The organism is Pseudomonas sp. MWU12-2020 (assembly GCF_023100605.1).
Lineage (GTDB): Bacteria > Pseudomonadota > Gammaproteobacteria > Pseudomonadales > Pseudomonadaceae > Aquipseudomonas > Aquipseudomonas fluorescens_H.
In genome coordinates, this window is record NZ_JALMEX010000002.1 from 288358 (window position 1) to 344393 (window position 56036).

General features: G+C 59.5%; 53 protein-coding genes and 4 tRNA genes (2 of these 57 only partly in view). 30 read left to right on the forward strand and 27 right to left on the reverse strand.

Going from position 1 to position 56036, the window contains the following annotated elements; all coding sequences use genetic code 11:
• The 8 genes from M0814_RS05405 to M0814_RS05440 all read right to left on the reverse strand — a co-directional run.
• A protein-coding gene (locus M0814_RS05405; RefSeq protein WP_103486119.1) for an ABC transporter ATP-binding protein crosses the window boundary here: on the reverse strand, window positions 1–811 show its start. Its footprint begins 875 nt before the window's first position; 811 of the gene's 1686 nt are visible here — the first part of the coding sequence; it begins with the start codon at window positions 809–811; its stop codon lies off the left edge, out of view.
• Window positions 812–825: 14 nt separating this feature from the next.
• Window positions 826–1848, reverse strand: coding sequence for an ABC transporter permease (locus tag M0814_RS05410; protein ID WP_103486118.1), 1023 nt, complete (start codon window positions 1846–1848; stop codon window positions 826–828).
• Window positions 1848–2912, reverse strand: a complete 1065-nt coding sequence (gene yejB, locus M0814_RS05415; RefSeq protein ID WP_103486117.1) for a microcin C ABC transporter permease YejB — start codon at window positions 2910–2912, stop codon at window positions 1848–1850. The genes M0814_RS05410 and yejB overlap by 1 nt, the downstream gene beginning before the upstream one ends.
• 1 nt (window position 2913) lies before the next feature.
• Complete coding sequence (locus M0814_RS05420) at window positions 2914–4779, reverse strand: extracellular solute-binding protein (RefSeq protein WP_103486116.1); 1866 nt, start codon at window positions 4777–4779, stop codon at window positions 2914–2916.
• A 199-nt stretch (window positions 4780–4978) separates the two neighbouring features.
• Window positions 4979–7690 (reverse strand): TonB-dependent receptor, encoded by a 2712-nt coding sequence (locus M0814_RS05425; protein WP_177434678.1) that lies wholly within the window; start codon window positions 7688–7690, stop codon window positions 4979–4981.
• A gap of 207 nt (window positions 7691–7897) precedes the next feature.
• Window positions 7898–8299, reverse strand: coding sequence for a biopolymer transporter ExbD (locus tag M0814_RS05430; RefSeq protein ID WP_003223575.1), 402 nt, complete (start codon window positions 8297–8299; stop codon window positions 7898–7900).
• Window positions 8299–9006 carry a MotA/TolQ/ExbB proton channel family protein gene (locus M0814_RS05435; protein ID WP_103484135.1) on the reverse strand — a complete coding sequence of 236 codons (708 nt, stop codon included), beginning with the start codon at window positions 9004–9006 and terminating at the stop codon, window positions 8299–8301. The genes M0814_RS05430 and M0814_RS05435 overlap by 1 nt, the downstream gene beginning before the upstream one ends.
• A gap of 46 nt (window positions 9007–9052) precedes the next feature.
• Window positions 9053–9871 (reverse strand): energy transducer TonB, encoded by an 819-nt coding sequence (locus M0814_RS05440; protein ID WP_103484134.1) that lies wholly within the window; start codon window positions 9869–9871, stop codon window positions 9053–9055.
• Between the two features lie 1113 nt (window positions 9872–10984).
• Between M0814_RS05440 and M0814_RS05445 the strand changes: the two genes are divergently transcribed.
• The gene (locus tag M0814_RS05445) at window positions 10985–11608 is read left to right on the forward strand and encodes a glutathione S-transferase N-terminal domain-containing protein (RefSeq protein ID WP_103484133.1); all 624 of its coding nucleotides are present in this window, start codon (window positions 10985–10987) and stop codon (window positions 11606–11608) included.
• A 155-nt stretch (window positions 11609–11763) separates the two neighbouring features.
• Here M0814_RS05445 and M0814_RS05450 read toward each other — a convergent pair whose 3' ends face one another.
• Entirely contained in the window at window positions 11764–12204 is a 441-nt protein-coding gene (locus tag M0814_RS05450) for a CBS domain-containing protein (protein ID WP_045122370.1), read from the reverse strand.
• 329 nt (window positions 12205–12533) lie between these two features.
• Between M0814_RS05450 and M0814_RS05455 the strand changes: the two genes are divergently transcribed.
• Window positions 12534–14894, forward strand: a complete 2361-nt coding sequence (locus tag M0814_RS05455; protein ID WP_177434679.1) for a DNA polymerase II — start codon at window positions 12534–12536, stop codon at window positions 14892–14894.
• Here M0814_RS05455 and M0814_RS05460 read toward each other — a convergent pair.
• The 3 genes from M0814_RS05460 to M0814_RS05470 all read right to left on the reverse strand — a co-directional run bounded on the left by M0814_RS05460 (window position 14859) and on the right by M0814_RS05470 (window position 17535).
• A complete protein-coding gene (locus M0814_RS05460) occupies window positions 14859–15329 on the reverse strand; it encodes a DUF1810 domain-containing protein (RefSeq protein ID WP_103484131.1) in 471 nt (156 codons plus the stop codon). The genes M0814_RS05455 and M0814_RS05460 overlap by 36 nt on opposite strands.
• Before the next feature lie 28 nt (window positions 15330–15357).
• Window positions 15358–16179, reverse strand: coding sequence for an aldo/keto reductase (locus M0814_RS05465; protein WP_103484130.1), 822 nt, complete (start codon window positions 16177–16179; stop codon window positions 15358–15360).
• A gap of 207 nt (window positions 16180–16386) precedes the next feature.
• Window positions 16387–17535 carry an aldose epimerase family protein gene (locus tag M0814_RS05470; protein ID WP_103484129.1) on the reverse strand — a complete coding sequence of 383 codons (1149 nt, stop codon included), beginning with the start codon at window positions 17533–17535 and terminating at the stop codon, window positions 16387–16389.
• 234 nt (window positions 17536–17769) lie between these two features.
• Here M0814_RS05470 and M0814_RS05475 point away from each other — a divergent pair, with 234 nt between their 5' ends.
• The 3 genes from M0814_RS05475 (at window position 17770) to M0814_RS05485 (ending at window position 20926) form a co-directional block, all read left to right on the forward strand.
• The gene (locus M0814_RS05475; protein ID WP_003223587.1) at window positions 17770–18519 is read left to right on the forward strand and encodes a hypothetical protein; all 750 of its coding nucleotides are present in this window, start codon (window positions 17770–17772) and stop codon (window positions 18517–18519) included.
• 176 nt (window positions 18520–18695) lie between these two features.
• Window positions 18696–19910 (forward strand): MFS transporter, encoded by a 1215-nt coding sequence (locus M0814_RS05480; RefSeq protein WP_103484128.1) that lies wholly within the window; start codon window positions 18696–18698, stop codon window positions 19908–19910.
• Between the two features lie 230 nt (window positions 19911–20140).
• Window positions 20141–20926, forward strand: coding sequence for a sulfite exporter TauE/SafE family protein (locus tag M0814_RS05485; protein WP_103484127.1), 786 nt, complete (start codon window positions 20141–20143; stop codon window positions 20924–20926).
• 68 nt (window positions 20927–20994) lie between these two features.
• Here M0814_RS05485 and M0814_RS05490 read toward each other — a convergent pair whose 3' ends face one another.
• Window positions 20995–21468, reverse strand: coding sequence for a GNAT family N-acetyltransferase (locus tag M0814_RS05490; protein WP_103484126.1), 474 nt, complete (start codon window positions 21466–21468; stop codon window positions 20995–20997).
• Window positions 21469–21677: 209 nt separating this feature from the next.
• Here M0814_RS05490 and M0814_RS05495 point away from each other — a divergent pair, with 209 nt between their 5' ends.
• Window positions 21678–22250 carry a DUF4174 domain-containing protein gene (locus tag M0814_RS05495; protein WP_103484125.1) on the forward strand — a complete coding sequence of 191 codons (573 nt, stop codon included), beginning with the start codon at window positions 21678–21680 and terminating at the stop codon, window positions 22248–22250.
• Between the two features lie 102 nt (window positions 22251–22352).
• On the opposite strand, the gene ampC is transcribed toward M0814_RS05495, so the two are convergent.
• The gene (ampC, locus tag M0814_RS05500) at window positions 22353–23519 is read right to left on the reverse strand and encodes a class C beta-lactamase (protein ID WP_103484124.1); all 1167 of its coding nucleotides are present in this window, start codon (window positions 23517–23519) and stop codon (window positions 22353–22355) included.
• A gap of 160 nt (window positions 23520–23679) precedes the next feature.
• On the opposite strand from ampC, the gene M0814_RS05505 reads away from it, so the two are divergent.
• Window positions 23680–24552, forward strand: a complete 873-nt coding sequence (locus M0814_RS05505) for a LysR family transcriptional regulator (protein WP_045122372.1) — start codon at window positions 23680–23682, stop codon at window positions 24550–24552.
• A gap of 131 nt (window positions 24553–24683) precedes the next feature.
• Here M0814_RS05505 and gudD read toward each other — a convergent pair whose 3' ends face one another.
• A complete protein-coding gene (gudD, locus tag M0814_RS05510; protein ID WP_177434680.1) occupies window positions 24684–26027 on the reverse strand; it encodes a glucarate dehydratase in 1344 nt (447 codons plus the stop codon).
• Between the two features lie 25 nt (window positions 26028–26052).
• On the reverse strand, window positions 26053–27399 hold the full coding sequence (locus M0814_RS05515; RefSeq protein WP_103484123.1) for an MFS transporter: 1347 nt from the start codon (window positions 27397–27399) through the stop codon (window positions 26053–26055).
• A 368-nt stretch (window positions 27400–27767) separates the two neighbouring features.
• Here M0814_RS05515 and M0814_RS05520 point away from each other — a divergent pair, with 368 nt between their 5' ends.
• On the forward strand, window positions 27768–28481 hold the full coding sequence (locus M0814_RS05520; RefSeq protein WP_103484122.1) for a FadR/GntR family transcriptional regulator: 714 nt from the start codon (window positions 27768–27770) through the stop codon (window positions 28479–28481).
• Window positions 28482–28573: 92 nt separating this feature from the next.
• Window positions 28574–28804: a hypothetical protein gene (locus M0814_RS05525; RefSeq protein ID WP_003223599.1), complete on the forward strand. Its 231-nt coding sequence runs from the start codon at window positions 28574–28576 to the stop codon at window positions 28802–28804.
• A 177-nt stretch (window positions 28805–28981) separates the two neighbouring features.
• Here M0814_RS05525 and yegQ read toward each other — a convergent pair whose 3' ends face one another.
• Window positions 28982–30316 (reverse strand): tRNA 5-hydroxyuridine modification protein YegQ, encoded by a 1335-nt coding sequence (yegQ, locus tag M0814_RS05530; protein ID WP_103484121.1) that lies wholly within the window; start codon window positions 30314–30316, stop codon window positions 28982–28984.
• 274 nt (window positions 30317–30590) lie between these two features.
• Here yegQ and M0814_RS05535 point away from each other — a divergent pair, with 274 nt between their 5' ends.
• Together M0814_RS05535 and M0814_RS05540 are read left to right on the forward strand one after the other, a co-directional pair.
• On the forward strand, window positions 30591–31208 hold the full coding sequence (locus M0814_RS05535; RefSeq protein ID WP_247868469.1) for a cysteine hydrolase: 618 nt from the start codon (window positions 30591–30593) through the stop codon (window positions 31206–31208).
• A 110-nt stretch (window positions 31209–31318) separates the two neighbouring features.
• Window positions 31319–32380 (forward strand): AI-2E family transporter, encoded by a 1062-nt coding sequence (locus M0814_RS05540; protein ID WP_103484119.1) that lies wholly within the window; start codon window positions 31319–31321, stop codon window positions 32378–32380.
• Here M0814_RS05540 and M0814_RS05545 read toward each other — a convergent pair.
• From M0814_RS05545 to M0814_RS05555, 3 genes are all read right to left on the reverse strand, one after another.
• Window positions 32377–32559, reverse strand: a complete 183-nt coding sequence (locus M0814_RS05545; protein ID WP_003223603.1) for a hypothetical protein — start codon at window positions 32557–32559, stop codon at window positions 32377–32379. The two genes, M0814_RS05540 and M0814_RS05545, sit on opposite strands and share 4 nt — an antisense overlap.
• Window positions 32560–32661: 102 nt before the next feature.
• The gene (locus tag M0814_RS05550; RefSeq protein ID WP_103484118.1) at window positions 32662–32856 is read right to left on the reverse strand and encodes a hypothetical protein; all 195 of its coding nucleotides are present in this window, start codon (window positions 32854–32856) and stop codon (window positions 32662–32664) included.
• A 250-nt stretch (window positions 32857–33106) separates the two neighbouring features.
• A complete protein-coding gene (locus M0814_RS05555) occupies window positions 33107–33436 on the reverse strand; it encodes a hypothetical protein (RefSeq protein WP_003223605.1) in 330 nt (109 codons plus the stop codon).
• A gap of 256 nt (window positions 33437–33692) precedes the next feature.
• On the opposite strand from M0814_RS05555, the gene M0814_RS05560 reads away from it, so the two are divergent.
• Both M0814_RS05560 and M0814_RS05565 read left to right on the forward strand, forming a co-directional pair.
• Window positions 33693–34511: a shikimate 5-dehydrogenase gene (locus M0814_RS05560; protein ID WP_103484117.1), complete on the forward strand. Its 819-nt coding sequence runs from the start codon at window positions 33693–33695 to the stop codon at window positions 34509–34511.
• A gap of 187 nt (window positions 34512–34698) precedes the next feature.
• Window positions 34699–35217 (forward strand): cupin domain-containing protein, encoded by a 519-nt coding sequence (locus tag M0814_RS05565; RefSeq protein ID WP_103484116.1) that lies wholly within the window; start codon window positions 34699–34701, stop codon window positions 35215–35217.
• 111 nt (window positions 35218–35328) lie between these two features.
• Here M0814_RS05565 and M0814_RS05570 read toward each other — a convergent pair whose 3' ends face one another.
• Window positions 35329–35973: a DUF480 domain-containing protein gene (locus M0814_RS05570; protein WP_103484115.1), complete on the reverse strand. Its 645-nt coding sequence runs from the start codon at window positions 35971–35973 to the stop codon at window positions 35329–35331.
• A gap of 125 nt (window positions 35974–36098) precedes the next feature.
• Here M0814_RS05570 and M0814_RS05575 point away from each other — a divergent pair, with 125 nt between their 5' ends.
• Window positions 36099–36608, forward strand: coding sequence for a DUF1993 domain-containing protein (locus M0814_RS05575; RefSeq protein ID WP_103484114.1), 510 nt, complete (start codon window positions 36099–36101; stop codon window positions 36606–36608).
• 151 nt (window positions 36609–36759) lie between these two features.
• Here the strand turns inward: M0814_RS05575 and sstT are convergent, their stop codons facing one another.
• Entirely contained in the window at window positions 36760–37992 is a 1233-nt protein-coding gene (gene sstT, locus M0814_RS05580; RefSeq protein WP_003223611.1) for a serine/threonine transporter SstT, read from the reverse strand.
• A 334-nt stretch (window positions 37993–38326) separates the two neighbouring features.
• On the opposite strand from sstT, the gene M0814_RS05585 reads away from it, so the two are divergent.
• Window positions 38327–39490, forward strand: coding sequence for an MFS transporter (locus tag M0814_RS05585; protein ID WP_103484113.1), 1164 nt, complete (start codon window positions 38327–38329; stop codon window positions 39488–39490).
• On the opposite strand, the gene nhaR is transcribed toward M0814_RS05585, so the two are convergent.
• Entirely contained in the window at window positions 39485–40384 is a 900-nt protein-coding gene (nhaR, locus tag M0814_RS05590; protein WP_045122374.1) for a transcriptional activator NhaR, read from the reverse strand. The two genes, M0814_RS05585 and nhaR, sit on opposite strands and share 6 nt — an antisense overlap.
• A 229-nt stretch (window positions 40385–40613) precedes the next feature.
• On the opposite strand from nhaR, the gene M0814_RS05595 reads away from it, so the two are divergent.
• Together M0814_RS05595 and M0814_RS05600 are read left to right on the forward strand one after the other, a co-directional pair.
• Window positions 40614–40856 carry a hypothetical protein gene (locus tag M0814_RS05595; RefSeq protein ID WP_003223614.1) on the forward strand — a complete coding sequence of 81 codons (243 nt, stop codon included), beginning with the start codon at window positions 40614–40616 and terminating at the stop codon, window positions 40854–40856.
• Between the two features lie 29 nt (window positions 40857–40885).
• Entirely contained in the window at window positions 40886–41635 is a 750-nt protein-coding gene (locus M0814_RS05600; RefSeq protein ID WP_103484112.1) for a TerC family protein, read from the forward strand.
• A 72-nt stretch (window positions 41636–41707) separates the two neighbouring features.
• On the opposite strand, the gene M0814_RS05605 is transcribed toward M0814_RS05600, so the two are convergent.
• A complete protein-coding gene (locus tag M0814_RS05605) occupies window positions 41708–41899 on the reverse strand; it encodes a hypothetical protein (RefSeq protein ID WP_103484111.1) in 192 nt (63 codons plus the stop codon).
• Window positions 41900–42109: 210 nt separating this feature from the next.
• Here M0814_RS05605 and M0814_RS05610 point away from each other — a divergent pair, with 210 nt between their 5' ends.
• From M0814_RS05610 to M0814_RS05620, 3 genes are all read left to right on the forward strand, one after another.
• Complete coding sequence (locus M0814_RS05610) at window positions 42110–42781, forward strand: peptidase C39 family protein (RefSeq protein WP_003223620.1); 672 nt, start codon at window positions 42110–42112, stop codon at window positions 42779–42781.
• Window positions 42782–42870: 89 nt separating this feature from the next.
• Window positions 42871–43077: a DUF6021 family protein gene (locus tag M0814_RS05615; protein WP_003223621.1), complete on the forward strand. Its 207-nt coding sequence runs from the start codon at window positions 42871–42873 to the stop codon at window positions 43075–43077.
• A gap of 12 nt (window positions 43078–43089) precedes the next feature.
• Complete coding sequence (locus tag M0814_RS05620) at window positions 43090–43284, forward strand: hypothetical protein (RefSeq protein ID WP_003223623.1); 195 nt, start codon at window positions 43090–43092, stop codon at window positions 43282–43284.
• A gap of 151 nt (window positions 43285–43435) precedes the next feature.
• On the opposite strand, the gene pbpG is transcribed toward M0814_RS05620, so the two are convergent.
• On the reverse strand, window positions 43436–44374 hold the full coding sequence (gene pbpG / locus M0814_RS05625) for a D-alanyl-D-alanine endopeptidase (RefSeq protein ID WP_003223625.1): 939 nt from the start codon (window positions 44372–44374) through the stop codon (window positions 43436–43438).
• A gap of 229 nt (window positions 44375–44603) precedes the next feature.
• Window positions 44604–45458, reverse strand: a complete 855-nt coding sequence (gene folD / locus M0814_RS05630; RefSeq protein ID WP_003223627.1) for a bifunctional methylenetetrahydrofolate dehydrogenase/methenyltetrahydrofolate cyclohydrolase FolD — start codon at window positions 45456–45458, stop codon at window positions 44604–44606.
• 275 nt (window positions 45459–45733) lie between these two features.
• On the opposite strand from folD, the gene M0814_RS05635 reads away from it, so the two are divergent.
• The 10 genes from M0814_RS05635 (at window position 45734) to M0814_RS05680 (ending at window position 55132) form a co-directional block, all read left to right on the forward strand.
• Window positions 45734–45810, forward strand: a tRNA-Arg gene (locus tag M0814_RS05635).
• A gap of 32 nt (window positions 45811–45842) precedes the next feature.
• Window positions 45843–45918, forward strand: a tRNA-His gene (locus tag M0814_RS05640).
• A 58-nt stretch (window positions 45919–45976) separates the two neighbouring features.
• Window positions 45977–46061 (forward strand) — tRNA-Leu (locus M0814_RS05645).
• A 76-nt stretch (window positions 46062–46137) separates the two neighbouring features.
• Window positions 46138–46213 (forward strand) — tRNA-His (locus tag M0814_RS05650).
• A gap of 398 nt (window positions 46214–46611) precedes the next feature.
• Window positions 46612–47922 (forward strand): trigger factor, encoded by a 1311-nt coding sequence (tig, locus tag M0814_RS05655; protein WP_003223629.1) that lies wholly within the window; start codon window positions 46612–46614, stop codon window positions 47920–47922.
• 92 nt (window positions 47923–48014) lie between these two features.
• Entirely contained in the window at window positions 48015–48650 is a 636-nt protein-coding gene (clpP, locus tag M0814_RS05660) for an ATP-dependent Clp endopeptidase proteolytic subunit ClpP (RefSeq protein ID WP_103486005.1), read from the forward strand.
• A 112-nt stretch (window positions 48651–48762) separates the two neighbouring features.
• The gene (clpX, locus tag M0814_RS05665; RefSeq protein ID WP_003223632.1) at window positions 48763–50046 is read left to right on the forward strand and encodes an ATP-dependent Clp protease ATP-binding subunit ClpX; all 1284 of its coding nucleotides are present in this window, start codon (window positions 48763–48765) and stop codon (window positions 50044–50046) included.
• A gap of 161 nt (window positions 50047–50207) precedes the next feature.
• On the forward strand, window positions 50208–52604 hold the full coding sequence (gene lon, locus M0814_RS05670; RefSeq protein WP_003223634.1) for an endopeptidase La: 2397 nt from the start codon (window positions 50208–50210) through the stop codon (window positions 52602–52604).
• Between the two features lie 147 nt (window positions 52605–52751).
• Entirely contained in the window at window positions 52752–53024 is a 273-nt protein-coding gene (locus M0814_RS05675) for an HU family DNA-binding protein (protein ID WP_008077714.1), read from the forward strand.
• A gap of 236 nt (window positions 53025–53260) precedes the next feature.
• The gene (locus tag M0814_RS05680; RefSeq protein ID WP_003223636.1) at window positions 53261–55132 is read left to right on the forward strand and encodes a SurA N-terminal domain-containing protein; all 1872 of its coding nucleotides are present in this window, start codon (window positions 53261–53263) and stop codon (window positions 55130–55132) included.
• A 618-nt stretch (window positions 55133–55750) separates the two neighbouring features.
• On the opposite strand, the gene M0814_RS05685 is transcribed toward M0814_RS05680, so the two are convergent.
• A protein-coding gene (locus M0814_RS05685) for an MFS transporter (RefSeq protein ID WP_103486569.1) crosses the window boundary here: on the reverse strand, window positions 55751–56036 show its final stretch. The gene runs 911 nt beyond the window's last position; the window shows 286 of its 1197 coding nt (coding positions 912–1197); its start codon lies off the right edge, out of view; it ends in the stop codon at window positions 55751–55753.

The window sequence follows — 56036 nt, forward strand, 5'->3', positions numbered from 1 at the left end:
CCAGCAGGTTGTGCTGGTACGGACTCGGCACCGGCGCACCGCTCGGTTCAGCCTCGATCAGCAAGCGGCTGTAAGGGTGCTGCGGCGCGCGAAACAGCGTCTCGCAGTCGGCCTGTTCGACGATTTCGCCGTGGCGCATCACGCACACCCGTTGCGCGATGCGCCGCACCAGATTGAGATCATGACTGATCAGCAGCATCGACATGCCGAGCCGCTGTTGCAGCTCGATCAGCAGCTCGAGAATCTTCTGCTGCACGGTGACGTCCAGCGCTGTGGTCGGCTCATCGGCGATCAGCAGTTCCGGCTCATTGGCCAGCGCCATCGCAATCATCACCCGTTGCCGCTGACCGCCGGAGAGCTGATGCGGGTAGGCTTTCAAGCGCTGCAGCGGTTGGCGAATGCCCACCAGTTCGAGCAATTCCAAAGTGCGCTCACGGGCGGCGCGGTCCTTGAGGCCCTTGTGAATCTCCAGCACTTCGCTGACCTGTCGTTCCACGGTGTGCAGTGGATTGAGCGAGGTCATCGGCTCCTGGAAAATCATCGCCATCCGGTTGCCGCGCAAACCGCGCATCTGCTGCTCGCTGGCGTCCAGCAAGTTCACCCCGTTGTAAGCAATCGAACCGCTGTTGCTGACGGTTTTCCCCGGCAACAGGCGCAAAATCGAATGTGCCGTGACCGACTTGCCCGAGCCGGACTCACCGACCAGCGCCAGACATTCGCCGCGGCGGATATCGAGGTTCAAACCGTGCACCACCGTCTGTTCGCCAAAGGCAACACGCAGGTCGCGGATCTCGATCAAATTGTTTTGCATATCAGCTCCTTGGATCAAGATCGTGGATCAAACGCATCTCGGCAAGCCTCACCGATGAATACCAATAAAGACAAAATCAGCGCCAAGGCAAAAAACGCCGTCAGCCCCAGCCACGGCGCCTGCAGATTGCACTTGGCCTGGCCAATCAGTTCGCCCAGCGAGGCGGTCCCGGCGGGCATGCCGAAACCGAGGAAGTCCAGCGCGGTGAGGGTGGCGATGGCGCCGGTCAGAATGAACGGCAAGTAGGTCAGGGTGGAGGTCATCGCGTTGGGCAGGATGTGCCGCAGCATCAGTTCGCTATCGTTGAGGCCCAGCGCCCGCGCGGCTTTGACGTATTCCAGATTGCGTCCACGCAGAAACTCGGCGCGCACCACATCCACCAATGCCAGCCAGGAAAACAGCGCCATGATCCCCAGCAGCCACCAGAAACTTGGCGAGACAAACCCGGACAAGATGATCAGCAGATACAGCACCGGCAGCCCCGACCAGATCTCCAGCACGCGCTGCCCGAGCAAATCGACCCAGCCGCCGTAATAACCCTGCAACGCCCCGGCAACGATGCCGACCAACGCACTGATGCCGGTGAGGATCAGCGCAAACAGAATCGAAATTCGTGTGCCGAAAATCACCCGCGCCAACACGTCCCGGGCCTGATCGTCGGTGCCCAGCCAATTGCTCGAAGAGGGTGGGCTGGGTGCCGGTTCAGTCAGGTCGTAATTGACCGTGTCGTAGCTGAACGGGATCGGCGGAAACAGCATCCAGCCGCCCTGATCCTCGATCAGCGAGTGCACGTAAGCGCTGGCGTAATCCGGCTGGAACGGCAGCTCGCCGCCGAAATCGGTTTCCAAATAATCGCTGAGAATCGGGAAGTACCAGGCGCCGTGGTAGCGGATCAGCAACGGCTTGTCGTTGGCGATCAGTTCGCCACCGAGGCAGATCAGGCACAGCCCGAGGAACAGCCACAACGACCAGCGCCCACGGCGATTGGCCTTGAACTGCGCGACCCGGCGCTGACCCAGAGGAGAAAGTGTGAACATCAGGCAGTCCTCGCCGAGAAGTCGATGCGCGGGTCGAGCAGGGTGTAGCTGAGGTCGCCGATCAGCTTGATCAACAGGCCGAACAGGGTGAACAGGAACAACGCGCCGAACACCACCGGGTAGTCGCGCGACACCGCCGCCTCGTAACTCATGCGCCCGAGGCCGTCGAGGTTGAAGATGGTTTCGATCAGCAAGGAACCGGCGAAAAACACCTCGATCAGCGCCGAGGGCACCCCGGCCACCACCAGCAGCATCGCGTTGCGAAACACGTGGCCGTAGAGCACGCGGCGCTCGGTCAAACCCTTGGCCCGCGCGGTGATCACGTATTGGCGGCTGATCTCGTTGAGGAAGCTGTTTTTGGTGAGGATGGTCAGGGTGGCGAAACCGCCGATCACCAGTGCCGTGACCGGCAACACCAGATGCCAGAGGTAGTCGCCGACCTTGCCCAAGGTGCTGAGGCTGTCGAAGTTATCCGACACCAGCCCCTGCACCGGGAACCAGTTGACGTAGCTGCCGCCGGCGAACACCACGATCAGCAGCATCGCAAACAGAAACGCCGGCATCGCGTAGCCGATGATGATCGCCGTGCTGCTCCAGACATCGAACGCGCTGCCGTTGCTGATCGCTTTGCGGATGCCCAGCGGGATTGAAATCAGGTAGGTGATCAGCGTTGCCCACAGGCCGAGCGACAACGACACCGGCAGCTTCTGCACGATCAGATCGGTGACCTTGGCGCCGCGAAAGAAACTGCTGCCCAGATCCAGCTGTGCGTAGTTTTTCAGCATCAGCCACAGGCGTTCGTGCATCGGTTTGTCGAAACCGTAGTGGTGTTTGATTTCCTCGATCAGCGCCGGATCGAGGCCGCGGCTGCTGCGCCCGGCACCGCCAACCGCGGCGACTTCGCCACCGCCGCCCATGCTGTGTCCGCCGAAACCTTGCAAACGCGCAATTGCTTGCTCCACCGGGCCGCCCGGCGCGGCCTGCACGATCAGGAAATTGACCACCAGAATGCACAGCAGCGTGGGGATGATCAGCAGCAGGCGTCGACTCAGATAGCGCAGCATGTCACTGGCCCCCCGCGAGCTGGGTGTGCATCTGTTGCGTGGTCAACGGCTTGGCCGAGACCTCCCACCAGGTGTTGAGGCCTTCGTCGTACGCCGGTTGCACCGGCGGCATGCCGAAGCGGTTCTGATACACCGTCGGCGTGCCTTTGGAGTAGTAGTTGGGAATCATGTAGTAACCCCATTGCAGCACCCGGTCGAGGGCGCGGGCGTAATGCACCATGGCGTCGCGGGTGTCGGCCTTGACCAGCCCGTCGATCAGTTGATCGACCGCCGGGTTGGCCAACACCATCGAGTTCGAACTGCCGACTTGCGTGGCACTTTGCGAGGCGTACAGGCTGTACAGCTCGCGGCCGGGGGAGACGATCGGATCGCCACTGCGCGGAAAACTGGTGACGATCATGTCGTAGTCGCGGGCATTGAGCCGATTGACGTATTGCGCCGAGTCGATCCGGCGCAGATTGAGGGTGATGCCGATCTGCGCGAGGGTGCGTTTGAACGGCAACAGCATGCGATCAAAACCGCCCTGACCGTCGAGGAAGGTGAACTCCAGCGGTTCACCGGCGGCGTTGAGCAGCCGATTGTTGTGCGGCGTCCAGCCGGCCTCGGCGAGCAGCTTCAGGGCTTGCAACTGCTTGTCGCGAATGTAGCCGCTGCCGTCGGTTTTCGGCGCCTGATACACCGTGGTGAACACCTCGTCGGGAATCTGCCCGCGCAACGGTTCGAGGATCTTCAGTTCCTCGGCGTCAGGCAGGGCGGTCGCGGCCATTTCACTCTTCGGCCAGAAGCTGTTCTGGCGTACATAGAAGCCGCGCATCATCTGCTTGTTGGTCCACTCGAAATCCCACAGCAGGCTGATCGCCTGACGCACGCGGCGATCCTGAAAAATCGGGTTTTGCAGGTTGAACACGAAGCCTTGGGCCGCCGTCGGTTTTTCCGGGGCGAGGATCGCCTGTTGCAAGCGCCCGTCACGCAGCGCCGGGCTGTCGTAACCCACCACATAACCGGACGAGGAAAACTCGCGGTTGTAGTCGAACGCCCCGGCTTGCAACAGCTGGCGGGCGACGTCGGTGTCGCCGTAGAAATTCACCGTGAGCGTGTCGAAGTTGTACATCCCGCGACTGACCGGCAGGTCCTTGCCCCACCAGTCCGGGTCGCGCTGGAAACTGATGCTGCGCCCCGCGTCGACCTTGCTCACCCGATACGGGCCGCTGCCCAGCGGTGGCTCGAAGCCGCCGCCGTTGGCGAAATCGCGAGTCTGCCACCAATGCTCGGGTACCACGCGCAGGGTCGCCAGGTCCAGCGCGAGGGTGCGGTTGAGGTTGTTCTTGAAGGTGAAACGAATCTGCTGCGGATTCTCGATCAGCACCTCCTGCACATCGGCGTATTGCTGGCGATAGCTCAGGCTGCCCTTGGTCATCAGCAGGTTGAAGGTGTAGCGCACGTCCTCGGCGGTGATCGGCGTGCCGTCGGCGAAGCGGGCCTTGGGGTTGAGGGTGAAGCGTACCCAAAGGCCTTCGGGATCGCGTTCCATCTGTTGCGCGACCAGACCGTAAACGGTGTAGGGCTCGTCGAGCGAACGGAACGCCAGAGGCGCATACACCCAGTCGTTGACCTGCACCACGGAAATGCCTTGATCGGCATACGGAGTGATGTAGTTGTACTGACCGATTTCCATCGACGCGCGACTGAGCGAACCACCCTTGGGCGCGTGCGGATCGACGAAATCGAAATGCTCGAAACCCGCCGGATACTTCGGCGCCTCGCCATATACGGTCATTGCGTAGCTGCCGGCGGCCATTGCCGGCACGGCGGCGCAGAGTAAAGCTCCGCCGAGCAGCAGGCCTGCCATGTTGCGCATGAATCTCATGAAGTTTTTCCTCTAAGCCCGAAAACTCACTGGCAACGCTGAAAACTGTGGCGAGGGAGCTTGCTCCCGCTGGGCTGCGAAGCAGCCCCAAAAAATCGGATTAACCCTGCAGATTTTTGTGAGTGCTGCGCACTCAAGCGGGAGCAAGCTCCCTCGCCACAAAGGTTTGCATTCACCCGGTGTCGCGGTGTTTTGTGCCTTAGAAGTGATACGTCATGCGCGCAAACAGCGTGCGGCCCAGCGGGTCGGTGTAGCGCGGGTCATAGCCGCTCTGGAAGTTGTAGGCCTGGTTGGTGAAAGGCGGGTTGCGGTCGAACATGTTCTTCATCCCCGCATCCACGTCCAGCACCTTGTTGAAGGTGTAGCCGGCCGACAGGTCCCACACCGAATACGACGCGACGCGCGCATGGGTATCGCGGTCGTAGTCGTTGTAGCCGGTGGTGAAGCGGTTGGTCAGCGACGCGCGAGCCGCGCCGAAGGTCCAGCTGCCGGTGAGGTTGTGTTTCCAGCGCGCGATCACCCCGTCCCCTTCGAAGTCGCCGACCTTATCGGTGAACGGGCCCTTGATGGTGCTCTGAAAGTCGTAACTGTCGACGTAAGTGCCTTGCAGCCCCAGACCGAACTGGCCGTAAGGGGTGTTCGGGAAGCGGTAGTCCAGCGATACATCGACACCGTTGGTCTCGACGATGCCGAGGTTGGCGTTGCCGGTGACGATGTAGTTGAGCGTGCCGTCGGCGTTGCGCACGAAGCGATCCGGGTAGCTGCCGGCCTGATCGAACACAGTGGATTCGGGGAACGGCTGGATCTGGTTGGAAATGTGAATCCACCAGAAATCCAGACCCACCGACAGGTTGCTGACCGGTTGGTAGACGAAGCCCAGCGTCACGTTGCGCGCTTTCTCCGGGGCGAGATCTTCGTTGCCGCCAATCTGGTTGAGGAACTGCTGGCCGCAATCGCGCCCGCCGTTGCCGCCCGGTTGCACCACGCCACCGGTACACAGCACCGGGTCGTTGTAGTAGCCCTGGGTGTAAGTGATGCTGCGCGGCGAATACAGCTCGTAGAGTGACGGCGCACGGAAGCCTTCACTGTACGCGCCGCGCACCACCAGCTCCTTGAGCGGCTGATAACGGAACGAATATTTCGGGTTGGTGGTGCTGCCGAAGTCGCTGTATTTGTCGTGGCGCACGGCGGCGGACAGTTCGAGGCTGTCGAGCACCGGCACGTTGATTTCTGCGTAGGCAGCTTTGACGCTGCGGTCGCCTTTGACACTGCCGTTGGGGTCGATGCCGAGGCTCTGGATGTCACCGGCAAACTGTTCGAAGTCCTGGTGGAATTTCTCTTTGCGGTACTCGCCACCCAGCGCCAGACCGGAAGGGCCGGCACCGAACCAGTCACCGATCTCGCGGCTGATCCGCCCGTCGAAACCGGCCACGCGGCCGACAGCGGTGGAGTAGGCGCCGTGGTACATGGCCTGGTCGATGTACTGCTGACCGGCGGCGGATTGCGGGCCGAACGGGTTGAGCAGACCGCTGGCCAGACCGTTGATCATCGCCTGATCGCTGACATATCCACTGGTGACGCTGGAGACGATTTTGTTCTGGTTGTACGAGGCGCCGACGTTGTAATCCCAGCCGCCGACCAGACCGTCGAAGCTCAGCAGAAAGCGCTGACTGGTGTTCTGGTCTTTCGATTCACGCGGGCCGGCAGCAGTCTCGCGCCAGTTCACATCGACCGGTTGCGTCGGGTCGAGGGCGAAGCCGGTCGGGCCGGGCGTGATGCCGTTGCCGGGGTAGTAGGGCGACGAGGAATCCAGGCTCAGGCCAGTGAGCGGTGCCGGGCCGACCGCTGTGGCGTTGTTGTTGCGCGACCAGAAGTATTCGAGGTTGACGTTGTGGTCATCCGCCAGCTTGCCGGTGGTCTTGCCGAAGAACGACGTCTTTTCGGTTTGCGGAATCAGGTCGATGTATTCGCGGGTGCTGAAGCGGCACAAACCGTCGCGCGCCACCAGATTGGGGCCGTTGCAATTGCTGTTGGCCAACGGGTTGGTGGCATTGCCGTTCTGGCTGTAGTTGCCGGGGAACGCGGTGCCGGAGGTCTGATCCAGACCGCGGCCGGGCACATAGTCGCGGGCGAAGGAGCGGTCGTTGGCGTCGAGGTTCTGCTGCTTGTTGTAGTTGAACACGCCGAGCACGTTGAAGCGGTCTTGCTCCAGATCGCCGTAGCCCCAACTGGCGCTCATGTCTTTGGTGGCGCCACCGCCGCTGTGGGTCGGGGTTTCGCCACCGAGGGTGAGCTGGCCGTCGGTCATGGATTTCTTGGTGATGAAGTTGATCACGCCGCCGATGGCGTCGGTGCCGTAGAGGGCCGACGCGCCGTCGCGCAGGACCTCCACGCGTTCGATGGCGGCAAACGGGATCATGTTCAGATCCACCGCGCCGCCGGCCGAGTTGGTGCCGGACAAGGCATTGTTGGCCAGCCGTCGACCGTTGAGCAGCACCAGGGTCTTGTTCGCGCCGATGCCGCGCATGTCGGCAAACGAAGCGCCACCGGTGGCGGCGCCGACCGAACCGGCGCTGTTGTTGATCGACTGGCTGCCGGTGATCCGCTGCACCAGTTCGGCGGTGGTGGTCACGCCCTGTTTGCGCAGCTCATCGGCCTTGAGAATGGTGATCGGCACAGCCGTTTCCGCATCGACCCGGCGAATCGCCGAACCGGTCACTTCCACCCGTTGCAGTTGCGTGGTCGGCGCCACCACCGCTGCCGCAGCGGGCACGGCCGCGTTGTCATCCTCGGCGGCTTGCACAGTCCCGGCACCCATCCCCATGGCCACCAGATACAACGGAACAAAACGGTGACGAGAGATCGTGGCCACCAAAGGTTTGAGCGTAAAGCGTGGAGTGTTCATCAGCATGGTTGTTTCCGACTTTATTAGACGTTATCGAAATGGCCTTGTGAGCCCTGATTGCGCAGGTCACGGGGGTGCCGCGCCGCGAAAAACCACTTTCTTCAAGCAAGCCGATCCCCTCCGAACACGCGGTGCGTTTTTTCGGTCGGCCGATTGCGACGGGATTCTTCAGCGGTGCCGGGCGCGCTTCTCAACGCGCGCCCGGCACCGCACTCAGTGGGTGGTCATCACCGAAATCTTGCTGATGCCCGAGCGCTCGATGGACGCCATGGCCTTGGCCACCTGGCCGTAATTGACGTTGGCGTCGGCCTGCAGCTGCACGCGCACTTCGGCGTCCTTGGCCTTGACCTCCTTGAGGCTGGCTTCCAGCGATTCCGGCGCCAGTTCGGTTTTTGCCAGATAGAACTTGCCGTCCTGATCGACGCTGACCACCACCGGGTCTTTCTTCTCGGCGGGGGCGACGGCGTCGGTTTTCGGCAGGTTGACCTTGATCGCGTTGGTCATCAGCGGCGCGGTGACGATGAACACCACCAGCAGCACGAGCATCACGTCCACCAGGGGCGTGACGTTCATTTCACTGAGCACTTCATCGCTGTCTTGCGTGGAAAAGGACATCAGCTGGCCTCCCGCACGGCGGCTGTGGTGTTGCTGGCGATGGCCTGACGGCTGATGGAAAACGCGCTGCGTGAAGCGAGGGCGTCGAAGTCGTGGGCGAAGTCATCCATGTCCGCCGAGGCGAGTTTCAGGCGGCGCAGGAAGAAGTTGTAAATCAGCACCGCCGGAACCGCGACGGCGATCCCCACGCCAGTGGCGATCAGTGCATGGCCGATGGGGCCGGCGACCGCCTCAAGGCTGGCCGAACCGGTTTCGCCAATGCTTTGCAGGGCTTCCATGATTCCCCACACGGTGCCGAACAGACCAATGAAAGGCGCGGTGCTGCCGATACTGGCGAGGATCGCCTGACCGTTTTCCAGGGAGCGGCGTTCTTTCTGGATCTGCTGGCGCAGGTTGCGTTCCAGGCGATCGGAACGGTTGATGGTGTGCGCCAGTTGTTGCGTGGTGCGCGGCGATTCTTCCACCAGCAAGGCTTCGAAACCGCTGCTGGCGATGCGCGCCAGCGAGCCCGGATACTGGCTGGCGTGTTCGGCGGCGGTGAGCAGATCCGGCGCGCCCCAGAAGGCTTTGCTGAACTGTTTGTTCTGGGCTTTCTGGCGCAGGTATTGCGCCGACTTGACCAGCAGGATTGCCCAGCTGACCACGGAAAACAGCACCAAGCCCCAGAGCACACCGGGGACAATCATCGAAGACAGTGAAGAGTTCATGGCTACACCTCGCTTGCATTAAGTCGGTTATGAGTTGGGGTTGCCGTTATTGCGGCAATTTGAAATCGATGGTCTGGGTGGCGAAACCGTCAATCGGCGTGTCACCGCGCTTGGCCGGAATGAATTTCCAGTTCTTCACCGCCGCGACGGCGGCGTCATCCAGTTGCGGCTTGCCGCTGGACTTGGTCACCGTGACCGAACCGGCGCGACCGTTGGCCAGCACCTGAATGCGCAGCACCACGCTGCCTTCCCAATTGCGCCGCAGCGCCAGCGCCGGGTACTCCGGCGGCGGGTTGCCGAGGCTGGCGAGACCGGAAATCGCTGCCGATTCCTTGACCGGGCCGGGCGCGGCGGCAGGGGCCGGTGGCGCGCTTGGTGTCGCCGGCGCAGCGGGAGCGGCCGGTTGTGCCGGGGCAGGCGGAGCTTTCGGTGGCTCGACTTTTTTCACCGGTTTGGGCTTTTCGAGCGGCTTCGGCTTTTCGATCGGCTTGGGCTTCTCTACCGGTTTGGGCGGTGGCTTGACCGCGTCTTCGTCTTCCACCGGTTGTTCAGGCTCCGGAGGTGGAGGGGGTGGCGGTGGTGGCTCCGGCGTGGGCGGCGCAGGCGGTGTCGGGCTGCTCAGCTCGACAGTCATTTCCGGAATCTGCGGCGGGGTCGGCAGTGGCTCGGGTCGAGTCTGCTGGAGAAACCACCAGGCGCCGCCGTGTATCAGCGCCGATACCGCTACCAGCAACAGCATCTGCTGTTTATTCAACCCGCCGGGTTGCGACGTGTTGGCTGCGAAGACCGGCCTGTCCGGTGGCGGCGGGATTGGCGTTTGCCGTAACGGCCCCGGCAGGGTTCTGTGCTTTACCGCATCGTTCATTAAAGCTCCCTCGGGTTGATGAAGGGCAATAAGGTGCCGTCCGAACATTTGGGTGATGTTCGAGTGGATGGGTGCAACTTTCTTCAAGGTGTACGCAAGCCGATAGTTGAACTATCTATTGAACAGGGCTTACTTACAGTTACTGGCTTAGCGCCATCGACTTCGAGTGTTCATTAGCCATTCCCTGGTTGTTCTTGTGCTTTATGTAGGAACGGCCCGAGCCTTCGGCAGCTCCTACAGTTGATTACTCAAATTTTGTTTTGCAACCGCTGTGCCAAATGTTGCGGAAATGTACAGCGGTTATTTCATGGCTGTTACCCGTGTCGCATTTATATAAGTTTTATTGGCGGGCCGAGTTTTCTTTAATGCGTGACTGTCCACGGCCCCGAATCCCGGGGCTTTTTTACGGGCGAGTCAGGCCTGGCGCTGTATCAGGCAGATCAGCCAGATAGAGCCGCTGAACTCGAGTCCGCCAGGGCGCTTGATGGTGCGTGGCGGACTGATTTGGTGCGGGTCAATGGATTAGCGGGTCACAGGCTGTATTCCTTGTTCTTGTTCAATTGAAATCACTGTTTTAAATGTTGGTTAGTTATGCTCGGGAGTGCGCTTTTGGTGCAATAACAAAAACCCTTTAGTTATTGTTCGACAATCCTGTTGCCAGTCATTGATTGATCGTTTGTGCAATAACTTCATGCGGTGTATTTAAAAAATAAATAGTGTATTGCCGCTGGCGCAGCCAATGCCGCCAGACGCAGTGCAGGAGTGTCGGGTTCAGGTAATAAGATTAATGTATTGATTACCGGGACTGTGGCGGTGAACTCGGCGTTGCGCCAATTGATACCCACAGGCAGTAGTGATGCGGCATAACGATTGAAAATTCACGCAGTGACCTCCTTGTTGCCAGCTCGGATACGCGAACTTTTGGTTCGGTATCGCACCTTACAAGAACGCGGATAGCGTTCGATGATTGCTCTTGGTGCGGGATGGGCACCGCCAGCGCTGTTTTGCGAGGTTTGAATTCGCAAGTCGCGAGTGCATGGAAAAAATGTGCCAAAGCCGATACACCCGCTATAAATAGGGCTACACCAGACCTGTCGAGATCGAGGAGGGGACATGTATCAACTTTACGGACATCTCAATTCAGGTGCTGCCGCGATCGAAGCGGCGCTGGAGTTGTGCCAGATCGCCTACCGCTTCATCGATAGCCAGGCCTCGAGCGAAGCCGCCGAGGCACTGGCGCTGCTCAATCCACTGAAGCAGGTGCCGACCCTGCAATTGCCCGATGGCAGTGCGATCACCGAGAGTGTGGCGATTCTGATTCACCTGGGCCTGAGCTTTCCCGAATCCGGCCTGTTGCCGGACAAGCCGGCGGACCGCGACCAGGCGATTCGCGGCATGGTCTACATCGTCAGCAATTGCTACGCGGCCATCGGCGTCATCGACTACCCCGAGCGCTGGCTGGTGATGCCGGACGAAGCTTCGCGGCAGAACCTGATGGCCGGCGCCCGCGAGCGTTTGCACTGGAGTTGGGAAGTGTTTGCCGACCAGTTTTCCGCCGAGCTGTATCTGGACGACGAAAAACCGGGAGCACTGGACGTGCTGGCGGCCGTGGTGACGCGTTGGGCGGGGAGTCGCGAGCATCTGCGCCAGACGCGGCCGGGCTTTCATGCGTGGTTGCAGCGCATTGACCGGCATCCGGTGCTGGCGCCGGTATTTGCCCGGCATTGGCCGTCCTGAACACCCCATAAACCAAAATGTAGGAGTGAACTCTGTGGTGAGGGGATTTATCCCCGATGGACTGCGAAGCGGTCCCGGCTTTTCTGGGGGTGCTTCGCGCCCCATCGGGGATAAATCCCCTCGCCACAGGGCTCACTCCTGTAAGTGGGAAGGGTTTATTCCCCGCGAATGTACTGCTCCAGCTGTTTGATCAGCTCTGCCTGTTCGGCAATCGCCTCTTTTACCAGGTCGCCGATCGACAACAGACCGATCAGCTTGCCGTTCTCCACCACCGGCAGGTGGCGCAGGCGTTTGTCGGACATGATGCTCAGGCAGGTGTCGACGGTCTGGTGGGTGTCCACGGTGATCACCGGCGAAACCATGATGTCGCGCACCGGTGTGCCCACCGACGAACGCCCGTGCAGCACCAGTTTGCGCGCGTAGTCACGCTCACTGATGATGCCCAGCACTTCGTCGTTCTCCACCACCAGCAAGGCCCCGACGTTTTTCTCGGCCATCTTCATCAGCGCTTCGAGCACCATGTGACCGGGTTTGATCTGGTGTACTTCCTGATTTTTCTGATCTTTGAGCTTGAGCAGTTGGGCGACGGTCTTCATGGCGGTTACTCAGGTGTTGTCGTTGTTCTCCAAGCATCGTAGACGCTGGCGCGCAGAGCAAGGTGGCAAAGCGGCAGATAGCACGCAAAAAACGTCATTTGCCGGTTTTTCCGGCTTACCTCCAACCCTGTGGCGAGGGAGCTTGCTCGCGCTGGACTGCGTAGCAGTCCCAAACCCTGAGAATTCGGTTTGCCTGATGCACCGCATTGCATGGTTTTACGAATGCTGCGCAGCCGAGCGGGAGCAAGCGCCCTCACCACAGGGAATGGGGTTATCGCTTGAAGGGCAGCGTAGAATGCCCCTCTGATTCAATTCCTGAGGTTGCAGTGGTGGATTTACAGCAGGGCTTCGTCCTGACCCGGCATTGGCGCGATACCCCGGCCGGCACCGAAGTCGAGTTCTGGCTGGCGACCGACGCCGGGCCGCGCCGTGTGCGCCTGGCGCCGCAGACCTCGGTGGCGTTTATCCCCGCCGAACAGCGTGAAGCGGCCGAACGTCTGCTGCTTGACGAAAAGAACGTCGAACTGCGCCCGCTGGCCCTGCAGGACTTCGAACATCGCCCGGTGCTGGGCCTGTATTGCCAGCAACACGGCCAGTTGATGCGCCTGGAAACCGCGCTCAACCGCGCCGGTGTCGACGTTTATGAAGCCGACGTGCGCCCGCCGGAACGCTACCTGATGGAGCGCTTCATCACCGCGCCGGTGCTGTTCAGCGGCACTGCCGATGCCGACGGCGTCTTGCTCAACGCCCAACTGAAGCCCGATCCCAAATACCGGCCCAAATTGCGCCTGGTCTCGCTGGACATCGAAACCACCGAAACCGGCGAGCTGTATTCCATTGCTTTGGAAGGCTGCGGCCAGCGTCAGGTGTACATGCTCGGCGCGCCGAACGGTGACGCGAGCATCGTCGACTTCGATCTCGAATACTGCGACTCGCGCACCGTGATCCTGAAGAAACTCAACGACTGGTTCGCCCGCCACGATCCCGACGCAATCATCGGCTGGAACGTCGTGCAGTTCGACCTGCGCATCCTCCACGAACACGCGCGACGCCTCGGCGTCCCGCTGAAAATCGGTCGCGGCGGCGAAGAGATGCAGTGGCGCGAACACGGTAGCCGCACGCACTACTTTGCCTCGGCGGCGGGGCGGCTGATCATCGACGGCATTGAATCGCTGCGCTCGGCGACCTGGAGTTTTCCCTCGTTCAGCCTGGAAAACGTCGCGCAGACCCTGCTCGGCGAGGGCAAGGCGATCGACAACCCGTACCAGCGCATGGACGAAATCAACCGCATGTTCGCCGAGGACAAACCGGCGCTGGCCAAGTACAACCTCAAGGACTGCGAACTGGTCACGCGGATCTTCGCCAAGACCGAGTTGCTGACATTTCTGCTCGAACGCGCCAGCGTTACCGGGCTGCCGGCGGATCGCAGCGGCGGCTCGGTGGCGGCGTTCACTCACCTGTATATGCCGCTGATGCACCGCCAGGGTTTCGTCGCGCCGAATCTGGGCACCAATCCGCCGCAGGCCAGCCCGGGCGGCTTCGTCATGGATTCGCAACCGGGCCTCTACGAGTCGGTGCTGGTGCTCGATTACAAGAGCCTGTATCCGTCGATCATCCGCACCTTTCTGATCGACCCGGTGGGCCTGATCGAAGGCCTGCAACAACCGGACGATGCCGATTCAGTGCCGGGTTTTCGCGGTGCGCGTTTCTCGCGCACCCGGCATTGCCTGCCGTCGATTGTCGCGCGCGTCGCCGAGGGCCGCGAGACCGCCAAGCGTGAGCACAACGCGCCGCTGTCGCAGGCGTTGAAAATCATCATGAACGCCTTCTACGGCGTGCTCGGTTCCAGCGGTTGCCGATTTTTCGATACGCGGCTGGCGTCGTCGATCACCCTGCGCGGTCACGAGATCATGCTGCGCACCCGTCAGCTCATCGAAGCGCAGGGCCACGCAGTGATCTACGGCGACACCGACTCGACCTTCGTCTGGCTGCGCCGTCCGCACGGGCAGGAGGAAGCGGCGCAGATCGGTCAGGCGCTGGTCAAACACGTCAACCACTGGTGGCGCGAGCATGTGCGCGAGGAGTACGGCCTGCAAAGTGCCCTCGAATTGCAGTACGAAACGCACTACAAGCGCTTTCTGATGCCGACCATTCGCGGCGCCGAGGAAGGCAGCAAAAAGCGCTACGCCGGACTGGTGAGCCGCGCCGACGGCAGCGAAGAAATGGTCTACAAGGGCCTGGAAACCGTGCGCACCGACTGGTCACTGCTGGCCCGGCAGTTCCAGCAGGAGTTGTACGAGCGAATCTTCCAGCGCAAGCCGTATCAGGATTACGTGCGCGATTACGTGCGCAAGACCCTGGCCGGCGAATTCGATGAGCGATTGGTCTACCGCAAGCGCCTGCGCCGCACCCTCGATGACTACGAACGCAACGTGCCGCCGCATGTGCGCGCGGCGCGGCTGGCCGACGATTACAACGCACAGCACGGGCGCCCGCGACAGTATCAGAACGGTGGCTGGATCAGTTACGTGATCACCCTGGCCGGGCCGGAACCGCTGGAAGTGCGCCGCGCCGCCATCGACTACGACCACTACATCACCCGCCAACTGCAGCCGGTGGCCGATGCAATTCTGCCGTTCGTCGACGACGATTTCTCAACCCTGATCGGGGGGCAGCTGGGCCTGTTTTGAGTCCAGCAGTTGCAGGGTCCATTCGTCGAGGATGCCGTGGAAGTAACGCTCCAGTGCCTGATTGAACAGACTGTCCTCGGCGCCAAACTGGGCAAACAGCGTCATCGAGGAGTGAAACTTCAGGTCATCGGGGTGGCCGAAAATCTCGGCAATCGAACGCTGACGGATGTTCAGCACCAGCTGCGTGCAGGTGCGCAGTCGTGCGCCGAGCAGGTCATGGTTCAGGTAAGCCTCGGCTTCCTCGGCAGACTGAATGGCGAAGCGCCGGGACATTTCGCTGCCACCGAGCCCGGCGAACTGCGGGAACACAAACCACATCCAGTGGCTGCGCTTGCGCCCCTCGTCGAGTTCACGCTGGATCCGTTCGAACACCGGGTCCTGGGCCTGGACGAAACGCTGAAGATTGAACGGGTCGCACTGATCAGTGCTTCTCATGACGAAGCCCTCGCCAGCCGGCAGCGACTCAGACCATAGCCAGCCGCTGCTTGCGTTGTGGCGCTTTAAATACTTGGTCCAGCGCCGCCAGATCCCCGGCATCCAGTTGCAACTGCGCCGCTTGTGCATTGAGTTGCACGTGTTCCGGTCGCACAGCCTTGGGAATCGCAATCACACCATCCTGACGCAGAATCCACGCCAGTGAAACCTGTGCCGGGGTCACGTTGTGACGAGTGGCAATCTTGTTCAGTACCGGTTCAGCCAGCATCGCGCCACCCTGGCCAATCGGGCAGTACGCCATCAACGGCATGCGTTGCTGTTGGCACCATGGCAGCAGATCGAATTCGACGCCGCGCTCTTCCAGGTTGTACAGCACCTGATTGGTGGCGCACGCCGGGTTGGCCAGTTCTTCGAGGTCGTCGACATCAAAATTCGACACGCCCCAGCGGCCGATCTTGCCGTCCTCGCGCAGGCGTTCGAACGCTTCGACGGTTTCATCCAGCGGATACTGGCCGCGCCAATGCAGCAGATAGAGGTCGATGTAATCGGTGTCGAGCCGGCGCAGGCTGCGCTCGCAGGCTTGTGGGATGCCTTTGCGGCTGGCGTTGTGCGGGTAGACCTTGCTCACCAGAAACACCTGATCGCGCAGACCGGCAATGGCTTCGCCGACCACGCTTTCGGCACCGCCCTCGGCGTACATTTCCGCCGTGTCGATGAGGGTCATGCCCAGTTCGATGCCTTGGCGCAGCGCGGACACTTCACGCGGGTGCGCCGAGCGATCTTCGCCCATGCGCCAGGTGCCCTGGCCAATCACTGGAACCTGCACGCCTGCCAGTTCGAGGGTACGCATTCAAACCTCCTGTGCTGATGGTCGATACCTTAGTGGGCAGCAGAATAGCGCAGGGGTTCCAATGGAGGGCGATGAACCTGTGGCGAGGGAGCTTGCTCCCGCTGGACTGCGCAGCAGGCCGCTGCTTTCCAACTTAATGAAAAGCGAGGGCCGCTTCGCGCCCCAGCGGGAGCAAGCTCCCTCGCCACAGGAAATGAGTGAGGTCAGTTATTTTGTGGTGAATTTCAAGACGACGCTTTGTGTATAAGCCTGTCCCGGATCGAGCCGCGTACTTGGGAAATCCGGCTGATTCGGCGAGTCCGGATAGTGCTGAGTCTCCAGGGTAAACGCGCCCCAGTGCGGATAGACCTTGCCACCCTTGCCCTTGACCGTGCCGTCGAGGAAGTTGCTGGTGTAAAACTGCACCCCCGGCTCGCTGGTGAACAGCTGCAAATGCCGCCCGGACTGCGGATCGCTGACCTCGGCGGCGACTTTGCTCACATCACCCTTGGTATCCAGCACCCAGTTGAAATCGAAGCCGCCCTGTTTCGGCTCGGCGAATTTCAGCTGCGGGTGATCAGCCTTGATGTGCGTGCCGATCGCGGTGGGCGTGGTGAAGTCCATCGGCGTACCGGCCACGGGTGCCAGTTCGCCGGTAGGGATCAGCTTGGCCGTGACCGGGGTATAGCGGCTGGCGTGCAGGGTCGCGACTTGTTTCAACACGTCGCCATTACCGGCGCCGGCGAGGTTGAAGTAGCTGTGGTTGGTCAGGTTGAGCACGGTCGGTTTATCGGTGCTGGCCTTATAGTCGATGCGCAACTCGTTGCTGTCGGTCAGGCGGTAGGTCACTTCGGTGGTGAGATTGCCGGGGAAGCCCATTTCGCCGTCCGCCGACAGATAGGTGAGGGTTACGCCGACGGAATCCTTGTCCTTGGTTTCCTGCGCTTTCCAGACCTTCTTGTCGAAACCCTGAGTACCGCCATGCAAGGCGTTGGACTTGTCGTTCTGCGGCACCTGATAGCGCTTGCCGTCGAGTGCGAACGCGCCGTCGGCCAGTCGATTGCCGAAACGGCCGATGGTCGCGCCGAAATAGGCCGTGCCTTTCTGGTAGCCCTGGACATCGTCGAAGCCCAGCACCACATCGGCGGCTTTGCCGTGTTTGTCCGGCACCAGCAGCGATTGCAGGGTGGCGCCGTAGGTGATGACGGTCGCCCGCATGCCGTGGCTGTTGCGCAGGATGTATTGCTCGACGGGCGTGCCGTCGTTGGTTTTGCCAAAGACTTTGTGTTCGGCGCTGAGGCCGGCCGCGTTGGCGGAGAGGGTGGCGATCATCAGGGACAGTCCGAGGCCGGAGAGCAGGTGACGTGATTGAAGCATGGTTGACCTTCCTTTTTGTTGTTGTTTTCAAAACAGGGTAATAGTCATGCTAATTGTGAGTTGAGTCAGAATTTATAGCCGGTTAAAGGTTTAGTGCAAATATAAAGTCATACTAAATAGTTGCCGAAGGTCGGGAAATCGTGCCAGCGCTGCACTTTTCCGGATTCGACGGCTCTATCCATGGCCAGGATGCGGCGACGCCCGCCGCGCAGGAATGTGCCTGTTCGAGAATTCATGCCGAGAGTTTTTCCCCCGATCGCCCGATTCGTTCGCCGCCCGTGCCTGTTGCTGGCCTGCCTGTCGTCGCTGTTTGTCAGCGGTTGCACGCATCAGGACGGCAATGGCTTTTTCGCTCAGATGCGCGACGGTCAACCGCAGGAATTCCTGCAAACCAGCGTCGACCGCATGGCCACATTGGCGATGCGCGACAACCTCAACAGTCTGTATCGCCTGATGGGCAAGCTGTATTTGCGCAACCCGGAAGAACTGCGCAAGTCGGGCTTCCTCGACATCAACACGGCGGTGAAACAGGTGCGCCTTGCCGTCGAGCAGCAGCAACCGTTACCGGTGTTGGGCGGGCGCAAAGATCTGGCGGCGCTCAGCTATGCCATGAGTCCGGAATTTCTCGGGGATCGGGTCGGCGCCTTCATCTATGCCATCGGCAGCATGCTGGTCACCGCCCATGGCAATCGCGTCGAGTTCTACATGACCGATGCGATCAACCCGACCTTCGTCCACAACGCCGCGCGCAACATCGAGAAAGCCACGTGGATTCTGTCCCAGCGCCAGAACAAGGAAGGCCAGCCGCTGCTGTTCTCCAATGAAATCTCGGAGGAGGGCAGCAACCTGAGTTTCGCTACCGAATTCGGCAAGATCGTCGCGCGCCTCGACTTGCTGACGCAGATGCTTGATGAGCGCTACCGGCGCATCGGCCTGAACTACGCGCAGAGTCTGCTGTTCTTGAATTTCCTGCCGGTGCAGTAAGTGCGGAGATCCAATGTGGGAGCGAGCCTGCTCGCGAAAGCGATCTGCCAGGCGCTGAATCTCTGATAGATCCAGCGCATTCGCGAGCAGGCTCGCTCCCACATTGATCAAATTGTGAGTGGTATTTTTGTATACAATCCATCGCTACTATTGATCCAAAGGGAGCTGCACCTGTCATGACCGACTCCGCAAGCACCGAATTCACCCGCCTTGACCACGCCACCCGTGCAGAAAAACTGCCCTATGCCGCGTTGCTGGCGTTCGCCATGACCGGCTTCATCGCCATCCTCACCGAAACCCTGCCGGCCGGGCTGCTGCCGCAAATCGGCGCCGGGCTTGGGGTCAGCGAAGTGCTCGCCGGGCAACTGGTGACGCTGTATGCGCTGGGCTCGATCGTCGCGGCGATTCCGCTGACCGTTGCCACCCGGGGCTGGCCACGGCGGCGGGTGCTGCTGATGACGGTCGGCGGTTTCCTGGTGTTCAACACCATCACCACGTTCTCCAGCCATTACGGTCTGACCCTCGCTTCGCGGTTTCTAGCCGGGATGGCAGCTGGCCTGTCATGGGGGATCATGGCCGGTTACGCCCGCGGGATCGTGCCGGCGCATCAACAGGGGCGGGCGTTGGCGATCGCCATGCTCGGCACCCCAGTGGCACTGTCGCTGGGCACACCGGCGGGGACCTGGCTGGGCAACCTGATCGGTTGGCGCGCTTCGTTCGGGATCATGTCGGCGCTGGCATTGGTGTTGGCGGCGTGGATCGTGCTGGCGGTGCCCGATCGTCCCGGCCAGACCAGCGCCGAACGCCTGCCGCTGCTGCAATCGCTGCGTCTGCCGGGCGTACGGCCGGTGCTGTTCGTGGTGCTGACCTGGATGCTCGGGCACAACATTCTCTACACCTACATTGCGCCGTTCCTGATGCAGGCCGGGCTGGCCGAGCGGGTCGATCTGGTGCTGCTGGTGTTCGGTCTGTGTTCGCTGGTCGGGATCTGGATCATCGGCCTGCTGGTGGATCGCTGGTCGCGCTGGCTGACCCTGATCAGCCTCGCGGTGTTTGCCGTGACCGCCCTGGTGCTGGCGCTGATGTCACCGTCGCCGTGGCTGATCTACACCTGCATGGCCGTGTGGGGCTTGTCGTTTGGTGGCTCGGCGACGTTGCTGCTGACGGCTGCAGCGGATTCGGCTGGCGAGCATGTGGACGTGGTGCAGGCGATGCTCACCACCTCCTGGAACGTGGCGATTGCCGGCGGCGGTCTGTTTGGCGGGCTGCTGCTGGATCGGGCGGGGGCGATGTCGTTTCCGTGGGCGCTGTTGATCCTGTCGCTGATTGCGCTGGCGACGGTGTGGATCAACCGTCATCACAGTTTCAAACCGGGCCGGCGCGTGCATTGATCTACCTGGCACCCTATAACCCCTGTGGGAGCGGGCTTGCTCGCGAAGAGGGAGTGTCAGTCGATATCTACGTGAATGACACACTGCCTTCGCGAGCAAGCCCGCTCCCACACAGAATAAGGCGGTGTAGCTGGAAGGCATAACGATAGACCGCATTGATATATGTGGTTATATGAAAAATCGCTATGCTGCGGGCCAGATTTTTCCTGTCGTTTTTTCTGGACGTCTTAATGGAATTGGCAAATTTCGGCCTGGTGATCGCCGGGCTGGTGGTGGGTTTTATTGTCGGCATGACCGGTGTCGGCGGTGGTTCCTTGATGACGCCGATCCTGCTGTGGTTCGGCATCAACCCGGCAACAGCGGTGGGCACTGACCTGCTGTACGCAGCCATTACCAAGTCCAGTGGCGTGCTGGTGCACAAGAAGAACGACAACATCGACTGGGCCATCACCGGTTGGCTGACTCTCGGCAGCGTGCCAGCGGTGGCGATGACCTTGTGGTTTCTCAGCAGTCTGCACACCGCGCCCGAGGCGATGAACGCGATCATCAAACAAGCCTTGGGTTGGGTGCTGTTCGCCACGGCGCTGGCGATTCTGTTCAAGAAGCGCCTCCTCGAATTCGCCCACAAACGCGCTGGCGGCAACTACAACCCGAGCGGCGCGCGCCTGAATCTGATGACGGTGATCACCGGCCTGATCCTCGGCACCATGGTCGCCCTGACTTCAATCGGCGCCGGCGCCTTGGGCACGGTCGCGCTGTTCATCCTCTACCCGCTGTTGCCGACCCGGCGTCTGGTCGGCACCGAAATCGCCCACGCCGTACCGCTGACCCTCGTTGCGGGGCTGGGGCATGCGAGCATGGGCAACATGGATTGGGGCGTGCTGGGCTTCCTGCTGATGGGTTCGCTGCCGGGCATCTGGCTCGGCAGCCACCTGACCGGGCGCATTTCCGATGAATTGCTGCGCCCGTGCCTGGCGACCATGCTGCTGTTGATCGGTTACAAACTGGCGTTCTGATGTAGGAGCTGCCGCAGGCTGCGATCTTTTGACCTTCAAAATCAAAAGATCGCAGCCTGCGGCAGCTCCTACACTGGGGTATGAATGATGTTGAATTTCATGACGGTCACCGGCAGGTCTTCGTAAACCAGATCCTCGACCACCTTCCATCCCAGCCGCGCATACAGCGATTGCGCCGCGTCGGTGTACAGATACAACTCGGTCACCCCCAACGCCGCCGCTTCATCGACGATCCTGTTGACCAGTTGCGAAGCAATCCCGCGCCCGCGTTCTTCTGATTTCACGTAGACGCCCGCCAGCCATGGCGTCAGTTGGGGACGGATCTTCATGTCACTGTCGATCAACAGCGCGCCACCGAGCAATCTGCCGTCTTCAATGGCCACCACCACGCTGGGAATTGCACCTTTGCCGCAGGCGGCGCGCATCCGTTCGGTGCGGGCTGCAAGGGTGTCGCCGGGACGGAACTCGCCCCATTCCTTGAAATTGAGTTCGGCCAGTTCCTCAATCAAATGCGGGTGATCGCACAGGTAGTCGATGTGCATGGGGTGAACTCCATTTCGTGAGCAGAACGGCCACCCTAATGCGCTCACAAAAGGTAATCAAATCCGCGTCACGATTACGCCGATGCGGTTGCGCAATGACGGGGCTGACCTAAGCTTCTGACAAGGCGAAACATATTTGCCGGGCACGACCCCGGAACAATCGCCACGATGCGCAATCATTAGAGCGTGGATATCAAAAGGAGATGCGCATGCTCATCAGGTCACTGACCCTGACACTCTTGCTGGCGATTGCCGGCCCCTTGTTCGCCGCTGACAACGACTCGCCCATAGCCGGGGATATGGGACGGGCCCGACCGTTGATCGTAATCGCACAAAGCACCGTCGACCCGGTGTGGGTGGGGCTGAAAAAGTCCTTGGAAGATCCAGCCAACAAGAAAGGTGTGACTGACCGCAGCATCAAGGTCTACACCATCCTCAATATGGCAGGTCAGCTCGATGGCAAAGACCTCGGCCAGCAAGACACCATGGCTTTGCTGCGTTCGCTGAAACTCGGTGCCGGCGCGTACCCGAAAGTGTTCCTGATCGGCAAGGACGGCGAAATCAAACTTTCGGCCTCGGGCGATGAAGCGAAGTCGGTGGACCTGAAGAAAATCTTCGACACGGTTGATGCGCTGCCGGCCAGCGAAAAGGAAATCAGCGCACCAACGGTCGCCGAAACCAAGGCCACGGCCGCCGAACCGGCAGCCAAGAAAGGCGAGAAGGGCGCCAAGCCAACCAAACCCGCGAAACCGAGCAAGCCGCCGGAAATGCCGGATGATTGACGGCATGGCCTGAATCAAAAAAATGGGCGACCTCTGCAGGGTCGCCCATTTTTCTTGCCCGTTTGTGGCGAGGGGATAAATCCTCTCGCCACCGTTTCAATATCAGTCAGTCAGGGCGCTGAATATTTCGTGGGCAATCTTCACCCGTTCCGCATTCGGGTAATTCTTGTTCGCCAGGATCACGATGCCGAGATCCTTCGACGGTACAAACGCCACATACGCGCCGAAGCCTCCGGTCGCGCCGGTTTTGTTGTAAAGCACGTTGGCCGGTTCAGGCTGTGGCGAGGCCAGCCATTTGACCTTGTGCGCTTCCATGGCCATCGGCGTCGAGTTGCCGTTCTGCAATTTATCGAGGCTGATCGGGTAGGCATAACGCTCCCAGCCCAAGCCTTGGGTCATGTCGCCAACGGTGTAGTAACCGGTGTGGGTCGCGGCGATAGCTTTTTGCAGCGGCGCTTCAAGGCTGGCCGGTTTCAGGTTGGCCTCGACATACCGCAGCAGATCCGCAGCACTGGTTTTAATACCGTAGGCTTCGGAATCCAGTGCGCCTGGACTGACCCGAACCGGTTGGTCTTTCTTGTCGTAACCTTGGGCGTAAAGCTTGGCTTCGGACGCGGGCACCTGGATGAAGGTGTGCTTGAGGCCGAGTTTCGGCAGCAGGGTTTCGCTCATCACCTGATCATATGGCTGACCGAGGGTCTTGGCGGCCAGATAACCGAACAGGCCCAGGCTCGGGTTGGAATACAGGCGCTGGCTACCGGCCGGGAAGCTCGGTTGCCACTGTTGGTAGTAGCCGAGCATCTTGTCCGCCGAGTCCCACTCGTCAGGGAATTGCAGCGGCAGGCCGCCGGCGCTGTAGGTGCCCAGTTGCAGCACGCTGATGCCATCGAAGGCGCTGCCCTTGAGTTCTGGCCAGATCTGGCTGGCCTTGGTCGACAGGTCCAGTTTGCCTGTCGCCTGCGCATAGCCCGCCAGGGTCGCGGCGAAGGTTTTGCTCACCGAGCCGATTTCGAACAGGGTGTTTTCGCTGACTTTCTGCCCGGTATCCTTGGCGGCGACGCCGTAATTAAAGTAATGCGGCTGGCCGTTGACGGTGATGGCCACGGCGAGGCCGGGGATGTTCTGCTGCTGCATCACCGGGGTGACGGATTTGTTCACCAGGGCTTGCAGTTGCTCGTCGCTGGGCGTGGCAGCCATGCACGCTGCGGCGCCGAAAAACAGGCCGAATGCGCTGCAGGAAATGACTTTGCTCGGATTGATGAATGACATAAATGAACCACTCTCCATGAGTGTTGAGGGTGTTATCCCGCTAGACTGCGGGCAATTGCAATGTTGGGCAGCTGATCAGCGCCGACAATTTAGGCAGTCTGGCACTCGTCGACAAACGATGATATTTCGCATGAGCCATTAGAAAAATTTGGGACTGGGCATGATTCGACCTCAACTGCCGCTCAATGCACTGCGCGCGTTCGAAGCCTCGGCGCGGCATCTGAGCTTTACCCGCGCCGCCGTGGAACTGTGCGTGACCCAAGCGGCGGTGAGCCATCAGGTCAAAAGCCTTGAAGCGCAGCTCAATGTCACCCTGTTCAAACGCCTGCCCCGTGGGCTGATGCTGACCAGTGAAGGGGAAACCCTGCTGCCGGTGTTGACCACATCGTTCGATCATATCGCGCAGATGCTCGAGCGGCTGGCCGGCGGTCAGTATCGGGAAATGTTGACCGTGGGCGCCGTAGGAACCTTTGCGGTCGGTTGGCTGCTGCCGCGACTGGCAGACTTCCAGGCGAAACATCCGCTCATAGATTTGCGGCTGTCGACCAACAACAATCGGGTCGACGTCGCCGCCGAGGGGCTGGATTACGCGATTCGTTTCGGCGCCGGAGCGTGGCATGGCATCGAGGCAACGCGTCTGCTCGACGCTCCGCTATCGGTACTGTGCGTACCGGAAATTGCCCGGCAGCTGCACACCCCGGGCGATCTGCTGCAACAACGCTTGCTGCGTTCCTATCGCACCGATGAGTGGCCGGAGTGGTTTCACGCCGCAGGCCTGGCCACCCACGCGGCACCGCCGCAGAGCATTGTGTTCGATTCGTCGCTGGCGATGATGGAAGCGGCGCTGCAGGGCAGCGGGGTGGCCTTGGCGCCACCGCTGATGTTCGCCCGGCAACTGGCGGCGGACGTGATTCGCCAGCCGTTTGCGATTGAAATCACCACCGGCAGTTATTGGCTGACGCGCTTGCAGTCGCGGCCGGAGACGGCAGCGATGACGGCGTTCAAAAACTGGCTGCTACAAATCTCTGCCTGATACAAATCCCCCCCCTGTGGGAGCGGGCTTGCTCGCGAAGGCTGCGTGTCAGTCAATATTGGAGTTGAATGACACACCGCCTTCGCGAGCAAGCCCGCTCCCACATTTGAAGTACGGTGAGCTTGAGAATGTCAGCGCACCAGACACGGCCGCTTGTTATCGAACGTCCATCCCGGAATCAAAAACTGCATCGCCACGCTGTCATCCCGCGCACCGAGGCCCATGCCTTTGTAGAGTTCGTGAGCCTTGCCCACCTGATCCATGTCCAGCTCCACCCCAAGACCCGGCTTTTGCGGCACTTGCACGCAGCCGTCGACAATCTGCAGCGGCGCCTTGGTCAGACGCTGGCCGTCCTGCCAGATCCAGTGCGTGTCGATGGCGGTGATGTTGCCCGGTGCCGCTGCCGCGACATGGGTAAACATCGCCAGCGAGATATCGAAGTGGTTGTTGGAGTGCGAACCCCAGGTCAGGCCCCATTCATGGCACAGTTGCGCGACACGCACCGAGCCTTGCATGGTCCAGAAGTGCGGGTCGGCCAAAGGGATGTCCACCGACTGCAACTGGATCGCGTGGCCCATCTCGCGCCAGTCGGTGGCGATCATGTTGGTCGCCGTCTTCATTCCGGTGGCGCGGCGAAATTCGGCCATGACTTCACGCCCCGAGTAACCGTTTTCCGCACCGCAGGGGTCTTCGGCGTAAGCCAGCACGTGATGCTGATCGCGGCACAGACGAATCGCTTCTTTCAGGGACCAGGCGCCATTCGGATCAAGGGTGATGCGCGCCTTGGGAAAACGTTCGGCCAGGGCCGTCACCGCTTCGATTTCCGCATCGCCACTGAGCACGCCGCCCTTGAGTTTGAAGTCCTGGAAACCGTATTTCGCCTGGGCCGCTTCAGCCAGACGCACCACCGCTTCGGCGGTCATGGCCTTTTCGTGACGCACGCGGAACCAGTCGTTATCGGCATCCGGTTCGCTGCGGTAAGCGAGGCTGGTTTCGCGCTGGTCACCGACGTAGAACAGATAACCGAGCATCTTCACTTGATCGCGCTGCTGGCCTTCGCCGAGCAACGCCGCGACCGGTACGTCGAGGTGTTGGCCGAGCAGGTCGAGCAGGGCGGCTTCGAGTCCGGTCACTGCGTGAATGGTGATGCGCAGGTCGAAGGTCTGCAGGCCACGGCCGCCGGCATCACGCTCGGCGAAGGTCTGACGCACCTGATTGAGGATTTTCTGATAGTTGCCGATCGAGCTGCCGAGCACCAGACTGCGGGCGTCCTCCAGCGTCTGGCGGATGCGCTCGCCACCGGGCACTTCGCCGACGCCGGTGTGCCCGGCGTTGTCCTTGAGGATGACGATGTTGCGGGTGAAAAACGGCCCATGGGCGCCGCTCAGGTTGAGCAGCATGCCGTCGTGGCCGGCCACCGGAATCACCTGCATGTCAGTGATGATCGGCGCTTTGGCGGTGTCGTGTGCGGTCATGATTTTTATCCTAATAAGACAGAATTCAGGCGTGCTTTGGCGCGGCTTCGGCCACGGCGAGGTCTGCAGCGGGTTTGGGCGTGGTGCGCGCGGCGAAGACGATGATCGCGGCGATGATCGAGGTCGCGGCCAGGCCATAGAGGCCGCCCTGAATCGAGCCGGTGTGCTCTTCGAGCAAGCCGAAGGTGGTTGGCGCGACGAAGCCGCCAAGGTTGCCCACCGAATTGATCAGCGCGATCACTGCTGCAGCGATTCGCGCATCCAGATAGGCCTGGGGAATCGGCCAGAACAACGATGAAGCGGACTTGAAGCCCAGCGCGGCAAAACAGATCGCGACAAAGGCAAAAATCGGCCCGCCGGTGGTGGACATGAACATCCCCGCCGCCGCAATCAGCAGCGCGGTCGCGACCCAGGCCTGCTGGTGCTTCCACTTGGCCGAGAAAGCGGCGAAAGCGTACATGCCGATGATCGACAGCAACCACGGAATCGAGTTGAACAGCCCGACCTGGAAGTCACTCATCTCGCCCATTTTCTTGATGATGCTCGGCAGCCAGAACGTCGCGGCGTAGATCGTCAGCTGGATGAAAAAGTAGATCAGGCAGAACAGGATGATCTGCCGGTCCTTGAGCAGTTTGCCCATCGATGGGCGGATCGGCGTCGCGGCTTCGCGGGCCTTCTGTTCATCATCGATGGCGCTGACCAGTGCGTCCTGTTCGGCGCGGGTCAGCCATTTTGCGTCGTGGGGTTTGGCGTCGAGCCAGAACCACACGAACACACACAGCCCCACGGAAAACATCCCCTCGATGAAGTACATCCACTGCCAGCCGTGCAGGCCCAGGCCATTGATCTGCAAAAGCAGGCCAGACAACGGGCCGGAGATCAGCGAGGCGACAGCTGAGCCGCTGAGGAAAATCGCGATTGCCTTGCCGCGTTCGGCACCCGGCAGCCAGCGCGTGAAGTAGTAGATCACCCCGGGAAAGAATCCGGCCTCGGCCACACCGAGCAGGAAACGCAGGATGTAAAAGTGCGTTTCGTTCTGGATGAACGCCATGCCGGCGGCGACCAGACCCCAGGTGAGCATGATGCGGGTCAGCCAGATACGCGCGCCGACTTTCTGCAGGAGCATGTTGGACGGGACTTCGAACAGCGCGTAACCGATGAAGAACAGACCGGCGCCGAAGCCGTAGGCGGCAGCACCAATGCCCAGGTCATGTTCCATGTGAGTGCGGACGAAACCGATGTTCACCCGGTCAATGTAATTGACGATGAACATGATCACGAAGAGCGGCAGGACGTGGCGTTTCACTTTCGAGATGGCGGACGCGAGTGTCGAATCGACGCCCTCGTTCATCCCGGAGATGGAGGTTTTCACTTGTTTTTCTCCCACTGATTATTTTTATGCGGGGGTAGTGCTGTGTGCTGCTTTGTTGATAGACATCATACAACTTGAATTTTTTGTCCTACAAGTGGGGTGGGGCGATTAAATTCATCTGGCAGGCTGGTTTCTTATGTCCTTTTTCGCAAAATTAGTCGGTTATATTGGGGTTTTCCGGTCATTGCTTTCTTTTCTCAGAGACCATTTTTAGAATTTTTTAAATGTGCTCAACCGACTCTTTGAGGCTAAAATCCAGATTTCCTGCATGTTGTCATACAAGATGGAGGCGAATTTAGCGCTAAAATCAATCTCGTCAGCGACTGCGTAGTGCTACGATCCGCGAGCCCCGATGCCCGGAACCGATCATGCAAGAAGACCTCGACGCCCCCGCGCCTAAACGCACGCATAACCTTGCGCACGACCTGGTGGAAAAACTCACCCAGAAGATCCTGCTCGGCCAGATGTCACCCGGCGACAAGCTGCCGTCGGAGAACGCCATCGTTCAGGAGCACGGTGTCAGTCGCACAGTGGTGCGCGAGGCGATTTCCAAATTGCAGGCGTCGGGACTGGTCGAAACGCGGCACGGCATCGGCACGTTCGTCATCGAGCGCGCTGCTGAGCAGGGCTTGCGGCTGAATGTCGATACCGCTCTCGGGGTGCGCAGCATTCTTGAATTGCGCATGGGCCTGGAGACGCAGGCCGCGGCGTTGGCCGCGTTACGGCGCAGCGAGCAGCAATTGCTGCAAATGCGTCAGGCGCTGGATGACTATCAGCGTCTGCTGGACAGCAACGACAGTTGCGTCGAGGCCGACCGACGCTTTCATCTGCTGATCGCCGAAGCCACCGGCAATGTCTGCTTCAGCGAAATCATGCAGCACCTGGGCAGCGCGATGATTCCGCGTCAGCGGCTCAATGCCGCCGAGCGGGGCGCGGCGGATCTGAGCAAGCTGGGGCAGTTGGCCAATCTCGAACACGAAGCGATTTTGAATGCGATCAAGCGCCAGGATCCGGATGCCGCGCGCGCGGCCATGTGGCTGCACCTGACCAACAGTCGCGACCGTTTCAGTGCTCAAGGCTGATTGCCGTTGGTCTGCTCGATAGCACGTCGTTTAGAGGCACACTTCCAACCTGTACGGCCCGGGTTTTCCGGACCTCCTCGGTGAGGTGTGTCATGGCTAATGATTTGCTGTTTCAGGGTGGTGTGCTGCCGACCGATCCAACCCGTCCGGTGCCCGGCACGGACGAGCCGACGCTGGCTGATCACGATGCGCCGCCGGGCATGAGCCCGGGGCGTGATCCGCTGAGTGATGCCGATCGGCCGGAAGACTGGAAGGATCCACCGGCTGCCGATGATGTACCACCGGCGGATGAACCGACGCCGTTGTCGGATGACAGGCGCTGAGGCTAACTCGGCATGAGATATTTATAGTTTGTACCGAACCTTTCGCGAGCAAGCCCGCTCCCACAGGTAGAGCGCATCCCCCCTGTAGGAGCTGCCGCAGGCTGCGATCTTTTGATTTTGGTGTTGAAAAACCAGATCAAAAGATCGCAGCCTGCGGCAGCTCCTACAGGGGTGGGTTCAGGAACTCAGGTCGCGCATCAGCAGGCCAAAGCGCAAATCCACCGCATCCGGAATTGGCAGGTAAATCGTGTGCCCGTCGCCGGGGGCGACTTCAATGGCTTCACCCTTGGCACTCTGCAACTGGTGCAGATCGAAGTGGAAATTGCCCTTCGGAGTCATCAATTCCAGATGATCGCCCAAGGCAAAACGGTTCTTCACCTTGACTTCGGCCAACCGGTCGCGGCGCTCGCCGGTGAGTTCGCCAACGAACTGCTGACGCTCCGATACCGAGCTGCCGTTCTGATAATTCTGGTATTCGTCATGCACATGGCGGCGCAGGAAGCCTTCGGTGTAGCCGCGCTGGGCCAGTGATTCCAGATCGGTCATCAGGCTGCGATCAAACTCGCGCCCGGCCATCGCGTCGTCAATTGCCCGGCGATAGACCTGAGTGGTGCGCGCGCAATAGAAGTGCGACTTGGTGCGGCCCTCGATCTTCAGCGAATGCACGCCCATGCGTGTCAGGCGCTCGACGTGCTGCACGGCGCGCAGATCCTTGGCGTTCATGATGTAAGTGCCGTGCTCGTCCTCAAAAGCCGGCATCAACTCTTCGGGTCGATTGGCTTCCTGCAGCAGGAACACCTGATCGGTCGGCGCGCCGATACCAAGGGTCGGCTCGGGCTGGTAGGTCTGCACGATCTCGCCGAGCTGATTTTCGGTGGCCGCCTGCGCCGAATATTTCCAGCGACAGGCGTTGGTGCAGGTGCCCTGATTGGCGTCGCGCTTGTTCATATAGCCCGACAGCAGGCAGCGTCCGGAGTAAGCCATGCACAGCGCGCCGTGGACGAACACTTCCAGTTCCATGCCCGGCACCTGCTCGCGGATTTCACCGATTTCTTCCAGCGACAGCTCCCGCGACAGGATGATCCGGCTCAGCCCCTGTTGCTGCCAGAACTCGACACTCGCCCAGTTCACCGTGTTGGCCTGCACCGAGAGGTGGATCGGCATCTGCGGAAAGTGCCGGCGCACCAGCATGATCAATCCCGGATCGGACATGATCAGGGCGTCCGGTGCCATCTCGATCACCGGTGCCAGATCCTTGAGGAAGGTCTTCAGTTTGGCGTTGTGCGGGGCGATGTTGACCACCACGTAGAAGCGCTTGCCCTGGGCCTGCGCTTCGCGAATGCCGAGGGCGAGGTTGGCGTGGTCGAATTCGTTGTTGCGCACCCGCAGGCTGTAGCGCGGCTGCCCGGCGTAAACCGCATCGGCACCGTAGGCGAAGGCGTAGCGCATGTTCTTCAGGGTGCCGGCAGGGGCGAGCAGTTCCGGGGCGGCGAGGGGGAGTTCTGGCTTCATGGCGGCATCGGTCGCAAAAGCGCGGCAGGGTAGTGCAGTGGCAAGTGCGGTTTATTGATCTGGATCTACGTTTGAGTCAGCGAAACTGATCTGTGCAGCTCATTTGTGTAGATCCTGCACAAATCATGTGTCGGTTTCACTGTGTTCGGTGCGACGGTGGCTGCTTAACATTCGCTCATCAAATCAACCGAAGCAGGACTCTTCCATGCAGAACTTTACTCGTCGCTTTCTCACCGCTTGTGCGTTTTCCGGTGTCTTGGCCAGCACCGGGGCAATGGCTGACAGCCACCCGACCATTCGTGCGATGTCCGGCGCCACACCGGCCGATCATTTACCGGCCGGCAAATCCGCACTGGTGGTGATCGATTTCCAGAATGAATATTTCAGCGGCCGGATGCCGATCCCGGACGGTGCCGCCGCTCTGGCGAAAACCCGTGAGCTGATCAGCTTCGCCGACAGCCACAAGATCCCGGTGTATCACGTGCAGCACGTCGCGCCGGCTGGCTCGCCGGTATTTGCCATCGATGGCGAGACCGTTAAATTTCACAAGGACATGCAGCCACGCCCGCAAGACGTGGTTCTGCAAAAGACCACGGTCAGCGTATTTGCCAGCACCGACCTTGACGAACGCCTGAAGAAGGCCGGCATCAATACGCTGATCATTTCCGGGTTGATGACTCACGCCTGCGTCGCCGGCGCCGCGCGGGATGCTGCGCCGCTGGGTTACAACGTGATCGTCGCCTCCGACGCCTCGGCCACCCGTGCGATTACCCGCGTCAATGGCTCGTCCATCGACAAGGATTCCCTGCACCAGGCTGCGCTGGCGGAAGTGGAAGACACCTTCGGTGACGTCATGACCACCGAGCAGATCGTCAAGCTGCCGGTGCGCTGAATGCTGGCCGTGATCGGCAACTATGCTCCATGAATAAAGATGGCACTCGTGCGCGTCCCGGCGGACTAAGGATCGGGGCGTGCACGACGCCTGACTGACATGGATCGGACATGAACGAAAAAAGCCTTCAATTCAAATCCCTCACGGTACTGCTGGTATTGGTGACGGTCGCTTTCATCTGGATTCTGCTGCCGTTCTACGGCGCGGTGTTCTGGGCGGTGATCCTCGGCATCCTGTTTGCGCCGATGCAGCGCCGGTTGCAGCAGAAGTTCGGCTGGCAACGCAATCTGACTTCTCTATGCACCCTGGGCATTTGTCTGGTGATCGCGATTTTGCCGGTGATCATCCTCAGCGTGTTGTTGGTCCAGGAAGGCACGACGCTGTACACCAACATCGAAAGTGGCCAACTGGACATCGGCGCCTATATTGCGCAGTTCAAACACAGCCTGCCGCCGTACTTCCAGCATCTGCTCGATCGCTTTGGCATGGGCGAACTCAACGGCCTGCGCGAGAAAATCGTCAAGGCATCGATGCAGGGCAGTCAGGTGCTGGCGAGTCAGGCGTTCAGTTTCGGTCAAGGCACATTCGAGTTCGTGGTCAGCTTCGGCATCATGTTGTACCTGCTGTTTTTCTTTTTGCGTGACGGCGCCGAACTGGCGCGCAAAGTGCGCACCGCCGTGCCGCTGGAGGAACACCAGAAACGTCGTTTGCAGTTGAAATTCAATCGTGTGGTGCGCGCGACGGTGAAGGGCAATCTGGTGGTGGCCATCACTCAGGGCGCATTGGGCGGGGCGATTTTCTGGTTTCTCGGCATCCCCAGCGCATTGCTGTGGGCGGTGATGATGGCGTTTCTGTCGCTGTTGCCGGCGGTGGGCGCGGGGATTGTCTGGGCGCCGGTGGCAGTGTACTTCCTGCTCAGCGGGATGATCTGGCAAGGCGTAGTGCTGGGGCTGTTCGGGGTGTTCGTGATCGGCTTGGTGGACAACGTGCTGCGTCCGATTCTGGTGGGCAAGGACACGCGCATGCCGGATTACATGATTCTGATCTCGACCCTCGGCGGCCTCGCAGTGTTCGGCCTCAACGGTTTCGTGATCGGACCGCTGATCGCGGCGCTGTTCATGTCGAGCTGGGCGCTGTTCATTGAGACCAAGCCGAAAATCCAGCTGCCTTAGGCGTGGAACGGTGTGCTGACGATTTTCTGCGACAACGCCTGCGCCGCCGGTAATGACGTGAGCGGGCCGCTGATCGGCTCGCCATCGCGCACCAGATACCAGCAAGCGAGCAATCCCGACGCTCTGAGCGATGCGGGAACAGCGCTGCCAACTACCGACATGATTTGAACCTGAGCCATGACAAGTACCTCCATAAATCTGTGGAGCTACCTTAGGGATTCGCTGCGCTCAGGGACAATCAACGCTTTCGATAGTGGTCATTGATAACAGTGAGGGCTGTTTCAATCGACAACCTGGTCGAGCATGTGCACCACTTCGCGCTCATTGAGCAGGCCCTTGTGCACGAGATTCTCCGCCAGCAGCGAAAGAAACTTGGCGCAGCGGTGGCCTTCCAGGTGCTTGAGTTCGGTCAGCGTGTTGTACACCTTGCCTGAGGTGCATAAACCGACAATGCGATGCGGGTTTTGTGTAGGCATATCGTCGTCCTTGTTGTTATCAACCTGTTGTTTACGGACGGATTCAGATTGCGGCTCCGTCATGACAAATAGATGACCGTTTTCCCCAGCATCAGGAAAGGGCGCTGTATTCATCATGCCGATTCTAGTCGCCAGCATTGTCCTGGTAGCGACCTTCGCAAGATTTATTCAGACATACCTGAACGAAAACAGGCCCCGCCTTGCGGCGGAGCCTGTTTCATTTACAGCCTTTACGCTACAGACGTCGGCCTTAGTAGCGAGGCTGAACGTAATAGCCCGGTGGCTGGTAGTAAACCGGTGGAGGTGGTGGCTGGTAGTAGACCGGTGGCGGTGCGTAAACCGGCTGCGGTTGTACATACACCGGTTGCTGTACGTAAACCGTGCGCGGTGAGGACATCACCGAACCCGCTACCACTGCGCCCAACACTGCACCGACAGCGGCCGGACCAACCCAGCCAGCGTGCCCGCCGCCCCAGCAGCAGCCGCCGTGACCGTGATAATAGTAACCACCGGCTTGCGCCTGTCCGGTAACAGCCAATGCACCGATCAGCAAAGCTAAGACAGGAAGTTTACGGATCATGATAATTCCTCGTTATTCAACCCGGCGCTTGAATCTGCAATTAGACCCAAGGACTATCGCGGGGATACTTCTAAGACAACGTGTTTTTGTAAATCAGCACAGCGTCTGGGTAAAGTTTGTGTAAGGTCTGTACCGGCTTCTTTACCGTAGGGCCAAAGCCTCGCGAAGCCCGTTGCAGATAGTGCTTATGATCGTTCACAACACGATGGAATGGCTAACTCCGTCCATCCGAAAGTCGGTTTTCAGGAGAAGTTTCATGCAGATGAATCCCAACAAAGACACCCAGCTGTGCATGTCCCTGTCCGGGCGCCCCGGGAACTTCGGTCTGCGGTTTCATAACCATTTGTATGAGCAGTTGGGCCTGAACTTCTATTACAAGGCGTTCAGCAGTCAGGATCTGCCGGGGGCCGTTGGCGGGATTCGTGCGCTGGGGATTCGCGGTTGCGGTGTGTCGATGCCGTTCAAGGAGGCGTGCATTGCGCTGGTCGATGAACTGGATGCGTCGGCGGCGGCGATCCAGTCGATCAACACCATCGTCAACACCAACGGCCACCTCAAGGCCTACAACACCGACTACATCGCCATCGCGCAATTGCTGGAAACCCACGCGGTGCCGAAGGATTCGACGTTCGCCCTGCGCGGCAGCGGCGGCATGGCCAAAGCGGTGGCCAGTGCCTTGCGCGATGGTGGCTACAGGAAGGGGTTGATCGTTGCGCGCAATGAGCGTGCCGGACGGGCGTTGGCGGATTCGCTGGGCTATCGCTGGCAGGCGGAGCTGGGCGAAGAGCGGCCGCAGATGCTGATCAACGTCACCCCGGTGGGCATGGACGGCGGACCGGAGGCCGGGCAACTGGCGTTCGAGCCTGAAGTGATCCAGTCTGCCGAGACCGTATTCGATGTGGTGGCGATTCCGTCGGAGACACCGCTGATCGTGCGGGGCCGGGCCGAGGGTAAAAAGGTCATCACCGGGCTTGAGGTCATTGCGATCCAGGCGCTGGAGCAGTTTGTGCTGTACACGGGCGTGCGGCCGAGTGAGGAACAGTTTGCGGCGGCGGTGGCGTTTGCTCGCAGCTGATCATTGAGTTTTGCGCTGAGCCAGCGGGCCCCTTCGCGAGCAAGCCCGCTCCCACAGAGGAATGTATTTCAATGTGGGAGCGGGCTTGCTCGCGAAGACTGCGACTCGGTTGTGAGTCGGGTTGCCTATACTGCGGCCTCAGCAAGCCAAGACTTGCCCCTCACAAAAACCTGATCGAGGCGCCACCATGCATCCGCCCATCCTCAACCTGCACCAGGTCGAACTCGAACCCCTGCCCGAAGCCCTGGCCCCGGAAGGCGAAACCGCTGGCCGCTATCAACAACGCATGGCCCGCATCGGCCAGCATCTCGGCGCACAGAAGCTCGGTTATCGGCTCTATGCCCTGCCGCCGGGCATGCGCGGCAGTCCGTTTCACAGCCATCGGGTCAACGAAGAGATGTTCTACGTGGTAGCCGGGGAGGGCGAGGTGCGACTGGGGGCCGAGCGCTTTCCGATCCGCGCAGGCGACGTGATTGCCTGCCCGCCGGGCGGCCCGGAAACCGCGCATCAGATCATCAACACCAGCGACGCGGAGCTGCGTTACCTCGCGGTCAGCACCCAGCAGCAACCGGATATCTGTGAGTACCCGGACTCCAACAAGTACGCGGTGATGGACAATTTCAAGGTTGATGCCGAGGGCAATACGTCAGGCTTTGTTGCCGTGGCGCGGCAGGCGGACGGGGTGGATTACTGGGAGGGTGAATAAACAGACCCTGTGGGAGCGGGCTTGCTCGCGAATGCGGTGGGTCATTCACAGGGATGTGACTGACACGGCCTCTTCGCGAGCAAGCCCGCTCCCACAATAGGATTGTGGTGATTATTCGAGACGCGCCAGACGTTCTTCCAGCGCTGCAATCCGCGCTTCCAGTTCTTCGATGCGCTCAACCGAAACACCGCCGCTAGAACGCTCCCCGGGATTCTGCCGCGCCGCCAATATCGCCTCGATATCCGCCGGATCGCCCAGCGCATGGGTATAGCGGTCTTCACGTTGCCCGGCCTGACGCGGAATCAACACCGCCAGCCCGCGCGCGATCAGGCGTTCAAGCTGATGCACCACCTGCTCGGCATCTTCGAAGTCATGCATGCGGCCGCTGCGGGTCAGCAGCTCATTTACCGTTTGCGGGCCACGCAGGAACATCAAACCGGTGAGAATCACTTGGGCCGGCACCAGTTCCAGTGCCTTGTCGAGCTTGTGCTCCCAGCGGTCGGCGCGACTGCCCATGACCAGTTTGGCGTAACCGTGGCTTTCCAGCGTCCGCAGGCTCTGGCCAACCTGGCCTTGAGTCAGGTTCATCACTGGCTCGCGGCTGGTTTTCTGATTGCAGGCCAGCACCAGTGCATTGAGGGTCAGCGGGTAGGTTTCCGGGCTGGTGGCCTGTTTTTCGATCAACGAACCCAGAATGCGGATTTCCGTGGCGTTGAGCCGTGGTTCGTCGGTGGTGGTTTCAAGTTCGGTAGTCATCGCGCGTTCCCTCTGCAGTCGAAGGCGCCTAGCCTAATCCTTGGCTAACAAAAGGCAAGCCGTGTGGTCATCAAGCATGGCTATAATCGCCTCCACGTTCCACCCAGCCATCATACGAGACTGCCATGACCATTTCCCTGTACGCCGCATCCGTCCCGGTTTTTCAACAAATGCTCAACGCCCTGAGCGATGTCCTGAAAAAGGCTGAAGCCCACGCCACCGAGAAAAACATCGACCCGAACGCCTTCCTGCAAGCACGCCTGTACCCGGACATGTTCCCGCTGGTGCGTCAGGTGCAGATCGCCGTCGACTTCGCCAAGGGTGTTTCCTCGCGTCTGGCTGAAGTCGAAATCCCGAAATATGACGACACCGAAACCACCTTCGCCGAGCTGCAGGCGCTGATCACCAAGGTCCTGGCTTACATCGGCGAGATCAAGCCGGAGCAGATCAACGGCAAGGAAGGTATCGAAATCGTGACCCGTCCGGGCACCCCGAAAGAGAAGCGCTTCAGCGGCCAGGCTTACCTGCTGAGCTACGGTTTGCCGCAGTTCTTCTTCCACGTCACCACCACCTACGCGCTGCTGCGTCACAACGGTGTTGAAGTGGGTAAACGCGACTTCATGGGCGCGTACTAAAACACCCAGCTACAAAAAAAGCCCGCCAAGGTTTACGCCTTGGCGGGCTTTTGTTTTTTGTAGGAGTGAGCCTGCTCGCGATAGCGGTGTGTCATACCGAGACGATGTGACTGACACACCGCTATCGCGAGCAGGCTCACTCCTACAGGGGTTATGCGGTGCGCTGGGCTTTCGCCTCTTCACCCAGGCAAGCAGCAGCGGTGAACAGCACATCGGTGGACGAATTCAGCGCAGTCTCCGCCGAATCCTGCAACACGCCAATGATGAAGCCCACCGCCACCACCTGCATGGCAATCTCGCTCGGAATGCCGAACAGGCTGCACGCCAGCGGAATCAGCAGCAGCGAACCGCCGGCCACGCCCGAGGCGCCACAGGCACAGATCGCCGCGACGACGCTGAGCAGGATCGCGGTCGGGATGTCTACGGCAATGCCTAGCGTGTGTACCGCCGCCAGGGTCAGCACGGTGATGGTGATCGCCGCGCCGGCCATGTTGATGGTCGCGCCCAGCGGGATCGATACCGAGTAGGTGTCTTCATGCAGGCCCAGACGCTTGCTCAGTTCCAGATTGACCGGAATATTCGCCGCCGAGCTACGGGTGAAGAAGGCGGTGATCCCGCTTTCGCGCAGGCACTTGAGGGTCAGCGGGTACGGGTTGCGACGCAGTTTCCAGAACACGATCAGCGGGTTCATCACCAGCGCGACGAACAGCATGCAGCCCAGCAGTACGGCCAGCAGGTGCGCGTAACCGATCAGCGCGCCGAAGCCCGAGGTCGCGAGGGTCGAGGCCACCAGACCGAAAATGCCCAGCGGCGCGAAACGAATCACTACGCGCACGATCAGCGTCACGCCGTTGGACAGGTCGCCGAGCACTTCGCGGGTGGTGTCACCGGCGTGGCGAATGGCAACGCCCATGCCGATCGCCCAGGCCAGAATGCCGATGAAGTTGGCATTCATCAGGGCGCTGACCGGATTGTCGACCACGCTCAAAAGCAGACTTTGCAGCACCTCGGCGATGCCGCCTGGCGCGGTGACTGACACGTTGTCGGTGGACAGCACCAGATGCGAGGGGAATGCCATGCTGGCGACAACCGCGACTACGGCTGCGGCGAAGGTGCCGAGCAGGTACAGGAACAGGATCGGTCGAATGTGGGTTTCCTGACCATGCTTGTGATTGGCAATCGACGCCATCACCAGCACGAACACCAGAATCGGCGCCACGGCTTTCAGCGCCGAGACAAACACTTTGCCGATGAACGCCGAGCCTTTCGCCGCTTCCGGAGCGAACAGCGCCAGGGCGATACCGGCAATCAGGCCGATCAGGATCTGTGTGACCAGGCTGAGGTTTTTCAGGCGTTGCAGGAGAGAAGGGGATGAAGCAGTCATAACGGCATCTCTGTTTTTATACGGTTCAGGGTTGCGTGAAACCGGTGATACATCGGGGGCAGGTCACCGGCACGAAACGAAAGGGCTGACGCGACATCAACGCCATTAAACTGGTCGTTGATCAGGGTGTACGTTTTTCGGGGCGCGGACTTTATCACAGGGCAGGCGTTATCCTTCAGGCCTGTGACGATCTGCCACCGGATTGATCGGCAAGTCGGCAGGTTTGTGCAAGTCAGCCCGGAAACACTCTGTTAAGATTCGCCATCCTCATTTTCATAGTCTGCCAGCGGGCCTCTCGGTCATCGCTGGTGTCGTCGTTTTGCTGGAGTTGCTCATGCTGTTGCCCATTCTTCTGTTGTCCGCCGCCGGCTTCACGGTGCTGACCACGGAATTCGTCATCGTCGGCCTGTTGCCGGCAATCGCCCGAGACCTGGCGGTGACCATCCCGCAGGCCGGTCTGCTGGTGACTTTATTCGCTTTCACCGTGGCGATGTTCGGTCCATTCTTGACCGCGTATTTCGCCCGTTTCGAGCGGCGCAAGCTGTTCATCACCATTCTGATCATGTTCGGCCTGGCCAACACGGTGGCGGCGCTGGCGCCGAACATCTGGGTCATGGCGATCGCCCGGTTGATTCCGGCGCTCGGTCTGCCGGTGTTCTGGGCCTTGGCCAGTGAGACGGCGGTGGACATCGTCGGCCCGGATTACGCTGGCCGTGCGATTGCCAAGATCGGCTTCGGCATCGTTTGCGCGACGGTGTTCGGCATTCCGGTGGGCACGTTGATTTCCGATGCGTTCGGCTGGCGCAGCGCGTTCGCGATTCTGGCGGTCATCGCTTTCGCCAAGGCCTTGTTGCTGTTGGTGTACCTGCCGAAAACCAGTCTGCACCAGCATCAGGTCAGCTTCGCCTCGCAGTTCAAGATCCTGCGCAACCCGCTGATGATCGGCCATGTTGTGTTGTCGATTCTGGTGTTCAGCGGCATGTTCACGGCCTACACCTATCTGGCCGACATTCTCGAACGGCTGGCCGGTTTCAACGGCACGGTGGTCGGCTGGTGCCTGATGGGCTTTGGTGCGGTCGGGCTGATCGGCAACTCGCTGGGCGGCCGCGCGGTGGATCGTCATCCGCTGGGCGCTTCGGTGCTGTTCTGCGCGTTCATGATTGCCGGCATGGTGTCGCTGGTGCCGAACATTCATTCGACGGTGGGACTGGCGGTGGCCATGGGCATCTGGGGCATCACTCAGGCTGCGCTGTTCCTGGTCAGCCATGTGCGTCTGATGAAAGCCGCGCCGCAGGCACCGGCGTTTGCCGCTTCGTTGAATATCGCCGGGGCCAATCTCGGGATCGGCCTGGGCGCGATGATCGGCGGTCGGGTGATCGACAGTGCCGGCCTCGGCTTTCTGGGGTTCGCCGCTGCCGGATTCATTCTGTTGTCGGTGTTCCTCGCCATGGTATTGATGACGCTCAAGCCGCGCGAAGAGTGCGCGCAGGCTTCATAACGCGGTAAACAGCTCGCGTCGGGCACCTTCGGTAATCGCAACGATGCCGGGGTGCTTGACCTTGCGCTCCACCGAAATGGCATAGAACGACTCAGTCACCGCGTCGGTCTGGCCAATCACTTCGACGCCGTACTGGCGTCTGACTTCATCGGCAATCACGCTCGGACCGATGAAAATCCCGCTGCCCGATTGGCCGAAGGCCTGCATCAGGGCGCTGTCATCGAACTCCCCGACGATTCGCGGCTGGATCTGCTGCTCGGCGAACCAGCGCTGCAAACGGCTGCGCACCACGGTTTCCGCCCCGGGAATCAACAGCGGTGCGCCGTTGAGGTTGCGCGGAAAATCCTCCCCGTATTGCGCCGCAAGTTCTGCGGTGGCGAAGAAACTGATCCCGCATTCGCCAAGCTTCTGGCTGTAGCCCTTGATGTCGAGGTGCGACGGCATCGGGCTGTCGGAAATCACCAGGTCCAGACGCTGGATCGCCAGATCCGCCAGCAGGCGCTCGAGTTTGTCCTCGCGGCAGGTGATGCGCAGCGGCTCGTTCAGCTCCATGGTCGGTGCGATCAGGCGATAGACGATGGATTTGGGCACCACATCCGCCACGCCGACGCGAAACAGGATCTGCTGTTCATTGGGCTGGGCGCGCAACATCAATTCCAGCTCGCCGCCCAGCTGGAACATCTGCTCGGCGTAGGGCAGGGCCTGACGTCCGGCCTCAGTCAGCTCAAGCTGCCGGCCGACCCGTTGAAACAGTTCAATGCCGTAGGTTTGTTCGAGCAGCGAGATCTGCCCACTGATGGTTTGCGGCGTCAGGTTGAGTTGCTCGCAGGCACGCACGATGCTGCCGGTCTTGGCGACCACCCAGAAGTAATGCAGTTGTCGGTAATTCAGCATCCGCCGCGTCCCCCTTTGTCGGAGCTGCCGCAGGCTGCGATCTTTGATTTTTTCAAGCAAGATCAAAAGATCGCAGCCTTCGGCAGCTCCTACACTAATTGTCGTAGTTCGTTAAAGCCGAAGTATAGCCGCTAAAAATACGAATTTTCCTGAAGTGTTTGTCTCCCTAGAATGCCCAGCCATCGACGGGCGGTCTGTGACCCTGTCTGTTCATTCGAAGGAAAGCCTCATGAAATACACAATCCCTGCATTGATGTTTACGTCTTTACTACTTATGGCCGGTTGCGATCAGGCCGAGAAAAGCGCTCAGCAATTGATGGGCAAGGCTGCCGAAAGCGCCAAACAGGCAATCGACGATACGCACAAGGCTGCTGAACAGGCGCTCAGTGACGCCACCGGCGGCCTGATCGAGAACAAAGAAGCACCGGAAAAAGATGCGGAAAAATCCGAATCGTCCTCCAAGAACATCTAAACCGTCATACGAAGAGTCAGGACTGACCCATGGAATATCTGTTAGAACTCGCCGCCAGCCCCGCCGCCTGGGTTGCTTTGGCCACACTGGTGGTGATGGAGATCGTGCTCGGCATCGATAACCTGATCTTTATTTCGATCCTGACCAACAAACTGCCCGTGCAGCATCGGCAGAAGGCGCGTCGAATCGGTATCGGCATGGCGCTGATCCTGCGTCTGGCCCTGTTGAGCACCATCGCCTTCATCGTGCAGTTGACCGCCCCTGTGCTCGAAATCATGGGTCAGGCGTTCTCCTGGAAGGACATGATCCTGATTGCCGGTGGTCTGTTCCTGGTGTGGAAAGCCACGACCGAGATCCATCACAGCATGGACCCGGCGCCGGAAGACCCGAAAACCGCGACATCGACTGTGACTCTGGGCTTCGCTGCCGCGATCGGTCAGATCCTGATGCTGGACATGGTGTTCTCGATCGACAGCATCATTACCGCGGTGGGCATGACTGAACACTTGCCGATCATGGTGATCGCGGTGGTGGTGTCGGTGATGGTGATGCTGTTCGCGGCTGAGCCGCTGGCCAAGTTCATCAACGACAACCCGACGGTGGTGATGCTGGCGCTGGGCTTCCTGATCATGATCGGCATGACGCTGATTGCCGAAGGCTTCGGCGCCCACGTACCGAAAGGTTATGTGTATGCGGCGATGGCGTTCTCGGCAGCGATTGAAGTGCTGAACATGATGTCGCGCCGGGCGAAGCAGAGGAAACTGGCTGAGCAGGCGTAATCGCTGACCAGTCAAAAGCCCCTTGAACCTTTGAGTTCAGGGGGCTTTTTTACGGGGGAAGGTTTTCGGCTTTCAGTGCGCGGTCGCGTGGCGTGCGGTGTGCTTTTGCGGTTTCTCGACCGCCACAGGCGGCAGCGGATGATGGTGGCGCCGGGCGATGCGCAGCACGCCCCACAACATGGCGGTGGCCACAGCCAGCCAGCCGGCAATCAGCATTACGATAGTCATGGTCAGGCTCATCAGTGCCTCCTCTTTGCCCTGCATCGGGCACCCACTTTTTTCATTTCAGTCTTTTTCACTGACAGTCTAGTCATTGGCGTGTTTCAAGCTATTGACCAAAGGTCGGTGGTGACCAATCACTTTGCTCTATATAAGCACTGCATCTGCCGTTTAAGGCTATACCGCTGACCTGTGTCGACCTATGATCGGGGCTTTGCCGGAACAAGATGACCGGCGTCTGAACAGAGAGCGATGATGGGCCAGGTATTTTCTCGAATTCGTGCGGCATTGCTGGTAGCCGGATGCGCGGCGGTGTTGGCAGGGTGTGCGGGCAGTGTGGCACCGCAGGTCAAGCGCTTGCCGGAGCGGGTCGAGCTCAGTGGTACGTTTTATCGCGGCGAGGCTAATCAGAGCGGGCCGCAGGTGCTGGCGAGCCTGTTGTCGCAGCAGGGCATCGTGATCACCCCGGGTTTGCTGGAAAAGCCGCTGCATCTGCCGGGCGCCGAAGACAAGTTGCAACAGAACCTGCAGAGCCTCGCGCGTGAATACGGGATGGTCGTGTACCCGCTGGACAGCAACCTGCCAGCCTTGCTGACCCAGGTCGCGGCTGGCTATCCGGTGATGGTGCGTTTCAGCGAGGGCTCGGCCTTCTGGGCTGAACCGCGTTACGCAATCCTCTCCGGTTACGACCGACGCAAGCAGAAAGTATTGTTGCGCGCCGGAATGAACCATCGCGAATTGATGAGTTTCAGTTCCTTTGAGTCGGCGTTCGAGAAGTCGGGTGGCTGGGCGGTGCTGATCCAGAAACCGTCGCAGATTCCCGCCGAAGTCGACCGTCAACGCTGGATTAAGGCTGCGGACGAGCTGGCGCAGGCAGGGCAGGAGCGTGAAGCTGCGCAAGCGAAAAAGGCGCTGGCAGCACATTAAACTTCCGTTCGTCATCTGCCGGGCACCCTCACGCCCGGCACGCCTCTTAATGATAGAGCCCGAATTGGCGGGTGATTCAGGAGGCGAGCATGGCAGATTCCCCATCCCCCAAAGGCCCGCACTCGAGCGAGCATTCCTCTGGTCACGAGCTGGGCTTCGACCCGGACTCGCCGGACCTCGACGATCCGCAGGTCGATCCGGTTGGCCCCGCCAAGGCGCCGAAGGACGTGGAGTCCGGCGATGACAGCAAGCGCCCGGCCAAACCCTATGACCCGTTAGCCGATCTGAAACCTTGAAGTGAGGTGCGTATGAGTACCGATTCCAGTTTCGACGATAAACATCCGGACAGTGTGCCGACCACGCCCGAGGAAGAGCTGGACCCTGTGCTGGACCCTGACAGCCCGCTGCGTGATCCGCTGGCGCGGCCTAATGTGATGACGCCAGATCCGAGCGCTGGTGACGGCATTCCGGACGACGACAAAATGCCGTTACCCAATGATTGAATAACGGGTATTCAACAGTTGGCTGAATACCTCTGTGGCGAGGGAGCTTGCTCCCGCTGGACTGCGCAGCAGGCCTTTTCTTGTTAAAAAAGAAGGTCCGCTACGCGCCCCAGTGGGAGCAAGCTCCCTCGCCACAGTTGAGTGCGTCGTTTTACTTGGAGGCTTCGACCACGCCGCTCTGGCGACCCTTGAGGTTTTTCTCCGCCTTGTATTGTTGCGCCACCGCCGGCACGTTGGTACTCCTGCCGGTTTCCATCCAGCTGCGGATACGGCTTGCGTCGGCGAAGTGGGTGTACTTGCCGAACGCATCGAGAATCACCAGAGCGACCGGACGGTTGCTCATCCGCGTCACCAGCACCAGGCAATGGCCCGCGGGGTTGGTAAAGCCGGTTTTAGTGATCTTGATGTCCCAGTCGGCCTTGTTCACCAGATGGTCGGTGTTGCGAAAACCCAGGGTGTAATTGGGTTTGCGGAACGACACGGTTTTTTCCTTGGTGGTGGTCAACTCGCTGAGGATCGGATGCTTGCTCGCGGCCACCAACAGTTTGCTCAGGTCGCGGGCGGTGGAAACGTTGCGTTCCGACAAACCGGTCGGCTCGACGTAGTGAGTGTTGGTCATGCCCAGCGCTTTGGCCTTGGCATTCATTGCCGCGATGAACGCGGCATAGCCACCCGGATAATGGTGGGCGAGGCTGGCGGCTGCGCGGTTTTCCGAGGACATCAGGGCAATCAGCAACATCTCGCGACGCGGCAGTTCGCTCTTGAGTTTGACTCGGGAGAACACGCCTTTCATTTCCGGCGTGTGGCTGATGTCGACGTCGATCCATTCGTCCATGTTCTGGTGCGCCTCGACCACTACCAGGCCAGTCATCAACTTGCTCACCGAAGCGATCGGCACGATCACATCCGGGTTGCTCGAATAGATGACTTTATTGGTCTGCAAATCCATAAGCAGGGCGCTGCCGGAGGCGATCTTCAGTTGCGAAGCGTCGCGCGGCGCGGCGGTGGTTTCAGCGGCGTTGACGGTTGGCGTGACGAATGTGCCTGAAAAAGCGAAAAACAGGCTCAGGATCGAAAGACGAATTTTCACGCGGGCGAACTCATAAAGGTTGGATATTCCGTTATTTTGTAACGGGTTATTTCTTAGAAGCGGCGCATTTTAGGAGTATGGCTGAAGAACTGTCGATGGTTGTTTGAATGACCTGAAAATCTCGTGAAAAGGCCTGTGAAAAGAGGGGTTTCCGTCGAACGGTTAGAGTTTTTTCTCAGGAACAAAAAACCCCGCACGCGGCGGGGTTCCTGTTTTGCGAAAAAACGACTCAGGCGTGCAGGGTTTCTGCCGCGTAGAGGGTATTTTCCAGCAGGCAGGCGCGGGTCATCGGGCCAACGCCGCCCGGTACCGGAGTAATCCAGCCGGCGCGGGGCAGGGCGGTTTCGTACACCACGTCACCGACCAGCTTGCCGTCGTCCTGACGGTTGATGCCGACGTCGATCACGATCGCGCCTTCCTTGATCCACTCGCCCTTGACCAGACCTGGCTTGCCGGCGGCTACCACTACCAGATCGGCACGACCAACGTGGCCGGCCAGATCCTTGGTGAAGCGGTGCGTGACGGTCACGGTGCAACCGGCCAGCAGCAGTTCCATCGCCATCGGGCGACCGACGATGTTGGACGCGCCAACCACCACCGCATCCAGGCCATAAAGGTCAACGCCGGTGCTTTCCAGCAAGGTCATGATGCCTTTCGGAGTGCACGGGCGCAGCAGCGGAATGCGCTGGGCCAGGCGGCCGACGTTATAAGGATGGAAACCATCGACGTCTTTGTCCGGGCGGATGCGCTCCAGCAGTTTGGAGGCATCCAGGTGCTCCGGCAGCGGCAATTGCAGCAATACGCCGTCGATGGCCGGGTCGTCGTTGAGGCGATCGATCAGATCGGTCAGTGCTTCTTGAGTGGTTTCGGAAGGCAGGTCGTAGGCTTGAGAGAGGAAGCCGACCTCTTCACAGTCTTTACGCTTGTGCGAGACATAAACCTGAGAGGCAGGATCGCTGCCGACCAGGATCACCGCGAGGCCGGGAGTGCGCAGGCCTTGCTGGCGACGCTCGGCAACTCGTTGGGCGATCTGCTGGCGCAGGCTGGCGGCGATCGATTTGCCGTCGATTAGTTGTGCAGTCATTGCGCGTGATTAACCATCGAGAGGGGAAAAAAAGAGAACGCATTCTCGCATGTCAGGCGGTGAGGGCAAAGGCGCTTGGTCAGCAAATTCCCCTAACTCCTTTAATTAAATGAATTTTTTTCAAAAAAGATTTGACGACCTAAAGGGCGCTCTATACTATTCGTCGCACTTGTCGGGCACAGCCTAGCACTGGTTAAGAAGGTCGAGCGGAATTACGGTTCTGCGAAGCTGGAAAGCACTTAGTTTGTAGTCCTCCAAGGGTACAGATTAACAAGGCGCCCGTAGCTCAGCTGGATAGAGCATCCGCCTTCTAAGCGGATGGTCGCAGGTTCGAGTCCTGCCGGGTGCGCCATTAGGCAGCTTTGGCACAAGTAACGCGATATGGTGGGCGTAGCTCAGTTGGTAGAGCACGGGATTGTGACTCCCGTTGTCGTGGGTTCGATCCCCATCGTCCACCCCATATTTCGAAAGGCGCCAGATGTAACAGTCTGGCGCCTTTGCTTTAAAAAGCTTCATCTGCGGATGTGGTGGAATTGGTAGACACACTGGATTTAGGTTCCAGCGCCGCGAGGCGTAAGAGTTCGAGTCTCTTCATCCGCACCAATTAAAGCTTCATTCATGCCGCAGGCCTGATGAAGTTCAGCAAAGAAGTTGAATGGCTTTTTTGTGACGCAATATGGTGGGCGTAGCTCAGTTGGTAGAGCACGGGATTGTGACTCCCGTTGTCGTGGGTTCGATCCCCATCGTCCACCCCATATTTCGAAAGGCGCCAGATTTAACAGTCTGGCGCCTTTTTTGTTTTACGGCTTGTGGTTTGTTGCGCTGGGTTTCGGCTCGAAGGGCAAGGCGTTTCGTCGTGTTCAGGGGCTTGCGGCCAGCGTGCCGACCACCGGCCATGTTCGCAGGATCGGCCGTCAGGGAGATGGCTCGCGGTCTCTTCTATATATAGAAGCGGTTGAAGCAGAGCCCTGGCGTGATGGTCTTTATTCATCTTCGGGGTGGAGTGCATTGATGCATTCACACCTATAAATGGCCTGCTGTTTTTTTACCCGTTTTCAGTAGGGTGACTTCTTGAGTTTGACCCACTAGAATGCATGCCCTTGATTCTGGGGTCGGAAACGGCCGGCTAACGTCTGTGCAACGAGGAATATCCATGCAAGTTTCTGTTGAAAATACTACTGCTCTTGAGCGCCGCATGAGCGTCACCGTGCCGGCTGAGCGCATTGAGAGCCAGGTCAACAAGCGTCTGCAGCAGACTGCCCAAAAGGCCAAGATTGCTGGCTTCCGTCCAGGCAAAGTGCCAATGAGCGAAATCAAGCGCCGTTTCGGTGCTGACGCTCGTCAGGAAGCTGTTGGTGATGTCATCCAGTCCTCCTTCTACGAAGCTGTGGTTGAGCAGAAGCTGAACCCTGCCGGTTCGCCTTCGATCGAGCCTAAGTCGCTGGAAGCTGGCAAGGACCTGGAATACGTAGCCGTATTCGAAGTGTTCCCTGAGTTCACCGTTGCCGGTTTCGACGGCATCACTGTCGAGCGCCTGAGCGCTGAAGTGGCTGACGCTGATCTGGACAAAATGCTGGACATCCTGCGCAAGCAGAACACCCGTTTCGAAGTGGCCGATCGTGCCGCTCAGAACGAAGACCAGCTGAACATCGATTTCGTTGGCAAGGTTGACGGCGAAGCATTCGCTGGCGGCTCGGCCAAAGGTACTCAGCTGGTGCTGGGTTCCGGTCGCATGATCCCGGGCTTCGAAGAAGGCCTGGTGGGCGCTAAAGCGGGCGAAGAGCGCGTTCTGAACCTGACCTTCCCTGAGGACTATCAGAACCTGGACCTGGCCGGCAAAACCGCCGAGTTCACCGTGACTGTAAACACCGTTTCCGAGCCAAAGCTGCCAGAGCTGAACGAAGAGTTCTTCGCTCAATTCGGCATCAAGGAAACCGGTCTGGAAGGCTTCCGCACCGAAGTTCGCAAGAACATGGAGCGTGAGCTGCGTCAGGCCATCAAGTCCAAGGTAAAAAATCAGGTTATGGACGGTCTGCTGGCCACCAACCCGATCGAAGTACCTAAGGCTCTGCTGTCCAACGAAGTTGACCGTCTGCGCGTGCAGGCTGTTCAGCAGTTCGGTGGCAACATCAAGCCTGACCAACTGCCGGCCGAGCTGTTCGAAGAGCAAGCCAAGCGCCGCGTAGTGCTGGGTCTGATCGTGGCTGAAGTGGTCAAGCAATTCGACCTGAAGCCTGACGAAGCCCGCGTTCGCGAAATGATCCAGGAAATGGCTTCTGCTTACCAGGAACCTGAGCAGGTTGTGTCCTGGTACTACAAGAACGAGCAGCAACTGAACGAAGTCCGTTCGGTTGTGCTGGAAGAACAAGTTGTGGATACTGTTCTGCAGAAAGCTAGCGTGACCGACAAATCGGTCTCTTACGAAGAAGCGGTCAAGCCGGTAGAAGCTCCAAAAGCCGACTGATTGTTTTTGCGTTAAGAAGTACACACATAAGCCAGCCTTCGAGCTGGCTTATGCGTATTCAAGACATAACTATTTGGGAGTGACTGCAGAGCATGTTCCGTAATTCGTATATTCAGCAGAACTCTGATGTCCAGGCCGCCGGCGGCCTGGTCCCGATGGTTGTCGAGCAATCTGCTCGTGGCGAGCGCGCCTATGACATCTACTCGCGCCTTCTGAAGGAGCGTGTAATCTTTCTGGTGGGTCCTGTAGAGGACTACATGGCCAACCTGATCTGTGCGCAATTGCTGTTCCTTGAAGCGGAAAACCCGGACAAGGACATCCATCTCTATATCAACTCCCCGGGCGGTTCGGTGACAGCGGGCATGTCGATCTACGACACCATGCAGTTCATCAAGCCAAACGTATCGACGACCTGCATTGGTCAGGCGTGCAGCATGGGTGCATTCCTGCTGACGGCCGGTGCTCCTGGCAAGCGTTTCTGCCTGCCGAACTCGCGTGTGATGATTCACCAGCCACTGGGCGGTTTCCAGGGTCAGGCTTCGGATATCGAAATCCATGCCAAGGAAATCCTCTTCATTCGCGAGCGTCTGAACACGCTGATGGCCAAGCACAGCGGTCGTACCCTTGAAGAAATCGAGCGCGACACCAATCGCGACAACTTCATGAGTGCAGAAGCTGCGAAGGAATACGGCCTGATCGACGAAGTCATCAGCCAGCGTCCTGCGTAAAATAAGCAGCTCAAAATAAGGTTGGTCGGCAGGTCCGACCACCAGCGGGCTTGAAAAAGCCCGCAATAGCCTTCATCTTGTGTTGCAAGCCTATCGGATTTGGATCGAACGAATGACTGACACCCGCAACGGCGAGGACAACGGCAAGCTGCTCTATTGCTCCTTCTGTGGCAAAAGCCAGCATGAAGTACGCAAATTGATTGCCGGCCCCTCGGTCTTTATCTGCGACGAGTGCGTCGACCTGTGCAATGACATCATCCGTGAGGAGGTGCAGGAAGCCCAGGCCGAAAGCAGCGCGCATAAATTGCCTTCGCCTAAAGAAATCAGCGGCATCCTTGATCAGTATGTAATCGGTCAGGAGCGTGCGAAAAAGGTTCTGGCCGTAGCGGTGTACAACCACTACAAGCGCCTGAATCAGCGTGACAAGAAGGCTGACGACGTCGAACTCGGCAAGAGCAACATCCTGCTGATCGGCCCGACAGGCTCCGGTAAAACCCTGCTGGCTGAAACACTGGCCCGCCTGCTGAACGTTCCGTTCACCATCGCCGACGCAACCACCCTCACCGAGGCCGGTTACGTAGGTGAAGATGTCGAGAACATCATTCAGAAATTGCTGCAAAAGTGCGATTACGACGTGGAAAAGGCCCAGATGGGCATTGTCTACATCGACGAAATCGACAAGATTTCCCGCAAGTCCGACAACCCGTCGATCACCCGCGATGTTTCCGGTGAAGGCGTGCAGCAGGCCTTGCTCAAGTTGATCGAAGGCACGGTCGCTTCCGTTCCGCCGCAAGGTGGCCGCAAGCATCCGCAGCAGGAATTCCTGCAGGTCGACACCCGTAACATCCTGTTCATCTGTGGTGGTGCGTTCTCCGGTCTGGAAAAGGTTATTCAAAACCGTTCCACCAAGGGCGGCATCGGTTTCAACGCAGAAGTACGCAGCAAGGAAGAAGGCAAGAAAGTCGGTGAATCCCTGCGTGAAGTCGAGCCTGACGATCTGGTCAAGTTCGGTCTGATCCCGGAATTCGTCGGTCGTCTGCCGGTGCTTGCGACGCTGGACGAGCTCGACGAGGCTGCGCTGATGCAAATCCTCACCGAGCCGAAAAATGCTCTGACCAAACAGTATGCCAAGCTATTCGAGATGGAAGGCGTGGATCTGGAGTTCCGGACCGACGCCCTGAAATCGGTCGCCAAGCGTGCCCTGGAACGTAAAACCGGTGCTCGTGGCCTGCGCTCGATTCTCGAAGGTGTGCTGCTCGACACGATGTACGAAATCCCCTCGCAGTCCGAGGTGAGCAAAGTCGTCATCGATGAAAGCGTGATTGAAGGCAAGTCCAAGCCACTGTATATCTACGAAAACAGTGAGCCGACGGCCAAGGCAGCGCCGGACGCGTAAGCGTCCACACTGCCGGAACAAAGAAGGGGCCTTCGGGCCTCTTTTTTTATGTCGTTTTTTACATCCGCTTAGCGCTTGTTTTTTTTCAAGGCAGCCCCCATCTTGGTTTCAAGCTTAATTCCATCTGATTACGGCCATATGGCCGCCGTAGAGGCGAAATCATGAAGACAACCATCGAATTGCCTCTCCTGCCATTGCGCGATGTCGTGGTTTATCCGCACATGGTTATCCCGCTGTTCGTGGGGCGCGAGAAATCCATCGAAGCCCTCGAGGCCGCGATGACGGGCGACAAGCAGATCCTGCTGCTGGCCCAGAGAAACCCGGCTGACGATGATCCCGGTGAAGACGCTCTCTATCGCGTAGGTACGATTGCTACTGTGCTGCAATTGCTGAAGCTGCCGGATGGCACGGTCAAGGTTCTGGTCGAAGGTGAGCAGCGCGGCGCTGTAGAGCGCTTCAGCGAAGTCGACGGGCATTGCCGCGCCGAGGTCTCGCTGATCGATGAAGTTGATGCCGCCGAGCGCGAATCCGAAGTGTTCGTGCGCAGCCTGCTGTCGCAGTTTGAACAATATGTGCAGTTGGGCAAGAAAGTCCCGGCTGAAGTCCTGTCATCGCTCAACAGCATCGATGAGCCTGGCCGTCTGGTCGACACCATGGCCGCGCACATGGCGCTGAAAATCGAGCAGAAGCAGGAAATTCTCGAAATCATTGATCTGTCGGCCCGGGTCGAGCACGTGCTCGCGTTGCTGGATGCCGAGATCGATTTGCTGCAAGTCGAAAAACGCATTCGCGGCCGCGTCAAAAAGCAAATGGAGCGCAGTCAGCGCGAGTACTACCTGAATGAGCAGATGAAGGCCATTCAGAAAGAGCTCGGCGACGGTGACGAAGGTCACAACGAAATCGAAGAGCTGAAAAAGCGCATCGACGCTGCCGGTCTGCCAAAAGATGCCCTGGCCAAGGCCACCGCCGAGCTGAACAAACTCAAGCAGATGTCGCCGATGTCCGCTGAAGCCACCGTGGTGCGCTCCTACATCGACTGGCTGGTGCAGGTGCCGTGGAAGGCACAGAGCAAGGTGCGCCTCGACCTAGCGCGTGCTGAAGACATTCTCGACGCCGATCACTATGGCCTTGAAGAGGTCAAGGAACGCATCCTTGAATACCTCGCCGTGCAGAAGCGCGTGAAGAAGATCCGTGGCCCGGTGTTGTGCCTGGTCGGTCCTCCTGGCGTGGGTAAAACCTCGCTGGCGGAGTCGATTGCCCACGCCACCAACCGTAAATTCGTGCGCATGGCCCTTGGTGGCGTGCGTGACGAGGCGGAAATTCGTGGTCACCGCCGGACCTACATCGGTTCGATGCCGGGAAGATTGATTCAAAAGATGACAAAAGTGGGTGTGCGCAACCCGCTGTTCCTGCTCGATGAAATCGACAAAATGGGCAGCGACATGCGTGGCGACCCGGCGTCGGCGTTGCTGGAAGTGCTCGATCCGGAGCAGAACCACAACTTCAACGATCACTATCTGGAAGTCGATTACGACCTGTCCGATGTGATGTTCCTGTGCACCTCGAACTCGATGAACATACCGCCGGCACTGCTGGACCGGATGGAAGTCATTCGCCTGCCGGGCTACACCGAAGACGAAAAGATCAACATCGCCGTCAAGTACCTGTCGCCGAAGCAGATTGCCGCCAACGGTCTGAAGAAGGGCGAGCTGGAATTCGACGAAGAAGCGATTCGCGACATCATCCGTTACTACACCCGCGAAGCCGGTGTGCGTGGCCTCGAACGTCAGATTGCCAAGGTCTGCCGCAAGGCCGTCAAAGAGCACGCGCTGGAAAAACGCTTCTCGGTAAAAGTGACAGCTGATCTGCTGGAGCATTTCCTCGGCGTGCGCAAATTCCGTTACGGTCTGGCAGAGCAACAGGACCAGATCGGTCAGGTGACTGGCCTGGCGTGGACGCAGGTGGGCGGCGAACTGCTGACCATCGAAGCGGCTGTGGTGCCGGGTAAAGGTCAATTGATCAAGACCGGTTCGCTGGGCGATGTAATGGTCGAATCGATCACTGCCGCGCTGACTGTTGTACGCAGCCGTGCCAAGAGCCTGGGCATTCCTCTGGACTTCCACGAGAAGCGCGACACCCACATTCACATGCCGGAAGGGGCGACCCCGAAGGATGGCCCTAGCGCTGGTGTGGGCATGTGCACGGCACTGGTGTCGGCATTGACCGGGATCCCGGTACGCGCCGATGTCGCCATGACCGGCGAAATCACTCTGCGTGGTCAAGTGCTGGCAATTGGTGGTCTGAAGGAAAAACTGCTCGCGGCTCATCGCGGCGGAATCAAGATTGTGATTATTCCGGAAGAGAACGTGCGCGATCTGAAGGAGATTCCTGACAATATCAAGCAGGATCTGCAGATTAAACCGGTTAAATGGATTGACGAGGTCCTGCAAATTGCGCTGCAATACGCGCCGGAGCCCTTGCCGGATGTGGCTCCGGAGATAGTTTCCAAGGACGAAAAACGTGAGTCTGATTCAAAGGAAAGAATTAGCACGCATTAATCCGTTTTTGCCTGGGGGGCTTCCTTGACAGCTTTTTAGAGCCCTTGTTATAAAGCGGCTCTTAAGTGTCTGTAGGCCATTCAGCACTGTTTTTGCTTTCACCAAAAAACTTAGAATCATCTCAAAATAGATATAAGGGGACTTAGAGTGAACAAGTCGGAACTGATTGATGCTATCGCTGCATCCGCTGATATCCCGAAAGCTGCTGCTGGCCGTGCGCTGGACGCTGTAATCGAATCCGTCACTGGCGCTCTCAAGGCTGGCGACTCCGTTGTTCTGGTTGGTTTCGGCACTTTCTCCGTGACTGATCGTCCAGCTCGCGTTGGTCGTAACCCACAGACCGGCAAGACGCTGCAAATCGCTGCTGCTAAAAAGCCAGGTTTCAAAGCCGGTAAAGCACTGAAAGAAGCTGTCAACTAAGTTAGTTTGTTTCAGGTTTTTACCCATCCGGGTCGGGGTCAAGCCTGACTTGGCAGCGGAGCGGTAGAGCAGGTCGCTGGAACAGCCGCCTGTTACGCCGGGATCGAGGGTTCGAGCCCTGTCCGCTCCGCCAGTTACGAGAAGGCGCATCCTCGGATGCGCCTTTCTTCTATCCGGATTCTACCCACGCTCCACGGTTGCCTAATTTTTGAAGTTCAACCGTTTCTGGGGGACGCATGCTGCAGAATATCAGGGACAATTCACAAGGCTGGATTGCCAAGACCATTATCGGGGTCATCGTTGCACTGATGGCTTTGACCGGTTTCGATGCCATTTTCAAGGCCACTACGCACTCCAACGATGCGGCCAAGGTCAATGGTGAAGAAATCAGCCAGAACGAGCTGAGCCAGGCCGTTGACATGCAACGTCGCCAGTTGATGCAACAGCTGGGCAAGGACTTCGATGCTTCCTTGCTTGACGAAAAAATGCTCCGCGAGTCGGCCCTCAAGGGGCTGATCGATCGCAAGCTGCTGCTGCAAGGCGCAGAACAATCGAAATTCGCTTTCTCCGAAGGCGCACTGGATCAGGTGATCCTGCAGACCCCTGAATTCCAGGTGGACGGCAAGTTCAGCTCCGAGCGCTTCGACCAGGTGATCCGTCAACTGGGCTACTCCCGTATGCAATTCCGCCAGATGCTGGCTCAGGAAATGCTGATTGGTCAGTTGCGCGCCGGTGTTGCCGGCAGCGGCTTCGTCACCGACGCCGAAGTGCTGGCATTCGCCCGTCTGGAAAAACAGACCCGCGATTTCGCTTCGCTGAACGTCAAGGCCGATCCGGCCGCGGTCAAGTTGACCGACGATGAGGTCAAGGCTTACTACGACGAGCACGCCAAGGAGTTCATGACCCCTGAGCAGGTGGTTGTCGACTACGTCGAGCTGAAGAAGTCCTCGTTCTTTGACCAGGTTGCGGTCAAGGACGAAGACCTGCAGGCGGCGTATCAGAAAGAGATCGCCAACCTGTCGGAGCAGCGTCGTGCGGCGCATATCCTGATCGAAGTCAACGACAAGACGACCGACGCTCAGGCCAAGGCGAAGATCGAAGAAGTCCAGGCGCGTCTGGCCAAGGGCGAGAAATTCGAAGCGCTGGCCAAGGAGTTCTCGCAGGACCCGGGTTCGGCCAACAATGGCGGTGACCTCGGTTTCGCAGGTCCTGGCGTCTATGACCCAGCCTTCGAAAAAGCCCTGTACTCGTTGAACAAGGACCAGGTGTCCGAGCCGGTGCGTACCGATTTCGGTTACCACCTGATCAAGCTGCTGGGTGTTGAAGCGCCAGAAGTACCGACCCTGGCCAGCCTGAAAGACAAGCTGACCCGCGAGCTGAAGACCCAACAGGTCGAGCAGCGTTTCGTCGAGGCGACCAAGCAACTGGAAGACTCGGCGTTCGAAGCGTCTGATCTGGCTCAGCCCGCGGCCGACCTGAAACTGACCGTGCACACCTCCAAACCGTTCGGCCGCGAAGGTGGCGAAGGCATCGCGGCCAACCGTGCTGTGGTGGCCGCTGCATTCAGCCAGGAAGTGCTGGAAGAAAATGCCAACAGCACCGGCATTGAGCTGGATCCGGAAACCGTGGTCGTGCTGCGTGCCAAGGAACACCTGAAGCCTGAGCAACTGCCGCTGGAAGCTGTCAACACTGCTATTCGTGCCCAGCTAACCAAAGAGCATGCCAGCGCTGCGGCCAAGACCAAGGCTGAACAGTTGATCGCCAGTCTGCGTGATGGCAAGACTCCGCTGGACAAGGCGGTTGATGGCCAGAGCTGGAAGGTTGTGACGGCGGCGACCCGTGCTCAGGAAGGCATTGATCCGACTGTGCTGCAGGCGTTGTTCCGCATGCCGAAACCGGCGGCCAAGGACAAACCGACGTTCACCAGCGTGACCTTGCAGGACGGCAGTCTGATGATTGTGCGTCTGAATGGTGTCAACGAGGCGGTGGCGCCGACTGAAGAAGAGAAGGCTCAGTACCGTCGCTTCCTCGCGTCGCGTGAAGGCCAGCAGGACTTTGCGGCGTTCCGTAAGCAGTTGGAAAGCCAGGCTGATATCAAGCGGTATTGATGTTTGACTGAGTGGTAGCAGGAAAGCCCTGACCTTATGGTCGGGGCTTTTTTTTGAGCTTGGTTTTTTGAGCTTGGCGGCCTTTGGGCCGACCATGCGCTTGTGGATTGGGTGAATATCCGTTTTTTCGGGTGCTGGCGCTGGCGGTTTCGCTCTTACAGCGAGTCACCTTTTCCAAACGCCGAAAAGGTAACCCAAAAGGCTTTGCCCCGGCGTACGGCACTTCGCTTAGGCTCAGTGTTCCCTCGCTCCGGGATTCATCCGGGGGCATCGCCTCCGGTTTGCTTCGCTGCACCTCCTCTCGATGTGTTCGACTGCGTCGAACGGTCGCTGCGCTCCCACCCCCGGATAAATCCCTCCACTCAGCCTGCCGATGGGGCCGACACGGCAAGATCAAGAGCTTTCGGCGAGCTGACACTCGGCCATTTGAGTGGGGCGGCTTCGCCGCATGCGGGGCACGCTTTCTAAACTGTAGGAGCCAGCCAGCCAGCCAGCCAGCCTGCTGGCGAAGGCGGCCTGACAGCCGACCAACCTCTTACTGATGTACTCGGCCCCACTGTGGGAGCGGGCTTGCTCGCGAAGGCAGCCTAGCAGCCACCCACTCCCTCACAGTCCCAATCAAGCCAACCCATTCCCCCGAGCCCTGAGCGCCGCATACAAAGTCAAAACCAGTAACCCCACAACAATCCATGGAAACGCGCCAACCCCCAGATTCCCCAGCAGTAATCCCCCCACCAGTCCGCCGCCGGCGATCCCGACATTCCACAGCGTTACCAGCATCGACTGCGCTGTATCAGCGGCATCCCCGGCGGTTTTCGCTGAAGCTGTCTGCAGCAGCGAGGGCATCGCACCGAATGCCAGGCCCCACACGGCGACGGCGATGTACACCACGGTCGCCGATTCT

What these genes read in the sequence shown, in the direction of transcription:
- clpX (WP_003223632.1), top strand. Translation starts at nt 48,763, where the DNA reads ATGACTGACACCCGCAACGGCGAGGACAACGGCAAGCTGCTCTATTGC.
- M0814_RS05610 (WP_003223620.1), top strand. Translation starts at nt 42,110, where the DNA reads ATGGGCCAGGTATTTTCTCGAATTCGTGCGGCATTGCTGGTAGCCGGA.
- M0814_RS05430 (WP_003223575.1), bottom strand. Translation starts at nt 8,299, where the DNA reads ATGTCCTTTTCCACGCAAGACAGCGATGAAGTGCTCAGTGAAATGAAC.
- ampC (WP_103484124.1), bottom strand. Translation starts at nt 23,519, where the DNA reads ATGTCATTCATCAATCCGAGCAAAGTCATTTCCTGCAGCGCATTCGGC.
- M0814_RS05595 (WP_003223614.1), top strand. Translation starts at nt 40,614, where the DNA reads ATGAAATACACAATCCCTGCATTGATGTTTACGTCTTTACTACTTATG.
- M0814_RS05680 (WP_003223636.1), top strand. Translation starts at nt 53,261, where the DNA reads ATGCTGCAGAATATCAGGGACAATTCACAAGGCTGGATTGCCAAGACC.
- M0814_RS05480 (WP_103484128.1), top strand. Translation starts at nt 18,696, where the DNA reads ATGACCGACTCCGCAAGCACCGAATTCACCCGCCTTGACCACGCCACC.
- M0814_RS05410 (WP_103486118.1), bottom strand. Translation starts at nt 1,848, where the DNA reads ATGTTCACACTTTCTCCTCTGGGTCAGCGCCGGGTCGCGCAGTTCAAG.
- gudD (WP_177434680.1), bottom strand. Translation starts at nt 26,027, where the DNA reads ATGACCGCACACGACACCGCCAAAGCGCCGATCATCACTGACATGCAG.
- M0814_RS05465 (WP_103484130.1), bottom strand. Translation starts at nt 16,179, where the DNA reads ATGCGTACCCTCGAACTGGCAGGCGTGCAGGTTCCAGTGATTGGCCAG.
- yegQ (WP_103484121.1), bottom strand. Translation starts at nt 30,316, where the DNA reads ATGAAGCCAGAACTCCCCCTCGCCGCCCCGGAACTGCTCGCCCCTGCC.
- M0814_RS05460 (WP_103484131.1), bottom strand. Translation starts at nt 15,329, where the DNA reads ATGAGAAGCACTGATCAGTGCGACCCGTTCAATCTTCAGCGTTTCGTC.
- M0814_RS05545 (WP_003223603.1), bottom strand. Translation starts at nt 32,559, where the DNA reads ATGGCTCAGGTTCAAATCATGTCGGTAGTTGGCAGCGCTGTTCCCGCA.
- folD (WP_003223627.1), bottom strand. Translation starts at nt 45,458, where the DNA reads ATGACTGCACAACTAATCGACGGCAAATCGATCGCCGCCAGCCTGCGC.
- M0814_RS05585 (WP_103484113.1), top strand. Translation starts at nt 38,327, where the DNA reads ATGCTGTTGCCCATTCTTCTGTTGTCCGCCGCCGGCTTCACGGTGCTG.
- M0814_RS05555 (WP_003223605.1), bottom strand. Translation starts at nt 33,436, where the DNA reads ATGATCCGTAAACTTCCTGTCTTAGCTTTGCTGATCGGTGCATTGGCT.
- M0814_RS05470 (WP_103484129.1), bottom strand. Translation starts at nt 17,535, where the DNA reads ATGCTTCAATCACGTCACCTGCTCTCCGGCCTCGGACTGTCCCTGATG.
- M0814_RS05440 (WP_103484134.1), bottom strand. Translation starts at nt 9,871, where the DNA reads ATGAACGATGCGGTAAAGCACAGAACCCTGCCGGGGCCGTTACGGCAA.
- M0814_RS05620 (WP_003223623.1), top strand. Translation starts at nt 43,090, where the DNA reads ATGAGTACCGATTCCAGTTTCGACGATAAACATCCGGACAGTGTGCCG.
- M0814_RS05575 (WP_103484114.1), top strand. Translation starts at nt 36,099, where the DNA reads ATGACCATTTCCCTGTACGCCGCATCCGTCCCGGTTTTTCAACAAATG.
- M0814_RS05540 (WP_103484119.1), top strand. Translation starts at nt 31,319, where the DNA reads ATGAACGAAAAAAGCCTTCAATTCAAATCCCTCACGGTACTGCTGGTA.
- M0814_RS05505 (WP_045122372.1), top strand. Translation starts at nt 23,680, where the DNA reads ATGATTCGACCTCAACTGCCGCTCAATGCACTGCGCGCGTTCGAAGCC.
- M0814_RS05495 (WP_103484125.1), top strand. Translation starts at nt 21,678, where the DNA reads ATGCTCATCAGGTCACTGACCCTGACACTCTTGCTGGCGATTGCCGGC.
- M0814_RS05520 (WP_103484122.1), top strand. Translation starts at nt 27,768, where the DNA reads ATGCAAGAAGACCTCGACGCCCCCGCGCCTAAACGCACGCATAACCTT.
- nhaR (WP_045122374.1), bottom strand. Translation starts at nt 40,384, where the DNA reads ATGCTGAATTACCGACAACTGCATTACTTCTGGGTGGTCGCCAAGACC.
- tig (WP_003223629.1), top strand. Translation starts at nt 46,612, where the DNA reads ATGCAAGTTTCTGTTGAAAATACTACTGCTCTTGAGCGCCGCATGAGC.
- M0814_RS05550 (WP_103484118.1), bottom strand. Translation starts at nt 32,856, where the DNA reads ATGCCTACACAAAACCCGCATCGCATTGTCGGTTTATGCACCTCAGGC.
- yejB (WP_103486117.1), bottom strand. Translation starts at nt 2,912, where the DNA reads ATGCTGCGCTATCTGAGTCGACGCCTGCTGCTGATCATCCCCACGCTG.
- M0814_RS05490 (WP_103484126.1), bottom strand. Translation starts at nt 21,468, where the DNA reads ATGCACATCGACTACCTGTGCGATCACCCGCATTTGATTGAGGAACTG.
- M0814_RS05420 (WP_103486116.1), bottom strand. Translation starts at nt 4,779, where the DNA reads ATGAGATTCATGCGCAACATGGCAGGCCTGCTGCTCGGCGGAGCTTTA.
- M0814_RS05425 (WP_177434678.1), bottom strand. Translation starts at nt 7,690, where the DNA reads ATGCTGATGAACACTCCACGCTTTACGCTCAAACCTTTGGTGGCCACG.
- M0814_RS05475 (WP_003223587.1), top strand. Translation starts at nt 17,770, where the DNA reads ATGCCGAGAGTTTTTCCCCCGATCGCCCGATTCGTTCGCCGCCCGTGC.
- M0814_RS05560 (WP_103484117.1), top strand. Translation starts at nt 33,693, where the DNA reads ATGCAGATGAATCCCAACAAAGACACCCAGCTGTGCATGTCCCTGTCC.
- M0814_RS05445 (WP_103484133.1), top strand. Translation starts at nt 10,985, where the DNA reads ATGTATCAACTTTACGGACATCTCAATTCAGGTGCTGCCGCGATCGAA.
- M0814_RS05605 (WP_103484111.1), bottom strand. Translation starts at nt 41,899, where the DNA reads ATGCAGGGCAAAGAGGAGGCACTGATGAGCCTGACCATGACTATCGTA.
- clpP (WP_103486005.1), top strand. Translation starts at nt 48,015, where the DNA reads ATGTTCCGTAATTCGTATATTCAGCAGAACTCTGATGTCCAGGCCGCC.
- M0814_RS05615 (WP_003223621.1), top strand. Translation starts at nt 42,871, where the DNA reads ATGGCAGATTCCCCATCCCCCAAAGGCCCGCACTCGAGCGAGCATTCC.
- M0814_RS05570 (WP_103484115.1), bottom strand. Translation starts at nt 35,973, where the DNA reads ATGACTACCGAACTTGAAACCACCACCGACGAACCACGGCTCAACGCC.
- M0814_RS05565 (WP_103484116.1), top strand. Translation starts at nt 34,699, where the DNA reads ATGCATCCGCCCATCCTCAACCTGCACCAGGTCGAACTCGAACCCCTG.
- lon (WP_003223634.1), top strand. Translation starts at nt 50,208, where the DNA reads ATGAAGACAACCATCGAATTGCCTCTCCTGCCATTGCGCGATGTCGTG.
- M0814_RS05535 (WP_247868469.1), top strand. Translation starts at nt 30,591, where the DNA reads ATGGCTGACAGCCACCCGACCATTCGTGCGATGTCCGGCGCCACACCG.
- M0814_RS05450 (WP_045122370.1), bottom strand. Translation starts at nt 12,204, where the DNA reads ATGAAGACCGTCGCCCAACTGCTCAAGCTCAAAGATCAGAAAAATCAG.
- M0814_RS05435 (WP_103484135.1), bottom strand. Translation starts at nt 9,006, where the DNA reads ATGAACTCTTCACTGTCTTCGATGATTGTCCCCGGTGTGCTCTGGGGC.
- M0814_RS05525 (WP_003223599.1), top strand. Translation starts at nt 28,574, where the DNA reads ATGGCTAATGATTTGCTGTTTCAGGGTGGTGTGCTGCCGACCGATCCA.
- M0814_RS05485 (WP_103484127.1), top strand. Translation starts at nt 20,141, where the DNA reads ATGGAATTGGCAAATTTCGGCCTGGTGATCGCCGGGCTGGTGGTGGGT.
- M0814_RS05600 (WP_103484112.1), top strand. Translation starts at nt 40,886, where the DNA reads ATGGAATATCTGTTAGAACTCGCCGCCAGCCCCGCCGCCTGGGTTGCT.
- sstT (WP_003223611.1), bottom strand. Translation starts at nt 37,992, where the DNA reads ATGACTGCTTCATCCCCTTCTCTCCTGCAACGCCTGAAAAACCTCAGC.